40 protein-coding genes (1 of these 40 only partly in view) are annotated in these 43,861 nt (G+C 73.4%); 20 read left to right on the top strand and 20 right to left on the bottom strand.

Annotated features, from left to right (window positions below):
- Positions 1-101: 101 nt before the first annotated feature.
- Positions 102-473: a hypothetical protein gene (locus AC3EVP_RS29780; protein ID WP_435135226.1), complete on the bottom strand. Its 372-nt coding sequence runs from the start codon at positions 471-473 to the stop codon at positions 102-104.
- Positions 474-684: 211 nt separating this feature from the next.
- Here AC3EVP_RS29780 and AC3EVP_RS29775 point away from each other — a divergent pair, with 211 nt between their 5' ends.
- Positions 685-1,653 carry an ArsR/SmtB family transcription factor gene (locus AC3EVP_RS29775; protein ID WP_435135223.1) on the top strand — a complete coding sequence of 323 codons (969 nt, stop codon included), beginning with the start codon at positions 685-687 and terminating at the stop codon, positions 1,651-1,653.
- Positions 1,654-1,749: 96 nt separating this feature from the next.
- On the top strand, positions 1,750-2,484 hold the full coding sequence (locus AC3EVP_RS29770; RefSeq protein ID WP_435135220.1) for a Type 1 glutamine amidotransferase-like domain-containing protein: 735 nt from the start codon (positions 1,750-1,752) through the stop codon (positions 2,482-2,484).
- Positions 2,485-2,489: 5 nt separating this feature from the next.
- Here the strand turns inward: AC3EVP_RS29770 and AC3EVP_RS29765 are convergent, their stop codons facing one another.
- Positions 2,490-2,885: an NUDIX hydrolase gene (locus AC3EVP_RS29765; RefSeq protein ID WP_335979503.1), complete on the bottom strand. Its 396-nt coding sequence runs from the start codon at positions 2,883-2,885 to the stop codon at positions 2,490-2,492.
- Positions 2,886-2,974: 89 nt separating this feature from the next.
- Here AC3EVP_RS29765 and AC3EVP_RS29760 point away from each other — a divergent pair, with 89 nt between their 5' ends.
- Entirely contained in the window at positions 2,975-3,598 is a 624-nt protein-coding gene (locus tag AC3EVP_RS29760) for a DinB family protein (RefSeq protein WP_435135217.1), read from the top strand.
- Between the two features lie 23 nt (positions 3,599-3,621).
- On the opposite strand, the gene AC3EVP_RS29755 is transcribed toward AC3EVP_RS29760, so the two are convergent.
- Positions 3,622-4,239 (bottom strand): TetR/AcrR family transcriptional regulator, encoded by a 618-nt coding sequence (locus tag AC3EVP_RS29755; RefSeq protein ID WP_435135215.1) that lies wholly within the window; start codon positions 4,237-4,239, stop codon positions 3,622-3,624.
- Positions 4,240-4,322: 83 nt separating this feature from the next.
- Here AC3EVP_RS29755 and AC3EVP_RS29750 point away from each other — a divergent pair, with 83 nt between their 5' ends.
- Positions 4,323-5,018 (top strand): alpha/beta hydrolase, encoded by a 696-nt coding sequence (locus AC3EVP_RS29750; protein WP_435135212.1) that lies wholly within the window; start codon positions 4,323-4,325, stop codon positions 5,016-5,018.
- Positions 5,019-5,802: 784 nt separating this feature from the next.
- On the opposite strand, the gene AC3EVP_RS29745 is transcribed toward AC3EVP_RS29750, so the two are convergent.
- The gene (locus tag AC3EVP_RS29745; protein WP_435135210.1) at positions 5,803-6,732 is read right to left on the bottom strand and encodes a LysR family transcriptional regulator; all 930 of its coding nucleotides are present in this window, start codon (positions 6,730-6,732) and stop codon (positions 5,803-5,805) included.
- A 434-nt stretch (positions 6,733-7,166) separates the two neighbouring features.
- On the opposite strand from AC3EVP_RS29745, the gene AC3EVP_RS29740 reads away from it, so the two are divergent.
- Both AC3EVP_RS29740 and AC3EVP_RS29735 read left to right on the top strand, forming a co-directional pair.
- On the top strand, positions 7,167-7,760 hold the full coding sequence (locus tag AC3EVP_RS29740; RefSeq protein ID WP_435135207.1) for a carboxymuconolactone decarboxylase family protein: 594 nt from the start codon (positions 7,167-7,169) through the stop codon (positions 7,758-7,760).
- Between the two features lie 64 nt (positions 7,761-7,824).
- A complete protein-coding gene (locus tag AC3EVP_RS29735; protein ID WP_435135204.1) occupies positions 7,825-8,805 on the top strand; it encodes a hypothetical protein in 981 nt (326 codons plus the stop codon).
- 187 nt (positions 8,806-8,992) lie between these two features.
- On the opposite strand, the gene AC3EVP_RS29730 is transcribed toward AC3EVP_RS29735, so the two are convergent.
- Positions 8,993-10,252 carry an ROK family transcriptional regulator gene (locus AC3EVP_RS29730; RefSeq protein WP_435135201.1) on the bottom strand — a complete coding sequence of 420 codons (1,260 nt, stop codon included), beginning with the start codon at positions 10,250-10,252 and terminating at the stop codon, positions 8,993-8,995.
- 542 nt (positions 10,253-10,794) lie between these two features.
- Here AC3EVP_RS29730 and AC3EVP_RS29725 point away from each other — a divergent pair.
- From AC3EVP_RS29725 to AC3EVP_RS29710, 4 genes are all read left to right on the top strand, one after another.
- Entirely contained in the window at positions 10,795-12,177 is a 1,383-nt protein-coding gene (locus AC3EVP_RS29725; protein WP_335979494.1) for an extracellular solute-binding protein, read from the top strand.
- The gene (locus AC3EVP_RS29720) at positions 12,174-13,124 is read left to right on the top strand and encodes a carbohydrate ABC transporter permease (RefSeq protein WP_435135198.1); all 951 of its coding nucleotides are present in this window, start codon (positions 12,174-12,176) and stop codon (positions 13,122-13,124) included. The genes AC3EVP_RS29725 and AC3EVP_RS29720 overlap by 4 nt, the downstream gene beginning before the upstream one ends.
- Positions 13,125-13,213: 89 nt before the next feature.
- Entirely contained in the window at positions 13,214-14,119 is a 906-nt protein-coding gene (locus AC3EVP_RS29715; protein WP_435135195.1) for a carbohydrate ABC transporter permease, read from the top strand.
- 74 nt (positions 14,120-14,193) lie between these two features.
- Complete coding sequence (locus AC3EVP_RS29710; protein WP_435135192.1) at positions 14,194-17,265, top strand: alpha-mannosidase; 3,072 nt, start codon at positions 14,194-14,196, stop codon at positions 17,263-17,265.
- Positions 17,266-17,337: 72 nt separating this feature from the next.
- Here the strand turns inward: AC3EVP_RS29710 and AC3EVP_RS29705 are convergent, their stop codons facing one another.
- From AC3EVP_RS29705 to AC3EVP_RS29690, 4 genes are all read right to left on the bottom strand, one after another.
- Positions 17,338-17,946, bottom strand: coding sequence for an NIPSNAP family protein (locus AC3EVP_RS29705; protein ID WP_435135189.1), 609 nt, complete (start codon positions 17,944-17,946; stop codon positions 17,338-17,340).
- Positions 17,947-18,038: 92 nt separating this feature from the next.
- On the bottom strand, positions 18,039-18,419 hold the full coding sequence (locus tag AC3EVP_RS29700) for a toxin-antitoxin system YwqK family antitoxin (protein ID WP_335979487.1): 381 nt from the start codon (positions 18,417-18,419) through the stop codon (positions 18,039-18,041).
- 202 nt (positions 18,420-18,621) lie between these two features.
- On the bottom strand, positions 18,622-19,656 hold the full coding sequence (locus tag AC3EVP_RS29695; RefSeq protein ID WP_435135186.1) for a hypothetical protein: 1,035 nt from the start codon (positions 19,654-19,656) through the stop codon (positions 18,622-18,624).
- 187 nt (positions 19,657-19,843) lie between these two features.
- The gene (locus AC3EVP_RS29690; RefSeq protein ID WP_435135183.1) at positions 19,844-20,209 is read right to left on the bottom strand and encodes a YybH family protein; all 366 of its coding nucleotides are present in this window, start codon (positions 20,207-20,209) and stop codon (positions 19,844-19,846) included.
- Positions 20,210-20,306: 97 nt separating this feature from the next.
- On the opposite strand from AC3EVP_RS29690, the gene AC3EVP_RS29685 reads away from it, so the two are divergent.
- Complete coding sequence (locus AC3EVP_RS29685; protein ID WP_435135180.1) at positions 20,307-21,182, top strand: LysR family transcriptional regulator; 876 nt, start codon at positions 20,307-20,309, stop codon at positions 21,180-21,182.
- A gap of 40 nt (positions 21,183-21,222) precedes the next feature.
- Here AC3EVP_RS29685 and AC3EVP_RS29680 read toward each other — a convergent pair whose 3' ends face one another.
- Positions 21,223-21,915 (bottom strand): response regulator, encoded by a 693-nt coding sequence (locus AC3EVP_RS29680; protein WP_335979470.1) that lies wholly within the window; start codon positions 21,913-21,915, stop codon positions 21,223-21,225.
- On the bottom strand, positions 21,912-24,629 hold the full coding sequence (locus tag AC3EVP_RS29675; RefSeq protein WP_435135177.1) for a DUF4118 domain-containing protein: 2,718 nt from the start codon (positions 24,627-24,629) through the stop codon (positions 21,912-21,914). Before AC3EVP_RS29675 ends, AC3EVP_RS29680 begins: the two co-directional genes overlap by 4 nt.
- 327 nt (positions 24,630-24,956) lie before the next feature.
- Here AC3EVP_RS29675 and AC3EVP_RS29670 point away from each other — a divergent pair, with 327 nt between their 5' ends.
- Complete coding sequence (locus AC3EVP_RS29670) at positions 24,957-26,954, top strand: APC family permease (RefSeq protein ID WP_435135174.1); 1,998 nt, start codon at positions 24,957-24,959, stop codon at positions 26,952-26,954.
- A gap of 99 nt (positions 26,955-27,053) precedes the next feature.
- Entirely contained in the window at positions 27,054-27,431 is a 378-nt protein-coding gene (locus tag AC3EVP_RS29665; protein WP_435135171.1) for a DUF6221 family protein, read from the top strand.
- Between the two features lie 103 nt (positions 27,432-27,534).
- Here AC3EVP_RS29665 and AC3EVP_RS29660 read toward each other — a convergent pair whose 3' ends face one another.
- On the bottom strand, positions 27,535-27,702 hold the full coding sequence (locus tag AC3EVP_RS29660; RefSeq protein ID WP_200823292.1) for a hydrophobic protein: 168 nt from the start codon (positions 27,700-27,702) through the stop codon (positions 27,535-27,537).
- Between the two features lie 103 nt (positions 27,703-27,805).
- Between AC3EVP_RS29660 and AC3EVP_RS29655 the strand changes: the two genes are divergently transcribed.
- Positions 27,806-28,576, top strand: a complete 771-nt coding sequence (locus tag AC3EVP_RS29655) for an AraC family transcriptional regulator (protein WP_435135167.1) — start codon at positions 27,806-27,808, stop codon at positions 28,574-28,576.
- Positions 28,577-28,586: 10 nt separating this feature from the next.
- Here the strand turns inward: AC3EVP_RS29655 and AC3EVP_RS29650 are convergent, their stop codons facing one another.
- Positions 28,587-28,733 carry a hypothetical protein gene (locus AC3EVP_RS29650; RefSeq protein WP_435135164.1) on the bottom strand — a complete coding sequence of 49 codons (147 nt, stop codon included), beginning with the start codon at positions 28,731-28,733 and terminating at the stop codon, positions 28,587-28,589.
- 300 nt (positions 28,734-29,033) lie between these two features.
- Here AC3EVP_RS29650 and AC3EVP_RS29645 point away from each other — a divergent pair, with 300 nt between their 5' ends.
- On the top strand, positions 29,034-31,415 hold the full coding sequence (locus AC3EVP_RS29645; RefSeq protein WP_435135161.1) for a phosphoketolase family protein: 2,382 nt from the start codon (positions 29,034-29,036) through the stop codon (positions 31,413-31,415).
- A gap of 74 nt (positions 31,416-31,489) precedes the next feature.
- Here AC3EVP_RS29645 and AC3EVP_RS29640 read toward each other — a convergent pair whose 3' ends face one another.
- Together AC3EVP_RS29640 and AC3EVP_RS29635 are read right to left on the bottom strand one after the other, a co-directional pair.
- Positions 31,490-32,389: a substrate-binding domain-containing protein gene (locus AC3EVP_RS29640; protein ID WP_435135158.1), complete on the bottom strand. Its 900-nt coding sequence runs from the start codon at positions 32,387-32,389 to the stop codon at positions 31,490-31,492.
- Between the two features lie 401 nt (positions 32,390-32,790).
- On the bottom strand, positions 32,791-33,207 hold the full coding sequence (locus AC3EVP_RS29635) for a hypothetical protein (protein ID WP_435135155.1): 417 nt from the start codon (positions 33,205-33,207) through the stop codon (positions 32,791-32,793).
- Between the two features lie 83 nt (positions 33,208-33,290).
- Between AC3EVP_RS29635 and AC3EVP_RS29630 the strand changes: the two genes are divergently transcribed.
- Complete coding sequence (locus AC3EVP_RS29630; protein ID WP_435135153.1) at positions 33,291-34,676, top strand: FAD-dependent monooxygenase; 1,386 nt, start codon at positions 33,291-33,293, stop codon at positions 34,674-34,676.
- Here the strand turns inward: AC3EVP_RS29630 and AC3EVP_RS29625 are convergent.
- A complete protein-coding gene (locus tag AC3EVP_RS29625) occupies positions 34,639-35,595 on the bottom strand; it encodes a DMT family transporter (protein WP_435135150.1) in 957 nt (318 codons plus the stop codon). The genes AC3EVP_RS29630 and AC3EVP_RS29625 overlap by 38 nt on opposite strands.
- Before the next feature lie 39 nt (positions 35,596-35,634).
- Here AC3EVP_RS29625 and AC3EVP_RS29620 point away from each other — a divergent pair, with 39 nt between their 5' ends.
- Together AC3EVP_RS29620 and AC3EVP_RS29615 are read left to right on the top strand one after the other, a co-directional pair.
- The gene (locus tag AC3EVP_RS29620) at positions 35,635-36,168 is read left to right on the top strand and encodes a MarR family winged helix-turn-helix transcriptional regulator (protein WP_435135147.1); all 534 of its coding nucleotides are present in this window, start codon (positions 35,635-35,637) and stop codon (positions 36,166-36,168) included.
- 413 nt (positions 36,169-36,581) lie between these two features.
- Positions 36,582-37,349, top strand: a complete 768-nt coding sequence (locus tag AC3EVP_RS29615) for an alpha/beta hydrolase (protein WP_435135145.1) — start codon at positions 36,582-36,584, stop codon at positions 37,347-37,349.
- Here the strand turns inward: AC3EVP_RS29615 and AC3EVP_RS29610 are convergent.
- The 3 genes from AC3EVP_RS29610 to AC3EVP_RS29600 all read right to left on the bottom strand — a co-directional run bounded on the left by AC3EVP_RS29610 (position 37,346) and on the right by AC3EVP_RS29600 (position 39,948).
- Positions 37,346-38,215, bottom strand: a complete 870-nt coding sequence (locus AC3EVP_RS29610; protein ID WP_435135142.1) for a LysR family transcriptional regulator — start codon at positions 38,213-38,215, stop codon at positions 37,346-37,348. The two genes, AC3EVP_RS29615 and AC3EVP_RS29610, sit on opposite strands and share 4 nt — an antisense overlap.
- 102 nt (positions 38,216-38,317) lie before the next feature.
- The gene (locus AC3EVP_RS29605) at positions 38,318-39,310 is read right to left on the bottom strand and encodes an aldo/keto reductase (RefSeq protein WP_435135139.1); all 993 of its coding nucleotides are present in this window, start codon (positions 39,308-39,310) and stop codon (positions 38,318-38,320) included.
- Positions 39,311-39,510: 200 nt separating this feature from the next.
- The gene (locus AC3EVP_RS29600) at positions 39,511-39,948 is read right to left on the bottom strand and encodes a hypothetical protein (protein WP_435135137.1); all 438 of its coding nucleotides are present in this window, start codon (positions 39,946-39,948) and stop codon (positions 39,511-39,513) included.
- A gap of 140 nt (positions 39,949-40,088) precedes the next feature.
- On the opposite strand from AC3EVP_RS29600, the gene AC3EVP_RS29595 reads away from it, so the two are divergent.
- Positions 40,089-41,174, top strand: a complete 1,086-nt coding sequence (locus AC3EVP_RS29595; RefSeq protein WP_435135135.1) for a LacI family DNA-binding transcriptional regulator — start codon at positions 40,089-40,091, stop codon at positions 41,172-41,174.
- 151 nt (positions 41,175-41,325) lie between these two features.
- Here AC3EVP_RS29595 and AC3EVP_RS29590 read toward each other — a convergent pair whose 3' ends face one another.
- Positions 41,326-43,047: a penicillin-binding transpeptidase domain-containing protein gene (locus AC3EVP_RS29590; RefSeq protein WP_435135133.1), complete on the bottom strand. Its 1,722-nt coding sequence runs from the start codon at positions 43,045-43,047 to the stop codon at positions 41,326-41,328.
- A gap of 488 nt (positions 43,048-43,535) precedes the next feature.
- On the opposite strand from AC3EVP_RS29590, the gene AC3EVP_RS29585 reads away from it, so the two are divergent.
- A protein-coding gene (locus AC3EVP_RS29585) for a carboxylesterase/lipase family protein (protein WP_435135131.1) crosses the window boundary here: on the top strand, positions 43,536-43,861 show its start. Its footprint extends 1,405 nt past the window's final position; 326 of the gene's 1,731 nt are visible here — the first part of the coding sequence; it begins with the start codon at positions 43,536-43,538; the stop codon falls past the right edge of the window.

The raw sequence follows: 43,861 nt of genomic DNA, 5'->3' as shown, positions 1-43,861 counted from the left end.
CCCCCCCCCCCCCCCCCCCCCCCCCCCCCCCCCCCCCCCCCCCCCCCCCCCCCCCCCCCCTGCCGTCGGCTAGCCGGCGCGGCCCGCCGGCGCCTGAGTCGTCAGCAGGGGTGCGTGGCTCCGTGGTTGCTGAGATAGACGTCGCTGAACCAGCCCTCCTGGCTCGTACCGGAGATCCGGCCGTAGGTCCAGGTGTCCATCGTGAGGCCGTTCGAGGTGACCGAGCTGCCGGTGTCGTAGCACCAGTAGTAGATCTTCGCGCCGTGGGCGGCATAGCCGTACGCGTCGCAGTAGGTGTACGGGCCCTCGCGGCGGGCGAGGCTGTCGGCGGTGACCGTGCCGCTGCCCGCGTCCGCGTTGTGGTGGTAGAAGTCGCAGGCGACCTTGGGCGATACGTCGGCCGACGCCGAGGCCGAGGCCGACGCCGACGGCGCCAGGACGAGGCCGCTGCCGAGCAGTGCGGCTCCTGCCATGAGTCCGATGTGCGTCCTTTTCAGCACGTGGGTTCCCTCCCGTGATCGAGCGTGATGTCCGGTTTCTGCCTGCCGCACCCATCCCCCGGCGGCAGAGACTGGACCGGAACGCGTCACAGCGTGCGTGTCGGGCGCCGTCCGCGGCAATGTATTCAGCTGCCGCTGAACTGTCGGACGGGTCAGGCGCGGGACCGGACGGTGGGGGGACCGTGTGCTGAGGGTGCATTTCACCGCGGAGGACCTGTTACGGGTCCGGATGGCCGACGAGCCCGCGCCGTTGATGGAACTGGGCCTGGCGCTCATGACACTCAGACGCCCGGCGGACCCGGTGTTCCGCCAGTGGCGGCAGCGCGCCCAGCGGTCCCTCCCGCCGCAGGCCCGGCCGGTGCTCGACCTGCTGTCGCCGACCGGTACGGGCCCGCTGTTCCTCGACCCGCCCACCGCGGGCTTCGCCGAGGGGATGGACACCGTCCGCTCGGCGCCGCGCGCCTACGTTCGCTCCGAGCTGCTCAGGGTGCGCGCTCCGGAGCAGCCGCGCGCCCGGTGGGCCCGCGGGCTCGCCGACGACGACCGCGAGTCCTGGCAGCTCCTCGAGCGGTCGATGGCCGCGGCCTACGCGAGCCTGCTCGCCGGTGCCTGGCCGCGGGTCCGGGCCGGATTCCACGCGGAAGCGGCATGGCGTGCGCGGTACCTGGCCCGGCACGGGCTGCTCGCCACGCTGACCGGGCTGTCCGCCTCGGCCCGGTGGGACGGCATGGCCCTGGAGTTCCCGGGCGCGTACGACCGCGAGATCCGGCTGACCGGGCAGGGCCTGACGCTGCTCCCCTCGCTGCTCTGGACCGCAGGTCCGCTGCTCGCCCCGCAGCCCGAGGGCCCCACGCTCCTCGTCTACCCGGCCGTCACCCCGCTGCCCCTCCAGGAGGCCGCCGCCACCCCCGACCCCCTCAACGCCCTCCTCGGCAGCACCCGCGCGGCGATGCTCCGGCTGCTGACGGCGCAACACACCACCACGGGCCTGGCCAAGGCGCTCGACATCAGCCCCGCGGCGGCCTCCATGCAGGCCAGAACCCTGCGGGACGCCCGGCTGATCACCACCCGGCGCGAAGGCCGGAGCGTCTCGCACTGCTGCACCGCGCTGGGGCTCGACATGATCTCGGCGGCAACGCCCGCACTGTGCTGAGCGCGTCGGCACCACGCCTGCCGGAGGCGCACTCGGCCGTGCGGCGCGGCAGCTCCTCGGCGGCGGAGTCGGCGTGTTCGGCGTACGGTTGGGGGCATGACCGCTGGTGAGCCGACCATTGTCGCCACGTCCGGGGGGCTTCGGGCCGGCGGGCGGACCCGGGTGGAGTTCGACGCGCTCGTCCATCACGCCGTGGAGCTGTCGGGGGTGCACGGGCGCCGGCCGCGGGTGATGTACGTGGGGACCGCGATCGGGGACGCGGAGCACTTCACGGCGCGGGCGGTGGAGGCCGGACGGGTGGCGGGGTTCGACGTGACGCCGCTGCACCTGTTCCCGATGCCGAACGTCGCGGACATCGAGGGCGAGGTGCTGGCCCAGGACGTGGTGTGGGTGATGGGCGGTTCGGTGGTGAACCTGCTCGCGGTGTGGCGGGCGCACGGGGTGGACGCGGTGATGCGGCGCGCGTGGGAGTCCGAGGTGGTGCTCAGCGGGGTGAGCGCGGGCTCGATCTGCTGGTTCCGGGGCGGTACCACGGACTCCTACGGGCCGCGGCTGCGCCCGGTGACGGACGCGCTGGGCCTGCTGCCGTACGGGAACGGGGTGCACTACGACTCGGACGCGGGCCGGCGGCCGCTGGTCCACCGGCTCGTCGCGGACGGCACCCTGCCGGCGGCGCACTGCACGGACGACGGGGTCGGGCTGGTCTACCGCGGCACCGAACTGGTGGAGGCGGTCGCGGAGGTGCCGGGCAAGGGCGCCTACGTCGTCCGCCGCGAGGGGGACACCGCCGTGGAGGAGCGGATCGAGCCGCGCAGGCTGCCCCCGGTGTGAGGCGATCAGGCCAGCTCGCCCGCGGCGTTGAGGTCGTCGAAGAGCAACTGGTCGACGGGCGGGACGCGTTCACGGTCGGCGTACGAGAACCAGGCCGTCTCCTCGATCTCGCTGCTCGGCGCCAACCGCCCTTCGTACGCGGCGGTGTAGCACGCCATCCGCACCACGGCGCCCTCGGGCAGATTGGGCCCGCCGGCCTCGTACGTGCCCGCGTGGACGGCGCTGTGCGGGTCGAGCCGGACCGTCAGCTCCTCCCGGATCTCGCGGACCAGCGTCTCCAGATCCGTCTCGGCGCCCTCCCGCTTGCCGCCGGGAACGTAGAACACGCCCTTCCCGCGCGGCCGCGCGCACAGAATCCGGCCGCCCTCGATCCGCACCCAGGCGACCGTGTCGATCAGCACGCCGCCCCTCCTCTCCCCGGCACGGGGCCGACCCCGCAGCCGTACGCCACTCGCCTGCGCCGACCCTACGGGACGGCAGAATGACCCGCATGACCGCACACGACGCGAAGGCCGAACTGCACCTCTACCTCCAGGGCGCTCGGGAGGCGTTGCTGTGGAAGCTGGACGGGCTCTCGGAGTACGACATCCGGCGGCCGATGACGCCGACGGGCACCAATCTGCTCGGGCTGGTCAAGCACGTGACCGGCGCCGAACTGGGCTACCTCGGCGACACGTTCGGTCGGCCCTCCGGCAAGCTCGCGCAGTGGAGCGACGAGAACGCGGAGCCCAACGCCGACATGTGGGCCACCGCCGAGGAGTCGCGCGAGTTCATCGTGGCCGGATACCGCCGGGCGTGGGCGCACGCCGACGCGACGATCGAGGCACTGCCGCTCGACACGGTCGGCGAGGTCCCGTGGTGGCCGGCCGGCCGCAGGGACGTGACGCTGCACCACGCCGTGGTACGGGTCGTCGCCGACGCGCAACGGCACGCAGGCCACGCGGACATCCTGCGCGAACTCCTCGACGGCACCGTGGGGATGACGCGGCAGAACGTCGGCGTGCCCGAGCAGGACCGTGCGTGGTGGGAGGCGCACCGTGCCCGCGTCGAACAAGCCGCCGCCCAGGCTCCGACCGCCCGCACCGCCCCGCTCCCCGGACAGGCCACCGCGTAAGCGCTCGGCCGGGCGGCGCGGGGTCAGGCTTCCGCCGCCGTGTCGGGCCCGGCGGGGCGGGCGGGACGGCCGTCGCCCTGCTCCCCCGGGACGGACAGGTGCTTAAGCGCGGCGAGGAAGTGGTGGAAGGCGCGGTCGGCGCGGTCGGTGTCGCCGGTCGCGTCGAGGTCCATGATCAGCCCGCGGATGACCGCGAGCACGAGCGTGGCGAGGTCCGGCCGGCCGATGCTGCGCAGGCCCTCCTCCAGCGGGCCGAGCCAGTCGGTCGTCGCGGTGCGGCGGAAGTCGGGCCACAGCCGCTGTTCCGCGCTTTCGCGCAGCCGGCCGAACATCCGCAGGTAGGGCTGCCCGCCCGGGCCGGTGATGGCGCTCCAGGCGCGATCGAGCGTGGCCGGGTACGGCTCGCCGGGCCGCACGCGCAGCAGGTCGCCGAACGCGTCGAGTTGGCGTTGCCGTGCCCTTTCCAGGACGGCGCGCAGCAGGGCGTCGCGGGTGCCGAAGTGGTAGATCAGCATGCGGGCCGAGGTACCGGTGGCGGTGGCCAGCGGCTCCAGCCGGTCGGGCAGGCCGTGGGCGAGCGCGTGGTCGGCGCAGGCGTCGAGCAGCCTGTCCTTGATGTGCGGTTCCGGTCGTCTGCCCACGCCCCGACTTTTTCACGTAATTGTCGTTACGTCTATCGTCGGAAGGGAAGCAGGTCGCGCCAGACAGACACACGGAGGCTGGGATGAGGGTCGTGTTCGTGCACGGGGCATGCGTGCGGGACGGGTCGTGGTGGTGGCACCGCACCGCCGAGCTGCTGCGGGAGCGGGGGGTGCCGAGCGTGGCCCCGGCGCTGCCGAGCTGCGGCGAGGCGGGCCCGCCCGGCGGCGCCGGGGGTCCGGGGCTCGTCGAGGACGTCGCCGCGGTGCGCCGGGTGCTGCGCGACAGCGACGAGCCGACGGTCGTGGTCGCCCACAGCTACGGCGGCATCGTCACCGCGGAGGCCGCTGCCGGAATCGGGGCGGTACGCCATCTGCTGCTGGTCTCCAGCTACCTGCCCGAGGCCGGGCAGAGCCTGTCGGACTTCGGGGACGGCGGCCCCGCCCCGTTCCTCGACGTCGACCCCGATGCCGGCACCTTCGCGGTCCGCCCCGAACTGCTGGTGGACACCTTCCTCCATGACTGCGGCCCCGAGGTACAGGCGCAGGCGGCGGACCACCTCGCCGCGCAGAGCGTGCGGGTGACCGGGCAACCGGTCGGCGCGGCCGCGTGGCAGCAGGTGCCCTCGACATACCTCGTCTGCGCCCGGGACCGCGGCACCCCGCCGCGGCTCCAGCGCGAGTTCGCCCGGCGGGCCGCCGCCGTCGTCGAACTCGACGCCGGCCACCACCCCTTCCTGTCCCAACCGGCCGCGGTCCGGGACCTGCTGCTCGCCCTGTGACGACCCACCGCCGCGCCGCCACCGCACCCCCAGGGCCTGGGCGGGACCGCGCTGGTGGGCCTTCAGTTCGCGATGCGGGCGGGCCCGCCAGAGCAGGTCCGCGCTTCCGGCCGAGGCAGCTCGCCACAACTCCGCTCCGGTGAAGCCGCGGTCGCTTGTCCCGCCCGGCCCGCGGCACCCAGGAACCTCCGGGCACCACGACACCAGCCGAAACCCGCAAGTCGCTACTGGCATTGAGGTTGACGTGTCATTCGGACAGCCTGAAAGAGTCACGGCCGCCAGCATGCGCCTGCCGAATCCATGGCACCGCGAACCACAGGCCGAGATCGACCCGGCGAGGCGGTACACGCATGCCAACTATTCACCTCACGAATGCCAGTTATCGCAAATACTCATTTGAATAATGTTCGTTGCTGCTGCATCGTGGCCATTGCAAGCTGTTCGGGCGGAGCCGACGGCGCCGGCACATATCCTCAGCAGTTCGGCAATCCTCCCCACCGCTTCTCTCGCGCAATGGAATGCAACACTGGAGGTACCGACATGACGGTGAACGCTTCCCTCACCAGGGCCTCTCTCCCGGCGCGGGTATCGGCTGACACACCCGGACGCCGCATACGCCGTCGTCTGCGGCCCGCCGAAAACCTCAACGCCCCGGTCACGGTGCTGATCGTGCTGGTGGGTCTCGTTCTCCTGGCCTGCGGCGCACTCGGGCTCGGGGCGGCACTGTACGGGCTCTGCCACTGCCTGTAGAGCGCCGGCCGGGCCGTCCGCCGCATACCACTCCTCAGTGGTCGCCAGTCGGCCCAGGTGGCTGGGGAGTTGCGGGGAACCGAGTGCCGAGCGCGACACGTTCGAAGGCTCTGGCGGCCGCGCCCAGTGTCCTGTTGGTAGGGACGGCCAGGGAGATGGGCCAGTTCAGGTCGGCGTTCGTCACAGGCAGAGAACTGAGGCCGTTCCGAGCCCGGCCAACGCCTCGTGGCAGAAGTGCGATGCCCAGCCCGTGGCGGACGAAGTCGGCGCCGGAGGTTATGGACGTGATTTCGATGACGACTCGGCGTTGCAGACCAGCGGACTCGAAAGCCCGGTCGGCCACAGCTCGGTTGCCGTAGCCGACCGGGAAGTCGATGAAGGACTCCTCGGCCAGTTCCGAGAGGTCGACGCTCTCTTTTCGGGCCAGGCGGTGACCGGGGAGGGTCACAACGTCCAGGGGGGTGGAGGCGACCTCTGTCAGGCGGGCACCGGACGGAACCGCGCCTGGGATCGACACGAACGCCAGATCCATGGCGCCCTCTTTGACCGCGTGGATCAGCCCCGGTGAGCCGCCGTTCGAGGAAGCCGTGGCAAGGTGGACGGATACGCCAGGGTAGTCGCGGCGGAAGCGCCCGAGCAGTGCGGCCAGGTCGATGAGCCCGAGGGAGCTCATCGTCCCCAGGCGGAGGGTGCCGCGAACGCTGCCTGTGGCGTCGTCGACAGCGTTCCTTGCCTCCTCGGCGGCCAGCAGGGCAGCCCTGGCCTTGGGCAGCAGGGCGTTGCCGGCGTCGGTCAGTCCTACCCGGCGCGAGGTGCGCTGGACCAACTGGGCGTGCAGTTCGCGCTCCAGAGAGGCGATGGTCACCGACACGGCGGATTGCACGATGTGCAGGCGCGCCGCCGCGCGAGTGAAGCTTGATTCTTCCGCTACTGCGATGAAGCACTCGAGTTGACGCAGGTCCATGCCCTCGACTATCGCATGTTTAGATGGATGGAGACGACATCAATCGTCGGACGCCATCCTTCGTGTGACGGCCCGTCATGGCTGACAACTGCTCCGAGGCGGACGCCGAGGGCGTGGTCGTGCCCGTTCCTGTCGGGAAACGGCATACGCACCGATTTCCTCGACGGCTTGTGTTCCGCGCGCCGCGTCGCCGGACCTCGAATATACGGTCCGGCAGAGCATCCCTCGGACGCATGGGCGCCCAGGCCGAGTTCCCTCATCGATCTTCGGGATGAATCCGAGTCATCAACAAACACCATTGGACACCGCAGGGGTCCTGGACAACCCTGGGAAGTGGTTGCGGCGGGCTCTGGAACAACCATCCCTTTGCTGGCCTCTTCCAGAAGCCAGAGAACCTGCAGAAGAGAACTAAGCGATGGTCAAGGAGCTTCGAAGTGACCGTTCAAAGTGACGCACTCGGTGGGCGCCTCCCGTTGGTCGGCCTGGCAACGCTGACAGACGCGCAGCAGGAACTGTTCGACTATGTGGTGGCGAATCAGCTGCCGTGGGCAAACGACGCCGGGTTCAAAATCACGACCGACGACGGCCGCCTCATCGGCCCTTTCAACGGTTTTCTGCGTCGCCCCCGGGTGGCGTTGCAGTGGCTCGCTTTCGCTGAGGCCGAGGCGAAGCACACGTCGCTGACGGACCGGGTACGAGAGGTGGTGATCGTCGCTGTCGGAGCCGTGTGGGAGTCGCAGTACGAGATGTACGCCCACAAGATCCTGGCCCGCCAGTACGGTCTTTCGCCTGAGGTCGTCAAGGCGCTGGGCGAGGGGGCGGTACCGGATGAACTGAGCGACGACGAAAAACTCGCAGTACGCATCACACGGCAGTTGACGCTCAATCACCGCCTCGATGACGAACTCTTCCGCGAGGCTGAGCAGACTTTCGGTCATCAGGGGCTGTCCGACATCTGGGCAGTAATGGCCGAATACCAGGGAGTGTGCATCCTGTTGAACATGTTCACGGTCCCCATTCCCGACTGATCGCGTAGAACCGCGAAGCCATGACCCGTTCCGGGTCTTCTTTCGATCTCCGAGGAGATTTAAGGTGACAACTGAGAACAGCCGGCCCAAGCTGACGACGGTCGCTACGCTGCCGGAGCACTACTTTCTGGAGAATCTCGCGGTCCGTGCTGACGGCTCGATGCTGGTGACCGCGCTCAACCGCCGGGAGCTGTGGTGGGCGCCGGCTCCGGCGGAGGACGCGACCATCGGGGCCGTCCTGGTGGACCGGCTGGAGGGCCTGCCCATGAGCATCGTCGAGGCCGAGCCCGACGTGCTCTACGTGTCCTCGATGGCGCCGGCCACCCTGGACCGTTTCGACCTGCGCGCCTGGACGCCCGGCGCGCCGGTGAACCGCACCCGGGTACTCAACTTCGCGTCGCAGGCAGCGGGGCTGAACGGCAGCTGCCTGCTGGCTCCTGGCGTGATCCTGGTCGCCGACTGCGCGGCCGGTCTGATCTGGCGGGTCGACCTCAGCGACGACGGGATGGCCGGGACCGCCAAGGTCTGGTTGAAGCACGACTCCATGGCCCCCGGGCTGGACCCCGAGCGAGCGGTCCACCTGACGCAGACCTTCTCCATCCCCTACCCGGGCGTCAACGGCGTGCGTACGGCGGAGAAGTCGAACCACGTGTACTTCACCGGTTCGTGGGAGCAGATCTTCGTGCGGGTGGCCTTCGACCCCGACACCCACGAGCCGGTGGGAGAGCCGGAAGTGGTCTTCAAGGGCATCCACGCGGTCGACGACTTCTGCATGGACGAGAACAAGGGCGTCGCGTACATCACGACTCACATCGACAACAGTCTGTACAGCGTCCCGCTGGACCCCGGGGTCGCGGCGAAGGAGACCAAGCTCATCGTCGGTGACCCCATCGACGACCGGTTCCTCGGCCCGTCGAGCGCTGCGTGGGGCCGCCAGGAGGGTGACTACGGCCGCGTCGCCTACTTCACCACGGACGGTGGCCACACCCCGCCGAACAACTCCGGGCTGATCCGGCCCTCAGCGGTCGTTCGGATCGAGTTCTGAGCCGGTCGCAGTCCGCCCGGCCGAAGACGGCATGACGGAGAGCGTCTTCGGCCGGGCCCTTCGGGGACACCGGGCCCGTCCCACTCACAGCGGCCTCCCCGGCCCCGATGCCACTTCCACGTCTGTCATCAACTGTCGCTCCCATCGCGGTAGTTACACCGCTCGCCGTACAGACCCGTGCCGGTTCCTAGCCTCGCGGCTGCGTCAGCATCCGCCAGCCCGGGGCGTAGGTGCCGTGCAGGACCAGCGATGCCGCGCCCACCGCGCCCACCGCCTCGCCGATCACGCTGCGCTCGACGGCGACGCGCCGGATCACCCGGGTCACCGATGTCGTGTTGACGGCCGCCTCGACCTCCTCGCACATGATGTCCTCGATGCCGCGCAGCGCCTCCCCGCCCAGCACCACCCGCTCGACGTCGAGGAGGGCGACGGCGCCGCGGGCGGCCTGGCCGATGCGGGCGGCGGCGGTGCGGACGGCGTCGCAGGCCGCGCGGTCGCCGCGGCGGGCGGCCCGGCACAGCAGCTTCCAGTCCGCGTGCGCGGACTCCTCGACCCGCGCGGGGTCCGCGGCGCAGGCGAGCCCGATCCGCTCGGCGGCCGAACTGCCGTACCGGGCCAGCAGATCGGCCAGGACGGCGGACGGGCTGACGTACGGACCCAGGCAGTTGGTGCCACCGCAGTGGCAGGTCCGTTCGCCCGGCTCGACGGCCATGTGGCCGAACTCGCCCGCGTTGCTCGAATCACCGTGCAGCACCGTGTTGTTGAGCACGATCCCGGCGCCGATGCCGGTCCCGAGGTAGAGGAAGAGGAAGCTGCCGGCCCGGGCCCGGCCGCCGATCCAGCGTTCACCGATGGCCGCGGCGGTCGCGTCGTTGTCCATGGCGACCGGCATCCCGGTGGCGGCGCCGAACATCTCCAGCAGCGGCACCCGGCCCCAGCGGGGGAAGTTCGGCGGGTGCACCACCTCGCCCGCGGTGCCGTCGATCGGTCCGGGCGTGGCGATGCCGGTGCCGAGCAGCCGGGCGGGGTCCACCCGGGTGCGGGCGGTCAGGCGCCGGGCCGCGGCGGCCACTCGGGCCACCACGTCGGCCGGCTCGGCGGAGTCCGCGAGCGCGACCCGGCGCGAGGCCAGCACCTCGCCGGCGAGGTCGACCACCACGATCACCGCGGCGTCCGGATCGAGCTGCACCCCGACCGCGAACGCCCCGTCGGCGCGCGGCGAGAGCAGGGTCCGGCGCTTGCCGCCGCTGGAGGGCGCGTGCCCGGACTCCGTGATCAGGCCGGCCGCCAGCAGCCGCCGCACCACATTGGAGACGGTCTGGCTGGTCAGCCCGGTCAGCGGCGCCAGCTCCACCCGGCTGACCGGCCCCGCGGTCCGGATCGCGTCCAGGATCACGGCCTGGTTGTAGCCCCCCACCCGGGGCAGATTGGTCCCACCCTGCGTCACCGTGTCACGTTCCTCTCCCCTCGCCGTGTCACGCCTCCCGCCCGTCCCGTCCGCGCGCCGCCCGTACGAAGCCGCCGTACGAACCAGCCGCCGTACGAAGCAGCCGCCGTACGAAGCCGCCACGCAAAGTCGCCGCGCAAAGCAGCCGCCGCCCTAAACGGCCGCCGCACGCGCCCGACTTCGCGAGCCCCCGCCCGCATGCGCCCGCGCCCCATTCCGCTTACGCCCCCGCTCCGCCCGGAACGCTCCCCCACCCGGCACCGCCCGCGCCCCCGCGGCCCCGCGGCCACCGCGGCGAACCGCCCCGCCGCGCGCCCCGCGCCCGCTTCCGCACCCCCCGACGGCGGGAAGTTTACATGTCAGAAGCGTTGACTTACTCCATCCATTGGATTTAGCTTCGCCGACAACCAGGGCGCCGCCCGCCCTGCCGGCCACAGGTTTCCGACTGTCGGCGCCCTGTGGCACACCCGCGTCCCGCGCCCGGCCCGCCCTGTCACCTCACGCTCGCGGGCCGAGTACGGGCACTCCACCGGAGGTTGAGCGTGCGCACGAGACTCACCGTTGCCGCCGGCATCACCGCCGTCACCGCACTGCTGGGCGCGACCGCAGCGGGCTGCGGTTCCGGTTCCGGCAGTTCCGGAAAAACGATCAAGGTCGTCTACCAGAAGCAGCTCAACAGCAGCAACACGGTGCAGCCCGACTTCCTGGCCGCGCAGGTCAAGGCGTTCGAGAAGGCGAACCCCGGCACCACCGTCAAGCTCGTGCCCGTCACCGCCAGCGAGAACGACTACTACACGAAGATCCAGCTGATGATGCGCTCCCCCGTGACCGCGCCCGACCTGGTCTACGAGGACACCGCCACCATCAACTCCGACGTGGCCAGCGGGTACTTGAAGCCGCTGGACAGCTACCTGGCGTCGTGGCAGGACTGGAGCCGTTACGCGGCGGCGTCCAAGACCGCGATGAAGTACGCCAAGGACGGCAAGACCTACGGCGTCCCGGACAACACCGATACCCGCGGCATCTGGTACAACAAGACGCTCTTCAAGCAGGCCGGCATAGCAGTGCCCTGGCAGCCGAAGACCTGGGCCGACGTACTCACCGCGGCCCGCACCATCAAGGCCAAGGTGCCCGGCGTCACCCCGATGAACCTCTACACCGGCACCGCGGGCGGCGAGCAGTCCTCGATGCAGGGCTTCGAGATGCTGCTGTACGGCACGGCCGCCGGCGGCAACTCCCTCTACGACGCGGCGCAGCAGAAGTGGGTGGTGGGCAGCGCGGGCTTCAAGGACGCGCTGGACTTTCTGCACACCGTCTACAGCGAGAACCTCGGCCCGAAGGTGCAGACCGCGCTCGGCGTCAACATCGGCGCTCAGGTCGGCACCGAGATGATCCCGCAGGGCAAGCTCGCCATCGACATCGACGGCTCCTGGATGCCCAACAACTGGATTCGCACCGGCGCGAAGCCCTGGCCGCAGTGGGAGACCACGATGGGCGAGGCCGCGATGCCGACCCAGAACGGCCAGGGCAAGGGCAAGGTCAGCATGTCCGGCGGCTGGGCCTGGTCGATCCCGGCCAAGGCGAAGAACACCGCCCTGGCGTGGAAGTTCCTCCAGGCGCTGGAGACGGAGTCCGCCTCGGCGCAGTGGAACAACGTCAACGCCACCATCCCCACCCGCCAGGACGTCGCCGCCGACCCGAAGTACCTCAAGGCGCTGCCGACCAACGAGTTCTTCAGCTCCCTGGTCGCAGACACCTACTACCGGCCCGGTGTGCCGGCCTACACCCAGGTCTCGACCGCCATCCAGAAGGCCATGGAGTCGGTGACGACCGGTCAGGCCTCCGTCGACAAGGCCGCGAGTACGTTCGATAACGATGTCAAGTCCGCGGTCGGCGCGGACCACACTGTCCAGGGCGCGCAGTGACCTCCGCCGCGCCCGCCCCCACCGCTCCCGCCGCCGGCCGCAAGGGGGCCGGCGGCGGCCGGTCCGAGCGGGGGCCGCTGCCGGCGCCGCTGGCCGCGCTGCTGCGCGGGCTGCCGGTGCTGCCGTCGGTGGTGCTGCTGGCGGTGTTCCTCGCCGGGCCGATCGGGTACTGCGTCTACTACGCCTTCACCGACATGCAGCTCACCGGCGCGTCGGGCACCCACTTCACCGGGCTGCACAACTTCTCCCGCGCCTTCGGCGACCCCGACTTCACCAACGCGGTCGAGCTGACGCTGCTGTTCGTGATCGGCTCGGCGGTGATCGGGCAGAACACGCTGGGGCTGGCGCTGGCGGTGCTGATGGAGAAGGCGTCCAAGCCGGTGCGGTCGTTCACCAGCGCGGTGGTGATCTCCGCGTGGGTGCTGCCGGAGGTGGTCGCGGGCTACCTGATGTACGCGTTCTTCTTCCAGCAGGGCTCGCTCAACGTGATCCTGCGCTTCCTGCACCTGCCGCAGCAGAACTGGCTGTACACGCTGCCGATCCTGGCGGTGTGCCTGGCCAACGTGTGGCGCGGCACCGCGTTCTCGATGCTGGTGTTCTCCGCGGCGCTCGGTGATGTGCCGCGCGAGCTGGTGGAGGCGGCGGAGGTGGACGGCGCGAACCCGTGGCAGCGGCTGTGGCGGGTGACGCTGCCGGTGATCCGGCGCTCGATCCTCACCAACCTGATGCTCATCACATTGCAGACGCTGTCGGTGTTCGGGCTGATCTACACGATGACCCGGGGCGGCCCGGGCAACAAGACCGAGACGCTGCCGATCTTCATGTACCAGCAGGCGTTCCAGAACAGCCTGATCGGCTACGGCACCGCGATCGCGCTGGTGCTGCTGGTGGTGGGGGCGCTGTTTTCTGTGGTGTACATCCGGATGCTCAGAATCGAGGAGGGGTGACGAGCGAGTCACCGCAGTGGGCGGCCGACGAAGGAGGCCGTCCGCGGAGGAGACGAGGAGGAACACCGACCAATGAAAGGGGCGGGGTGATGGCCGCTACGGACAGTGCGCCTGTCGCGGCGGTCTCGGCCGGGCGGCGGGCACCGGTGCGGGTGCGGGTGGGGCGGACCCGCAAGGGGCGGGTGCGGGCGGGGCGCAGCGTGATCAACGTGGTGCTGCTGCTGTTCTCGGTGCTGTACCTGGTGCCGCTGGTGTGGATGGTGCTGGCGTCGGTCAACGCGCACGCGTCGTTCAGGCTGTCGGTGCCCTCGCCGACCACCGCGAACTTCCGCCATGTGCTCACCTACGACACCACGTTCCGGCCGATGCTCAACGGCCTGCTGCTGTGCGGCGGCGGGACCCTGGTGTGCGTGGTGTGCTCGATCCTGGCCGCGTATCCGCTGTCGCGGTTCCGGTCGCGGCTGCGCCGGCCGTTCCTCTACACGATCCTGTTCAGCACCGGACTGCCGATCACCGCGGTGATGATCCCGGTGTACAGCATGTTCGTGCAGGTCAACCTGATCGACTCGATGCCGGCGACCACGCTGTTCCTGGCCGCGTCCGCGCTGCCGTTCGGGATCTGGCTGATGAAGAACTTCATGGACGGGGTGCCGGTGGTGCTGGAGGAGGCCGCCCGGATCGACGGCGCCAACTCCATGCAGGTGCTGTGGCGGATCGTGCTGCCGCTGATGTGGCCGGGGGTGATCGTGGTGACGATCTTCACCTTCATCAGCATGTGGGGGAACTTCTTCGTGCCGTTCATCCTGCTGCTGACGCCGGAGAAGCTGCCTGCCTCGGTGAGCGTCTTCAACTTCCTCAGCGCCCACGACTACACGCAGTACGGGCAGTTGTCGGCGTTCTCGATCCTGTACTCGATCCCCGTGGTGATGCTCTACCTGGTGCTCGCCCGGCGGTTGGGCGGCGGGTTCGCGCTGGGCGGCGCGCTCAAGGGCTGACCGGCCGCCGTTCCGTTTCCCCGGTGCCCGGCGTCCGCCCGGGCACCTGTCCACCCAGAGGGAGGGCCCCTGCTATGCACAGCGATCCCGCCGCCATCGAGGAGCGGTTGCGGCGTGTGCTGGACCAGCGGCTGCGGCCGGCCGTGCACGCGCGGACGGTGCCACTGGCCGTGGAGGTGTGGCACGTGCCGGGTGAACCGGTGCCGGTGGCCGAGGCGTTGGCCGCCGGGTACGGTCCGGCGCGGGTCGGCGACCGGTGGGGGCCGGCCTGGTCGACGAGCTGGTTCCGGCTCGCCGGCCGGGTGCCGCGGGAGTGGGCGGGGCTGCCGGTGGAGGCGGTGGTGGACCTGGGGTTCGGCACGACCGCGCCCGGGTTCTCCACCGAGGGGCTCGCCTACCGGCCGGACGGCACCGCGGTGAAGGCGCTCAACCCGCGCAACACGCATCTGCCGGTCGCCTCCCCGGCGGCCGGCGGCGAGGAGGCGGTGTTCTACGTCGAGGCGGCGGCGAACCCGGTGGTGATGCACACCGGCCCGGACCAGCTGACGTTCGGCGTCACCTCGGCCGGCGACCGGGCCGGCTGGCTCGCGGACGGCGAGGGCGGCGGGGGCGGCGCGGGCATCGGCGGCGAACCCCTGTACCAGCTGCGGCGCGCGGACCTCGCGGTCTTCGACGCGGGCGTCTTCGAACTGGTCCAGGACCTCGACGTGCTGGGCGAGTTGGCGCGGGAGCTGCCCGAACAGGCCACCCGGCGCTGGCAGATCCTGCGGGCGGTCGAGGACGCGCTCGACGTCATCGACCTCCAAAACATCGGCGGCACCGCGGCCGCCGCCCGCCAGGTGCTGGCGCCCGCGCTCGCCGCCCCGGCGTCCGCCGGCGCGCACCGCGTCTCCGCGGTCGGCCACGCGCACATCGACTCCGCGTGGCTGTGGCCGCTGCGCGAGACAGTGCGGAAGGTGGCCCGGACCGTCTCCAACGTCACCGAACTGATGGACGGCCACCCGGAGTTCAGGTTCGTGATGAGCCAGGCGCAGCAGCTGGCGTGGCTGAAGGAGCACCGCCCGGAGGTGTACGCGCGAGCCCAGGAGAAGGCGCGGACCGGGCAGTTCCTGCCGACCGGCAGCCTGTGGGTGGAGCCCGACACCAACATCACCGGCGGCGAGTCGCTGGTCCGGCAGTTCGTGCACGGCAAGCGGTTCTACCTCGCGGAGTTCGGGGTGGAGACCGAGGACATGTGGCTGCCGGACACCTTCGGCTACAACGCGGCGCTGCCGCAGCTGATGAAGCTGGCTGGGGTGCGCTGGTTCCTCACCCAGAAGATCTCCTGGAACACCACGAACGCCTTCCCGCACCACACGTTCCTGTGGGAGGGCATCGACGGCAGCCGCGTCTTCAGCCACTTCCCGCCGGTCGACTCCTACAACAGCGGGCTGACCGGGGCCGAACTCGCGCACGCCGAGCGGAACTTCCGGGACAAGGCGCACACCCACCGCTCGCTGGTGCCGTTCGGGTACGGCGACGGCGGGGGCGGTCCCACCCGGGAGATGCTGGCGCGGGCCGCGCGGGTGGCCGACCTGGAGGGCTCGCCGCGCCTGAGCGTGGAGGGGCCGGCCGAGTTCTTCCCGAAGGCCCGCGCGGAGTACCCCGAACCGCCGGTGTGGGTGGGCGAGTTGTACCTGGAGTTCCACCGCGGCACCCTGACCAGCCAGCACCGTACGAAGCAGGGTAACCGGCGCAGCGAACACCTGTTGCTGGAGGCCGAGTTGTGGTCGGCGACCGCGGCGCTGCGGACCGGGGCGCCCTACCCGTACGACGCGCTGGACCGGCTGTGGAAGACGGTGCTGCTGCACCAGTTCCACGACATCCTGCCGGGGACCTCGATCGCCTGGGTGCACCGGGAGGCGGAGCAGACGTACGCCGAGGTGACGCGGGAGCTGCGGGAGCTGGTGGACATCGCGCAGCGGGCGCTGGCCGGGGGCGGCGGCGGCACGGTGGTGTTCAACGCGGCGCCGCACGCCCGCGACGGGGTGCCCGCGATGGGTGCCGCCCCGCGCGGCGCCGGCCCCGCCGCGGTGCGGCCGGTGCCGTCCGGCGGCGGTTTCGTGCTCGACAACGGCCTGGTGCGCGTCACCGTCGACGGTCGCGGCCTGATCACGTCGGCGTACGACGTGGGTGCGGGGCGGGAGGCGTTGCCGCCGGGGGCGGTGGCGAACCTGCTCCAGTTGCACCAGGACTTCCCGAACCGCTGGGACGCCTGGGACATCGACGCCTTCTACCGCAACGCGGTGCGCGACCTGACCGAGGCGGAGTCGGTCACCGCGGACGAGGGCGCGGGCGGGGTGCGGGTGGTCCGCGGCTTCGGCGACTCCCGGGTGGAGCAGGTGCTCACCTTGCGCGAGGGCGCCCGGCAGGTGGACATCGACACGGTGATCGACTGGCACGAGCGGGAGAAGCTGCTCAAGGCGGCCTTCCCGCTGGACGTGCGGGCCGCGCACTCCACCGCGGAGATCCCGTTCGGCCACGTGGAGCGCCCGACGCACGTCAACACCAGTTGGGACGCGGCCAAGTTCGAGGTGTGCGCGCACCGCTTCCTGCACGTCGGCGAGCCCGGCTGGGGTGCCGTGCTGGTCAACGACTCCACCTACGGCCACGACATCACGCGGGACGTGCGGCCGGACGGCGGCACCACCACCACGGTCCGGCTGTCGCTGCTGCGCGCGGCGCGCTTCCCGGACCCGGAGCAGGACCAGGGCCGGCACCGCCTGCGGTACGCGTTCGCCGTCGGCGCCGAGGTGCCGGACGCGATCCGCGCGGGCTACCGGATGAACCTGCCCGAGCGGAGCGTGCCGGGTACGGCGGCGGTCGCGCCGCTGGTCGCCGTCGACCACGACGGGGTCGTCGTCACCTCGGTGAAGCTCGCCGACGACCGGTCCGGGGACGTCATGGTGCGGCTGTACGAGGCGCACGGCCGGCGGGCGCGGGCCACGCTGACGGCGTCGTTCGCGCCTGCGTCGGTGACGGTCACCGATCTGCTGGAGCGGCCGCTCGCGGACGACGGAAGCTGTACGGCCGACGGGGCCGGTGTGCATCTGGCGCTGCGGCCGTTCCAGATCCTGACGCTGCGGCTGGCGCCGGGGCGGCCCTGAGACCGGCCCGGGGCGCGCGGGTGTCCGCGCGCCCGGGGGTCGGGCGGCCCTCGGCGATCACGCCGGTCGGGCTCAGTGCAGGGGCGAGATCGCGGTCGGGATGCCGATGCTGGAGGTGGCGTGGGCGATGTTCTGCGGGCCGTTCTCGGGCGGCCAGATCCCCCGGTCGTAGGACTCCTTGCGGATCTCCAGCCGGGCGTTGAGATCCGGGAACGGCCAGATGTGGGTGATCCTGGGGATGCCGTCCAGGCCGTACATGGCCGCGGTCAGCGGGTACATCCGGGTCCGTTCGGGCACCGCCTTGCGCCAGCCGCTCATCGTGGGGTTCAGGCCGCCCAGCTTCAGGTGGTAGGTGCGGAACTCGTACACGCCCCCGTACGCGCCCGGGGTGACGTCCGGGAGGAAGGGGAACATGCGGTAGGTCTCCACGGTGAAGTGGTCCAGGTGGTCACCGATGCCGAACGGGTCGGCGCTGGTGAGCAACCGCTCGCGCTCCCGGGCCAGTTCGGCGGCGTCCTCGAAGCCGCGCAGCACCAGCAGCCGGCCGAAGATCTCGCCGTGCTCGATCTCCCAGCAGCCCAGCAGCCGCCCGGGCGCGCCGGCCGTGTAGGACTCCAGCGGTCCGAGCACGTCGGGCACCGCGAACAGGGTGACCTGGAGGGTGGCGATCTCGTACAGCATCTGCGGTCCTCGTTCCGGGAGGAGGGGTTCCGGGTCTCCAGGATCGCGTGCGGCCGGCCACACCGTGTCGGCGCCCCCTGCCAGGGCCCCCGTTACCAGGCGGAGTGCTCGGACTCCTGGTCGGCGAAGCGCCACGTCATGGTGGGCAGCCCCTCGCGGTCCCATTCGTAGTGCTCCAGCAGCGTGGTGCGCTCGTCGAAGACGCGGCTGACGGCGAGCACGCCGTTGGGGTGCCAGTCCTTGAACTCGCCCACCACCTGGCCCATCCGCAGCGAGCCCTTCGAGCGGAGGGTGCCGTCCGGGTACCACTCGATGGACGGGCCGTCGGGCACGCCGTCCCGGTAGGTGCTCAGCGCGACCCGGGCCTCGCCCGCGAACTCCTCCACCTCGCCGGTGAACAGTTCGTTCCGATACACGACGCGCAGTTCCTCGTCCTTGCCGACGTCCGGATCGTCGAAGTTGATGCGCTGCACCGGCCTCACTCCTGTCCCAGTCCCCTTTGTTCCGTTCCGCCCCGCGACGCCCGTGCGGCGGCGGCCGTCCGCCCGCGCCACCAGCCGGGCGGAAGACCGTACCGGACCTGCCTGGACCCCAGTATGGCCGCCCCGGGGCGCTTCGGTGACCGCCGATCGTGCCGAATCGCCCGACAGGCCCCAAGCGCCCCGGAAGGTGCGCTCAGCCGACTTCGGCGGCCGGCCGCTCGGAGGTCCGCGCGAGCCACGCGGCCACCTCCGCGGGCGGGAGGACCGCCTCGAGCGCCACCTCACCCGGCATGCCGGCGAAGAGCCGCCCGGCAGGCCAGCTGCGGACGTACGACGGCGGGTCGAGGACGAGCACGCGGACGCCGTCCACCGGCGGGATGTCGGCGGGGATGCCCTCGTTCCAGATCACGGTGCCGTCGGCCGCCGCCAGGTCGAAGGAGCCGGTGGTGTCGGGTGCGGGCGTGCCCGGGGACGCGTCGCGGCAGACGGCCGCGGCAGGCGCGGCGGGCGCCTCGCCGGGCAGGTGGCCGCCGCCGACGAGTTCGGCGGCGAGCAGCGTGTGCAGCTGGAAGTTGTCGCCGAGGCCGCTGATCCGCAGCCGGTAGCCGGTGCCGGTCGGGCGGTGCAGCACCACCAGCGGCTCGTCGTCGAGGACGGCGAGCATGTAGCGCAGGTACTTCAGGCCGCCCCCGGTCGCGTCGCCGAGCCGCTCGGCGGCGTCGATCAGCGCGGAGCGGTCGGGCACGGCCTGGCGCACCGCCTTGTGGTTCAGCACCGCGACCGCGGCCATCTCCCACTGCGGCAGCGTCCACCACGCCTCGGTGGCGGGCTGGCCGACCCGGTCGAAGACGGCGTCCTCGGGGTTGGTCCGCTGCGGGTCGGGCAGGTCGCCGCCACCGGTGGCCGCCCACCGCGCGGTGAACTCCTCGGCGGCGGCGAGCGCTTCGCCGAGCCCGGCGAGGACGTTCGGCGCGCAGGCGGCCGGGTCGGCGCCGCGCTCCACGGCCGCGCCGACCACCACCGCGACCACCGATCGCGGCCCGAGCGGCACTTCCGGCGCCAGCGCCGCCAACCGCGGTGCCACAGCGGCCAGTTCCCCGTCGTCCGCCGTCTGGAACGTCTCCTGGAGCCGCCCGAACGCGACCCCCGAGGCGTGCGCGTCCCGCGCCCGCACGGCGGTCTCGAAGTCGGCGGTGGCGCTGGTGAAGGTGGCTTGTCCGGAGTTCACCCCGGCAGCCTATCGGCCGCGGCACCGCGCCGAAGCCGTCGCCGCCGGCGGGGTGTGCCCTCCTCGGGTGCGCGGGCCACGTCGAACGGCGGCCTCGCCCGGCCGACCCGACCGAGCGACGACGAACCGAACCCCATCCTGTACAGCGGGACTTCCGGGGTACGCGGGGGGGTGGTCCGGCGGTCGGTCAGGTCTCGGGGGTGGTGAACTCCGGCTGGTCGAGGATGCGCAGCCAGGTGCCGTCCGGCTGGCGGCGGGCGACCTGGGCGCGGGCGCCGGCGCCGTCGCGCGGGGCGGTGGAGGTGAGCGCGATGTCGCCGTGGACGAGGGTCGGGAGGGGTTCTTCGGGCGCGAAGTGCGGCCGGGCGGCGAGCACCTTCTCCCACAGCGCGCGGATGGCCTCGCGGCCGACGGTCCGCCCGCCGGGCGGGTAGGCCAGGACGGCGTCCTCGGCGTAGAGCGCGGCGACCCCGGCGGCGTCGCCGGCGTTGGACCGCTCCACGAACAGGCGGGTGATGTCCTCGGGCCGTTCGGCCCCGGCGTACTCCGGCATGGTGTGCCTCCTCGGTCGTCGGCCTGGACTTCCAGCGTGGCTCCGCCCGGATGAGAAGTCCAACAGATGGTTCTGCTGCGAACTAGAATCAGTAGTTATGGACCTCAGGCAGCTGGAGTACTTCGTCGCGGTCGCGGAGGAGCGCAATTTCACGCGGGCCGCCGAGCGCGTGCACATCAGCCAGTCCGGGGTGAGCGCGCAGATCCGGCGCCTGGAGCAGGAGTTGGGCGCGGAGCTGTTCGACCGTTCCGCGCGGGTGGTGGCGCTGACCGTCGCGGGCAAGGCGGCGCTCGCACACGCCCGGGCCGCGCTGGCCGCCGCCGGCGCGGTGGCGCACGCCGTCGGGGAGGTCAGCGAGGTGGTCCGGGGCCGGCTGGCGGTGGGGATGGTGGTGGGCTGCACCGTGACCCCGCTCTTCGACGCGCTGGCCGCCTTCCACCGGGCGCACCCGGGGGTCGGGATCGCCCTGCTTGAGGGCGGTTCCGAGGCGCTGGTGGAGGATGTGCGGTCCGGGGCGCTCGACCTCGCGCTGGCCGGGACGGCGAGCCCCGCGCCGGACGGGCTGGAGGCGCTCGTGGTCGTCGGCGAACGCCTGGTCGCCGCGGTCCCGCCCGGGCACCCCCTCGCCGCCCGCGGCTCCGTGGCGCTGGCCGACCTCGCCGCCCACCCGGTGATCTGCATGCCCGCCGGCACGGGGCTGCGCACCGTTTTCGACCGGGCGTGCGCGGCGGCCGGGGCGCAGCCGGTGGTCTCCTGCCAGGCGAGCGCGCCCGACGCGATCGCGGACCTCACCGCCCGCGGGCTCGGCGTGGGCGTGCTCAGCGCCTCCATGGCCGAGCGGTACCGCGACCGCCTGCTCGCCCTCCCGATCGAGGACGCCGCCGCACCCGCGTACCTGTCCCTGCTGTGGCGCCCCTCCCCCGCCCCGGCCCTGCGCGCCTTCCTCCCGCACGCCCACCGCGCTTTCGCCTGACGCACCGTCATATCAGCGCTTCAGCAAGGCAGTTGGGTCGTCACGGTTCGAAGCGGTAGCCCATGCCCGGTTCGGTGATGAGGTGGCGGGGGCGGGACGGGTCGGGTTCGAGTTTGCGACGCAGCTGGGCGAGGTAGACGCGCAGGTAGTTGGTCTCGGAGCGGTAGGAGGGGCCCCAGACCTCCTGGAGGAGCTGGGTCTGCGTGACCAGCCGCCCGGGGTTGCGGACCAGGACCTCCAGCAGGTGCCACTCGGTGGGCGTCAGCCGTACGTCGGCGCCCGCGGCGGTGTGCACCTTCTTCGCCGCCAGGTCCACGGTGAAGGCGTCGGTGGCCACCACGGCCTGGTCGTCGGCGCCGGTGCTGGTCCCGGGTTCGGCGCGGCGGACCGCGGCGCGCAGCCGGGCCAGCAGCTCGTCCATGCCGAAGGGCTTGGTGACGTAGTCGTCGGCGCCCGCGTCGAGCGCCTGGACCTTCTCCTTGGAGGCGTGCCGGGCCGACAGCACGATGATCGGCACCCGGGTCCAGCCGCGCAGGCCGCGGATCACGTCGGCGCCATCCATGTCGGGCAGGCTCAGGTCGAGCAGCACCACGTCGGGGTTGTGGGCGGCGGCCAGCCGCAGCGCGCCCGTGCCGTCGGGGGCGGCGTCCACCTCGTAGTGCCGGGCGCGGAGGTTGATCACCAGCGCCCGGACCAGCTGGGGTTCGTCGTCGACCACCAGGACCCGTGTCATCGTTCCGGCGCCGCCTCTCGCAGCTCGGGGGCCGGGGCCGGCCCGGGGGCGGTGGGCAGCGTGAAGACCATGCTCAGGCCGCCCCCGGGGGTGTCCTCGGCGGTGAGGGTGCCGCCGGTGGCCTCGGTGAAGCCGCGGGCGACGGCCAGGCCGAGGCCGACGCCGGTCCCGGCGGTGGGCGCGTCGCCGTAGCGCTGGAAGGGCTCGAAGACCAGGTCCTTCGCCTCCTCCGGTACGCCGGGCCCGCGGTCGATCACCCGCACCTCGACCCGGGTGCCGTCCGGCAGGGCGAGCGGGTCGGCCCGGATCACCACGGGCCGCCCGGGCGGGCTGTACTTGACGGCGTTCTCCACCACGTTGGCGACCGCCCGCTCCAGCAGCCCGGTGTCCACCCGCACCAGCGGCAGCGCCTCGGGCAGCTCCAGGCGTACGGCGTCGGCGGGTACGTCGGCGAGCGCGGCGGGCACCACCTCCTCCAGCGCGACCTCGCGCAGCAGCGCGTGGACCGCGCCGGTGCGCAGCCGGCTCATGTCGAGGAGGTTGCCGATGAGGTGGTTGAGGCGGTCGGCGCCGGTCTCGATGCCCGCGAGCAGCTCCGCCTCGTCCTCCTCGCTCCAGTCGACCTCGTCGGAGCGCAGCGAGGTGACCGCGGCCTTGATCCCGGCGAGCGGGGTGCGCAGGTCGTGGGAGACGGCGGCGAGCAGCGCGGTGCGGATGCGGTTGCCCTCGGCGAGGCGGCGAGCCCGGGCGGCCTGCTCGGCCAGCCGCCGCCGCTCCAGCAGCGCGGCGGTCTGCGCGGCGAACGCGACCAGCACCCGGCGGTCCTCGGCGGGCAGCACCCGGCCGTTCAGCGCCAGCACCAGCCGCTCCCCGGCCGGGACTTCGACGTCGGCGGCTTCGGGTTCCAGCGCGGGGTGCGGCCCCACCGAGGCCGCGGTGCTCCAGCCCCCGGCCGCCTCGCCCCCGTCACCCGTCGTTCCGCCGTCGCCGGGACCGCCGCCGTCACCGGCACCGCGACCGCCACCGTCGCCCTTGCCGTCATTCTCGCCCTCGCCCTCGCCGGGCTCTCCCGCGGGCGGCCCGCCCGCGTCCGGGCCCGCGGTGAACTCCAGCAGCGCCGCCGACTCCATCGCGAAGGTCTCCCGGACCCGGTCCAGCAGCGCGGTGATGCTGTCGGTGCCGTCCTCCCCGCGCAGCACCGCCCCCGCGAGGTACCCCAGGATCTCCGTCTCCGCGCGGCTGCGGGCCGCCTGCTGGGCTCGGCGCGCCGCGAGGTCGACGACGGAGGCGACCGAGATGCCGACGGCGACGAAGATCGCCAGCGCGAGCAGGTTCTGCGGGTCGGAGATGGTGAAGGTGTGGGTGGGCGGCGCGAAGTAGTAGTTGAGCAGGAGCGAGCCGACCAGGGCCGCCGCGATCGCCGGGAAGACCCCGCCGACGAGGGCGGCGGCGACGGTGAGCGCGAGGAAGAGCAGCAGCGGCGTGGTGAGCCCGGGGGTGCCGGTGCCGGCCCGCAGCAGCAGGGTGAGCAGCGGCGGGCCGCCGACGCCGATCAGCCAGCCGCCGACCGCGCGGGCCCGGCCCAGGCCGATCGGCAGCCGCCCGGGCAGTCGGGGCCGCCCGCCGGCCACGTGCTCGTGGGTGACGATGTGCACGTCGATGTCGCCGGACTCGCGGGCGACGGTCGCGCCGACGCCGGGCCCGAGGACGTACTGCCACGCCTTGCGGCGGCTGGAGCCGAGCACGACCTGCGTGGCGTCCACCCCGCGGGCGAAGTCCAGCAGCGCGGCGGGGATGTCGGCGCCGACCACGGAGTGGTAGCTGCCGCCCAGGTCCTCCACCAGCCGCCGCTGCCCGGCGAGGTCGCCGGCGGCCGGTCCGGCCAGGCCGTCGGAGCGGACGACGTGCACCGCGAGCAGTTCGCTGCCGGAGCCCTTGGCGGCGATCCGGGCGGCGCGCCGGATGAGGGTGGCGCCCTCGGGCCCGCCGGTCAGGCCGACCACGATGCGCTCGCGGGTCTGCCAGGTCGCGGCGATGCCGTGCTCGGCGCGGTAGCGCAGCAGGTACTCGTCGACGCGGTCGGCGGTCCACAGCAGCGCCAGTTCGCGCAGCGCGGTGAGATTGCCGGGCCGGAAGTAGTGCGAGAGGGCGGCGTCGACCCGGTCGGGGGTGTAGACGTTGCCGTGCGCGAGGCGGCGGCGCAGCGCGTCGGGGTCCATGTCGACCAGGTGGATCTGCGCGGCGCGCCGGACCACCTCGTCGGGCACGGTCTCCTGCTGCCGCACCCCGGTGATGCCCTCCACCACGTCGCCGAGGGACTCCAGGTGCTGGATGTTGACGGTGGAGACGACGTCGATGCCGGCCCGCAGCAGCTCCTCGACGTCCTGCCAGCGCTTGGCGTGGCGGCTGCCGGGCACATTGGTGTGGGCCAGTTCGTCGACCAGCGCGACCTTGGGGCGGCGGGCGAGCACCGCGTCGAGGTCCATCTCGGTGAACTGCGCGCCGCGGTGGGTGACATGGCGGCGCGGCACGGTCTCCAGGCCGGCCAGCAGCTCGCGGGTGCGCGGCCGGGCGTGGTCCTCGACGTAGGCGGCCACGACGTCGGTGCCGCGGGCGATGCGGCGGTGCGCCTCGCCGAGCATGGCGTAGGTCTTGCCGACCCCCGGCGCGGCGCCGAGGTAGATCCGCAGACTGCCGCCGTGCGACGTGCCCACCGCTGCCTCTCCCTCTCCACGGACTCCGCCCGCGAACCGCGCCCACGGACTCCGCCCGCGAACAGCACCCACCACTGCGCCCGCCGCGAAGCTCCGCGGACACCCTTGAGCATAGGCCGCCGAAGGCCGCCGCAACGCCTCCCACCAGCGGTGGCGCGGCCGCGGCCCCCCGCGGGGCGGTACGGGGAAGGGGTCGCGCCAAGGCACCAGAGGGAAAGGCGTTAAGGACGCGCTAAGATCCCGCGCCCGCCGCCCTGGATGTCCGGTTCGCCCGGACTGCGTGCCGTCTCATAGGAGGGCCCGCACTCCTTTCCGAACGGACCGCCCATGCTGTCGTCCCCCGCCCGGCCCCCGGCTGCCGCGCTCCCCGAGAGCCCCGGGTACCGGGTGAAGAAGCACCTGCTGGGCACGCCGCTCGTCACGGAGCAGCTCACGGCCGAGCGGCTGTCCAACCCGATCGCGCTGGGCGTGCTCGCCTCGGACTGCATCTCCTCGATGGCCTACGGCTCGGAGCAGATGCTCGTGGTGCTGATCCCGGCGATCGGGGTCGCCGCTTTCACCGCGCTGATACCCCTGACCGCCGCGATCCTGTGCGTCCTGCTGCTGCTCACCCTCTCCTACCGCGACGTGGTCATGGCCTACACCCGGGCCGGCGGGTCCTACGTGGTGGCGCGGGAGAACTTCGGGCCGCGGGTCGCCCAGGTCGCGGCGGTCGCGCTGCTGATCGACTACATCGTCACCGTCGCGGTGCAGGCGGCGGCCGGCACCGACGCGCTGGTCTCGCTGATCCACCTGCTGTGGGGCGACGCCCGGCTGACCGCGCTGGACGACAACAAGCTGTTCATCACCGTCGGGGTGGTGCTGCTGCTGTGCTGGGGCAACCTGCGCGGCATCCGCGAGGCGGGCCGCTCCTTCGCGCTGCCCGCCTACCTGTTCATGAGTGCGATGGCGCTGCTGATCGTCACCGGCTTCACCCGCTTCCTGCTGGGCGACCACTCCCGGATCGACGTGCACACCCCCGGCATGGTGGGCTTGGGCGGCGACACCCACGGCTTCTTCTACGGCGCCTCGCTGCTGATCCTGCTGCGCGCCTTCGCCAACGGCGGCTCCTCGCTGACCGGCCTGGAGGCGATCTCCAACGGGGTGAGCGTCTTCCGCGCCCCGCAGGGCCCCAACGCCCGCCGCACCATGGTCGCGATGTCCTGCATCCTGGGCACCGGCGTGCTCGGGGTGTCGCTGCTCGCGCACATCACCCACGCCACGCCGTACGTCGCGCAGACCCCCACCGTCGTGTCGCAGGAGGCGAGTTGGGCCTTCGGCGACAGCTGGTACGGCACCGCGGGCCTGGTCTTCGTGCAGCTGGCGACCGCGCTGATCCTGTACATGGGCGCGAACACCTCCTTCAACGGCTTCCCGTTCCTGGCCAGCTTCGTGGCCGAGGACTCCTTCCTGCCGCGCCAACTCACCCGGCGCGGGCACCGGTTGGCGTTCTCCAACGGCATCATCGTGCTGACCGTGGTGTCGCTGGCGCTGCTGTTCGCCACCAAGGGCAGCCTCAACTCGCTCGTCGGGCTGTACGCGATCGGCGTGTTCTCCGGCTTCACCATGGCCGGCGCGGGCCTGGTCCGGCACCACTGGCGGGCCCGCGACGGCCGGTGGCGGGCGAAGCTCGCGCTCAACGGGCTGGCCTGCGGGGTGTCGCTGCTGGTCGCCCTGATCTTCGCGGTCACCAAGTTCACCGAGGGCGCGTGGGTGGTGGTGCTGGTCTTCCCGCTGGGCGTGTGGGCGCTGATCAAGGTGAACCAGCGCTACCGCGAGGAGGCCGCCGCGCTGGCGGCCGCGCCCGCGGACGCCACGCTGCCGGGGGCCAGCACCCAGGTGATGTACCTCCTGGTGGACCGGGTGGACCTGGCGGTGATCAAGGCGATCCGGTACGCCCGCGCGCTGCGCCCGGCCGAGATCCGCGCGGTGCACGTCATGGTGGACGCCCAGGAGGCCAAGCGGCTGGCGGCGCAATGGAACCGCACCGAGGTGGGTGACCTGCCGCTGGAGATGGTGGAGTGCCCCGACCGCCGGATCAGCCGCGCGGTCCTGGAACTGGTCGACCGCCGGGTCCGCGAGCAGCGGGCGCAGGTGACCCTGCTCATCCCCGAGCGCAACTACTCCCCGGTGCTCGGCCGCCTCCTGCACCGCCGTACCGCCGACCACATCGCCCGCGCGGTCGGCCGGCTGCCGGACGTGGTCGCCACGATCGTGCCCTTCGACGTCGCCGAGCCGCACGAGAAGCGCGCGCCCGACGGCTCGGCCGCCGCCCGCCGCACCTGAAGGACCACCCCGACCGCCGCCGGACGCGGGCCCGTACGATGCCAGGACGCCGGGGCCGCCAGCAGGGGCCGGGCGTGCGGCCGGGTGGAAGGGGACGCCGTGATCGAGGAGTTGACGGCCTTCGTGCGTGCCCGCATGGCGGAGGACCTGTCCTGCGCGTGGGGCGGCGCGGCGGACGGCGGGCGGTGGACGGCCGACGGGCCGCGCCTGGTCGTCGGCTCCGGTGCCGCGTTCGAGATGGGCGCGCCGGCGGCCGGGCACGCCGCGCACCACGACCCGGACCGGGTGGTGCGGGCGGTAGCGGCCAAGCAGGCGATCCTCGACCGGTGCGAACGGCACCTCGAGCGGACGGCGCCCGGGCCCGGCGCCCGCGACGGCGAACTGGTCGTCGCGCAGATCCTGGTGGCGCTGGCCGCGGAGTGGGCGGCCCACCCCGACTACCGCACGCAGTGGACGGGCGCGCCCGCGCAGACGTAGCCCGCGCGCCGGGCCCGGACAGGGCAGTGGGCCGCCCCGGGTCGATCGGAGCGGCCCACCGTGACGCGCGGGCCAGGTGCGAGGCAGCCGGCCCGCGCGCGTCTCACCACCGGTACCAGCGGCCCCTCCCGGAGCCGGACCCCGGCCGGATCAGGAATCCGAGCAGCCACAGCACAAGTACGACCACCGCGACCCACCAGAGGATCTTCACGGCGAACCCGATCCCGAACAGCAGCAGCGCCAGCAGTAGCACGACGAGCAACGGTCCCATGGTTATCAGCCTCCTTGACCTGCGCCTGCCCCGCCGCCCGCACCCCACACCGGGCAACCTCCGGCGGTTCCGCGGCGGGCGGGATGCGCTATGTTCGGTGACCATGTCGCCGACCAGCCGGCCCGCCCAGCGCCCCGCGGCCCCGCCCGCCGAGGCGCTGCGGGTGATCAACTTCGACCTGGCCCGCGGCCAGCGGTTCGGCGAGCACGAGCACAGCACGCACCAGCTGGTGTGGTCCCCGGCGAGCGTGCTGACCGTGGACATCGCGGACCACTCGTGGGTGCTGCCGCCGACGCTGGCGCTGTGGATACCGGCCGGGGTGCCGCACACCACGGGGGCGACCCGCCAGGCCCAGATGCGCAGCGTCTACCTGCTGCCGGACCGCTGCCCGGTGCGCTGGACCCAGCCGACGGTGGTCGGGGTGCCGCCGCTGCTGCGCGAGCTGATCACCCACCTGGGCGACCCGGACCTCGGCGCGCAGCCGCGGGCCCGGGCCGAGGCGGTGCTGTTCGACCTGATGCGGCCGGTGGCGGTGACCACCATCGAGCTGCCGATGCCGCTGGACGAGCGGGCCCGCAAGGTCGCCGAGGCGCTGCTCGCCCGCCCGTCCGACCACCGCGCGCTGGAGGAGTGGGGCCGGGAGGTGGGCGCCAGCGCCCGCACCCTGGCCCGGCTGTTCAGCGCCGAGACGGGGATGTCGTTCGGCCGGTGGCGCACCCGGGCCCGGCTGCGCGCGGGCCTGGAGCACATGGCGGCCAACCGCCCGCTCGCGGCGGTCGCCCACCACGTCGGCTACACCACGCCGAGTTCCTTCGTCGCCGCCTTCCGGCAGGAGACCGGCCGCACCCCGGGCGCGTACTTCACCGCGCGGTGAGCGCGTCGCGTCACAGCGAACCGAGTGCCTTCTCGAAGTCGCCGAGTGCCGCGATCGCGTCCTCGTAGCCGGCGGGCAGGAAGTAGCTGCTGCCGTAGAGGCGGCCGGCCGCGCAGTTCCCCCGCGCCCCTGCGTAAGTGCCCCCTCCGGCCCGCAACCACCTGCCAGTACGTCGTGGCTGGTCGCGCAGTTCCCCGCGCCCCTGGGGTACGTGCGGCTGCTCCGCAGCGCACCGGCGCACCCGACCACGCCGAGCACCCCACCAGGGGCGCGGGGAACTGCGCGCGCAACCACCCACCACCCAGCAGCCGGCACCACACCGCACCCCCAACGGCGGGGGGAACCGTCAAGCCCGCCCGGAGGGGCTCGCTCGGATGGGCGTACGCCCGCACGCCGCCGCTGGGTACGCCTGAGCATGCGGAAGCAAGCGCACATGCCCGACAAAGGACCACTGAGGATGCCGAGCGGCCTGACCGAAGAGGAACTGTCCGCGCTGGACGCCCACTGGCGTGCCGCGAACTATCTGGCCGTCGGCCAGATCTACCTGCTGGACGCGAACCCGCTGCTGAAGGAACCCCTGCGCCCGGAGCACGTGAAACCGCGGCTGCTGGGCCACTGGGGCACCTCCCCCGGCCTGAACCTGGTCCACACGCACCTGAACCGGATCGTCCGCGCCAGGGACGTGGACGCGATCTGCGTCTGGGGCCCGGGCCACGGCGGCCCGGCGGTGCTGGCGAACGCGTGGCTGGAGGGCAGCTACACGCAGACGTACCCGGACGTCACCCGGGACGCCGCGGGGATGGGCCGGCTGTTCCGCCAGTTCTCGTTCCCGGGCGGGGTGCCGAGCCATGTCGCCCCGGAGACGCCGGGCTCGATCCACGAGGGCGGCGAGCTGGGCTACGCGCTGTCGCACGCGTACGGCGCGGCGTTCGACAACCCGGACCTGCTGGTGGCGTGTGTGATCGGCGACGGCGAGGCGGAGACGGGCCCGCTGGCGACGTCGTGGCACGCCAACAAGTTCCTGGACCCGGCGCACGACGGCGCGGTCCTGCCGATCCTGCACCTGAACGGGTACAAGATCGCGAACCCGACGGTGCTGGCCCGCCTCCCCGAGGACGAGTTGGACGCGCTGCTGCGCGGGTACGGGCACGACCCGATCGTGGTCGCCGGGGACGAACCGGCCGCGGTGCACCGGGAGATGGCCGCGGCGATGGACACCGCGCTGGAGCGGATCACGCAGATCCAGCGGGCGGCACGCCATGGCGCGGGCCCGGTCCCGGCCGGCACGGACCGCCCGCGCTGGCCGATGATCGTGCTGCGGACGCCGAAGGGCTGGACGGGCCCGGCGGAGGTCGACGGCCTGCCGGTGGAGGGCACCTGGCGCGCCCACCAGGTGCCGCTGGCGGAGGTCCGCACCAATCCGGAGCACCTGCTCCAGTTGGAGGAGTGGCTGCTGTCCTACCGTCCGGCCGAGCTGTTCGACGACACCGGGCGCCCGCGCGAGCAGGTCCTCGCGTGCGTGCCGTCCGGCGACCGGCGGCTGGGCGCGAACCCGCACACCAACGGCGGTCTGCTGCTGCGCGAGCTGCCGGTGCCCGACCTGGACCGCTTCGCGGTGCCGGTCGAGCGCCCGGGCACCGAGCTGCACGAACCCACCCGCGTGCTGGGCGGGTTGCTGGCGGAGGTGATGGCGGCGACCGCGCAGCGCCGCGACTTCCGGATCGTCGGCCCGGACGAGACGGCGTCCAACCGGCTCGACGCGGTGTACACGGCGTCGGGGAAGTCCTGGCAGGAGCGGCTGCTGCCCACCGATGAGGACCTGGACCGGCACGGGCGGGTCCTGGAGGTGCTGTCCGAACACACCTGCCAGGGTTGGCTGGAGGGCTATCTGCTCACCGGCCGGCACGGCCTGTTCTCCTGCTACGAGGCGTTCGTCCACATCGTCGACTCGATGGTGAACCAGCACATCAAGTGGCTGCGGGTGACCCGCGAGCTGCCCTGGCGGCGCCCGATCGCCTCGCTCAACTACCTGCTGACGTCGCACGTGTGGCGCCAGGACCACAACGGCTTCTCCCACCAGGACCCGGGGTTCATCGACCACATCCTCAACAAGTCCCCCGAGGTGGTGCGGGTCTACCTCCCGCCGGACGCCAACACGCTGCTGTCGGTCGCCGACCACGCCCTGCGGTCAAAGGACTACGTCAACGTCATCGTGGCCGGCAAACAGCCCTGCTTCGACTGGCTGACGATGGACGCCGCCCGCGCGCACTGCGCCCGCGGCGCGGGCATCTGGGAGTGGGCGGGCACCGAGGACGGCAGCCGCGAACCGGACGTGGTGCTGGCCTGCGCGGGCGACGTACCGACCCAGGAGGTGCTGGCCGCGGCGCAGTTGGTGCGCCACCACCTGCCGGAGCTGGCGGTGCGGGTGGTCAACGTGGTGGACCTCGCGCGGCTGCTGCCGGAGAAGGAGCACCCGCACGGGATGTCCGACCCGCAGTACGACGCGCTGTTCACCGCGGACCGGCCGGTCGTCTTCGCCTACCACGGCTACCCGTGGCTGATCCACCGGCTCGCCTACCGCCGCAGCGGCCACCGCGAGCTGCATGTCCGCGGCTACAAGGAGATCGGCACCACCACCACGCCGTTCGACATGGTCGTCAGCAACGACCTGGACCGCTACCGGCTGGTGATGGACGTCATCGACCGGGTGCCGGGGCTGGCCGTACGCGCCGCCCCCGTACGGCAGTTGATGGAGGACACCCGGCTGCGGCACCGGGGCTGGATCCGCGCGCACGGCACCGACCTGCCGGAGGTCGCCGAGTGGCGCTGGGACGGGTGAGCCCGCCGGGCTGAAGTGCCCCGTGCGGCCGTCCGGGTCCGCGCCCTTCCGCGCGGTCCCGGGCGGCCCACCGGTCAGCCCGCCGCCGGTCCCGGTGCGCGCAGCGCGGCCGCCACCGCGCGCAGGAACTGCGCGTACGCGCCCGGCGCGGGCGGCAGTTCGGGGTTCCAGGGCAGCACCTGGGCGGTGCGGGCGAGCTGCTGCCAGGCCGGGACCCCGGCCAGTTCGGCGAGCGGCACCGCGTTGGCGCGGGCGTCGGCGAGCAGCACCCCGGCGCCGCCGACCGCCTCCAGCGCCTGGTCCCAGTCGGTGGTCCGCCAGTTGACGCCCGGGCCGGGGCCGGGGTCGGGCGTGCGGACCCCGAGGTCGGCCAGGTGCCTCAGCTCCGGCCAGGTCTCCGGCCGGGCCAGGTGCACCTGCTCGGGCCCGCCCGGCGACAGCGCGACCACCCCGGCGGTGCCGGCGCCCGCCGCCAGCTCACGCAACTCCGCTTCGGCGGCGGCCAGTTCACCGTCGGCCGCGGGCGCGGGCGCACCGAACGCCGCCGCCAGCTCCGCGAACCGGCCGAGGATCGTCCGCAGCGGCGCCCCGCCCCCGACGCCGAGCGCCACCACCGGCACGCCCGCCTGCTCGGCGGCGTCCTCCGCGAGGGCGTACGCCGACTTGCCGTCGTAGGTCACGTCCACCACGACGTCCGGGCGCAGCTCGCGCAGCACCTCCGCGGTGATGTCCGCTCCCCCGCCGAGGTACGCCGCCTCCCGCGGGTCGAGCCCGCCCAGCTTGGCCGGGTCGGCCCGCGCGCCGCTGTCGTGGCCGGACCCGTAGACCGCGACCGGCCGTATGCCGTACTCCCACAGCGCCGCCCCGGCCCGTACGTACGCCACCACGCGGGGCGGCGTGCCCGGTCCGGTCGCGGTGCTGCCCCGGTCGTCGGTGAACTCCCACCCCGCCTGCCGCGCCCTGTCGTCCGCCATCACCGGCACCCCCTTCATGTCCCGTGCGGGACGCCTCACTCCTCCAGCGTTGCCTGCGCCGGCCCGCCCCCGCCCTACGCGCCGCGCTTTCCACCCTGCGCCCCGACCCGCCTTCGCGACAAGGACGCCTCGCCCGCCGGATCGCGCGATCAGCCTTCGCCGCAGGGGAGTTCGGCGGAGGAGGAAGCGCGGCCAGGTGCGTGCTGGCGATCCGGCGGTCGCCGGTCCGGCCCGGCGCTGACCGGCGAGGGAGACGTCGCGGCAGGGGTGCGGGAGTGGGACGGCGAGGGCCGCGCCGCCGCCACCGTCCGGGCCTGCTGAGCACCTGCCATGTTGTGTCGCCGAACGGCCATCGGCGGCCCATCAGTCGGCCGCGGGCCGCCGAACACGACGGTGGGGCTTCAGTAGTCGCAGCCGTTCAGCCCGCGGTAGACGAAACGGGTCAGCGCCTCGATCGCCTCGTCGTCCACCTGGTCGGCGCGCTGGGGTCGGGCCCGCAGCATGGCGTGGATCAGGTCGAACGCCATGCGCAGGGAGGTCTCCGGCGAGGCGGGCAGGGGGCGGCCGGCCTCGGCGACACAGGTGACGTGGCCCAGGATGTCGGCCATCTCGCTCGCCTCGAACCTGGCCAGTGTCGCGGCGATGTCGCCGCTCACCAACGCGGCCTCCTGCGCGGCGCGCATCGTCACGGCGTGCTCCCGGTAGAGGTGCGCGTACATGGCGATGTGTGCGCGGACGGCCTCCGGATCGGCGAAGACCCGCTTGGCCGCCGCCTTCAGTGCGACCTCGGTCTCCGCGGCCCTCTCCTTGCGTTTCACGGCACCTCCTTGACCCGGAACAGCACCAACGAGCATACTGAACCCACATTCACTGAATGCAGATTCAGAAAAGAGGTCCGATCATGGACGTACTGATCGCGGGTGCCGGTCCGACCGGCCTGACCCTGGGCATCGACCTCGCCCGGCGCGGGCTCGGCGTACGCGTCATCGACAAGGCGAGCGAGCACTTCGCGGGTTCGCGGGGCGACGGCCTCCAACCGCGCACCCTGGAGGTCTTCGAGGACCTCGGGGTCCTCGACGCGGTCCTCGCGCGAGGGCGCTCGGTGGCAACGGTCCGCGTCCACCTCGACGGCGCCCACGTCATGGACCGGCGGACGGCCGAACTGATGGAAGCGACTCCCGACGTGCCCTACCCGAACGCCTGGGTGCTCGGCCAGTCCCAGACGGAGGGCATCCTGCGGGACCGGCTCGCCGGACTCGGCGTGCGCGTCGAACTCGGCACGGCGCTGGTCGACTTCACCCAGGACGAGGACGGGGTGGCGGCGCGCCTGTCCACCGGAGAGACCGTACGCGCCTCCTACCTGGTGGGGGCGGACGGCGGACGCAGCACCGTCCGCAGGACCCTCGGCGTCCCCTTCGAGGGGACGACGGACGAGACCGTCCGGATGCTGCTCGGCGACGTGACCGCCGACGGACTGGATCACGCCTGGGGCTACTGGTTCGCCCGCGCGGACGCCCCGCAGGCCGGCGTCGGCCTGAGCCCGCTGCCCGGCACGCCCGGCCTGTTCCAGTTCAACGCGCCGCTCGTCGAGGAAGACGACGACGCCACGCTGGAGACCCTCCAGGCCGCGTTGGACGCACGCGGCGCGGGCGTCCGGCTGACCCGGCTGGACTGGTCCACCGTCTGGCGGCCGAACATCCGCCTGGCCGCGCGCTTCCGGGTGGGCCGGGTCTTCCTCGCGGGCGACGCCGCCCATGTGCATCCGCCCACCGGCGGGCAGGGGCTCAACACCGGTGTGCAGGACGCCTACAACCTCGGCTGGAAGCTGGCCGACGGCTCACCCGAACTGCTCGACAGCTACGAGAGCGAGCGGCGCGCGACCGCCCAGAAGGTCCTCACCGTCAGCACCGAACTCCTGCGCAAGCACCGGGAGGGAGCTGAGGACGCCCACGAACGCGGCGCGAACACACGTCAGTTGGACGTCTCCTACCGGACGGCCGAGGGACGGGTCGTGGCGGGCGACCGCGCTCCGGACGCACCCGTCACCGACGCCGACGGCCGGGCCATACGGCTCTTCGACCTCTACCGCGGCCCCCACGCCACCCGACTGACGTTCGGCGCACCCGCACCGGACGCCCCCCACGCCTTCGCGGTCCTCCGCCCCGGCCAAGCCGCGACCGGCCCCCATGTCATCGACACCCACGGGCACGCCTACCGGGCCTACGACGCCTCGGACGGCACCAGCCTCCTCATCCGCCCCGACGGCTACATCGGCCGGCGCCGCTGAGCGAGCGCCGGCGCCCGAAGCCGCCTGGCATCCTCCCCCTCCCCGCGCCGTCACCAGTTGCGGCCGACCCGGACGCCGGCGCCGGACGGCCGAGCAGCACACCGGCCAGCACTAGCGGCAGCCCCGCGAACTGTCGTACGGTGAGCGGCTCGTGGGCGACGGCGGTGCCGAGCAGCACCCCGGTCACCGGGTTGAGCAATCCCACCAGGCCGACCGTCGCCGCGGGCAGCCGGCTCAGCGCGGCGAACCAGGCGGTGAACGCGACGGCCGTGGCGATCACCGCGACATAGCCGAACCCGAGCAGCGCGCGGCCGTCGAGCGCGGGCGGCGCGCCCTCGAAGGCCGCGGCGAACGGCAGCAGCAGGAGGCCGCCGGCGAGCAACTGCCAGCAGGTGGAGGCCAGGACGTCCACCCCGGTGCCCCAGCGCTTGGCCAGCACGTAGCCGAGCGAGGACAGCAGCATCGCGCCCGCGGACGCGGCCACCCCCAGCAGGTCCGCGCCGCCCGACCCGCCCCACAGCATCAGGCACACCCCGCCGATGCCGACGCCCGCGCCCGACAGGTGGGCGGCGCGCGGGCGTTCGCCGACCAGCGGCCACGCGATCAGCGCCATCACCAGCGGTGCCGCGGCCATCACGGTCGCCGCGGTGCTGGTCGGCAGGCGCTGCGCGGCGAGGTACACCAGCGCGAAGAAGCCCCCGGCGTTGAGCACCCCGAGCACCGCGGACCGCCACCACCACGCCCCGCGCGGCAGCCGGCGGCGCAGCGCGAGCAGCAGCAGCCCGGCCGGCAGCGCCCGGATCGCCCCGCCGTAGAGCGGGTCGCCCGGGGGCAGCGCCGCCTTGGTGACGTAGTAGTTGGCGCCCCAGGCCACTGGGGCGACCGCCGCGAGGAGCACCCACCGAATATTAGCTTCCATGGAAGATACTATGCCTTCCACGGAAGCTATAGTGAAGCCATGCCCGCAGAACCCGCCGGCTCCGGCCCGCCGCTCGACCACATCGCCCGCATCCAGGCGGAGTGGGCCCGCGAACGGCCCGGGGTGGACGTCTCCCCGCAGGGCGTGATCGGCAGGCTGCACCGCATCGCGGGCATGCTCACCGAGCAGCTCTGCGTGGTCTACCGCCGGTTCGGCCTGAGCGAGGGCGAGTTCGACGTGCTCGCCGCCCTGCGCCGGGCCGGGGCCCCGTACGAGCGCGCGCCCGGCGAACTGGCCGCGCACACCATGGTCACGACCGGCGCGATGACCAAGCGGATCGACCGGCTGGAGCGCGGCGGCCTGGTCGCCCGCCGCCGCGCCGCCGCCGACGGACGCGGCCGCGTGGTCCGGCTCACGCCCGCCGGGCGGGACCTGATCGACCGGGCCTTCACCGAGCACATGCGCAACGAGCGCCGGCTCCTCGACGCGCTGCCCCCGCAGGAGGCCGCCCAACTCGAAGCCCTCCTGACCGCCTGGCTCTCCCGCCTCGAACCGCCGCGCACGGAAGGGTGATCGCCGCCGACGCGGCGCTTCCGCAAGGAGAGCGGACCGCCCGCGGACGGGCGGGCGGACCGATGCGGATACGTGATCGGTCGTGATCAGGAATCGTCGTTGGACGGCCGCGCCGCGTGTGCTGCATGCTTCGGGACATGACGACGCACCCGCCCGCGGACCGACCCGGCCCCTGCGGCCCGGCACGCGGCGGGGCGCCTGCCCGCTGTTGCTGCGGCTAGCAGCGGCGTCCGACCGTCGCGGGCCAGTGCTGCCGCCCGGGTGCTGGCGCGGGTGACCCGCGCCCCGCTGCCGGCGCGCATCCCCGGGTCCGCTCGTCCGCGGCCGCGCCCGTATCCGTACGTCCCCGTACACCCCCCGCACCCGTCACCGTATGCACGCGCCCGCGCGCCCCTGCCCCCGAGGACACCGCCATGACTTCCGTGAACGCTGCTCCCGCCCCCGCGGCCTGGGAGATCCCGCCCGCGCTGGGCCCGCGCGGCACCGTCGTGCTGCTGCCGGGCCGCGGCGAGGACCCGCTGCTGTACGAGCGGTTCGGCACGCGGCTGGCCGCGGACGCCTACCGGGTGCGGGCGGTGGCCGACCCGAGCAGGTGGCCGCGGGAGGCGGCGGCGCAGGTGCGGGAGGTGCTGGCGGACGCGGACACGGTGCGGCCGGTGGTGCTGGCCGGGTCGGACGCGGGCGCGCTGTTCGCGGTGGGGCTGGTGGCGGCCGGCGAGGTGGCCGTGGACGCGCTGCTGCTGGCCGGGCTCCCGACGGACAAGGACGCCGATGGCGCCCAAAGCGCCGAGTGGGAGGAGGAGTTGGGGACGCGCACCGCGTGCCCCACGCACCAGGGGCGGCTGGCCGCGGCCGAACGGCTGGAGCGCGGCGCGCTGTTCCGGCCGCTGCCCCCGCAGTGGTACGACCGCGCGGAGTTCGCGAAGGTGGCGGTCCCGGTGCTCGGCCTGCACGGCGCGGCCGATCCCGTAAGCCCGGTGGACGCGGCCCGCACCGCCTACACGGCCGCGCCCCGCGCGGAGTTGGTGACCCTCGCCGACGGGCGCCACGACGCCTTCAACGACATCTCGCACCGCAGCGCCGCCGCGACCGTGGTGCTCTTCCTGGAGCGGCTGCGGCAGGGCGCGGACCTCGCGCCCATCGCGACGCGCGAGCCGCTGCCCGGGCAGGCCGCCGGCTAGACGGCGGCGGCCAGCAGGTCGCGCACCGCGGCGGCGGTGGCCCCGGCCAGTCCCGGCGGCGCGTCCGCCCTGGTCCGCAGGTGGAGCGGTTCCGGCGGCACCGGCGGGAGGTCCGCGCACCGCTGGAGCCCCTCCGGCGGCGGGCCGACGTCGGCGAGCAGGCCGACGCCCAGCCCGCCGCGGATCGCGTTCATCACCCCGGCGAGGTAGGCCGCCTCCACGACGACCGCCGACGCCACGCCGTGCCGGGCCAGGGTGTCCAGCGCGCGGCGGCGGATCGTGCAGGGGTGGTCGATGACGACCACCGGGACGGGCACCCCGGGCGCCGGCATCCGCCAGCCGGGCGCCGCGAACCACGCCAGCGGCAGTTCCCCGGCCGGCACGCTGCCGCCCGCGCCCGTGTCGCCGACGAAGACGGCCACGTCGATGCCGCCGCGGTCCACGCCGTCGCTCAGCCGGGTGCCGCGGTCCAGCCGGAACCGTACCCCGCGGCCCGGGTAGTGCTCCTTGAGCGCGCCCGTGATCGCCGGGAGGATGCGGTCGGCGGCGTGCTCGGTGGCACCGACCACGAGGGTGCCCGCCCCCGCGGCGCCGCCCGCGCCCCGGCCGAGGCGGGCCAGCGCCTCGTCATGGGCGGCGAGGATCTTCCGCGCCTCGGCGAGCAGGATCTCCCCGGGCGCCGTCAGCCGCGTCACCCGCCCGACCCGCTCCACCAGCGGCCGCCCCACCGCCTTCTCCAGCCGCCGCACATGCTGGCTCACCGCCGACTGCGACATCCCGATCGCCGCAGCCGCCCGGTGGAACCCGCCGCAGTCGGCGATCGAGGTGAAGCTGCGCAGCGCAGCGATGTCCAGCACGTCGGCCATCCGCGAAGCGTACCGATCCGCCGTTTCAGCAACCTTGCAGCGATATGTACCGCCGCACGGCGGCCGGACCGGGAACCCCCGGGGCCGGGGCCGTACCACCGCTCAGCCCCGGGCGACCTCCGCGGTGTGCGCGGGGGTGTAGCGCTCGCCCCTGACCTGGTCGCTCAGCGGGTCCAGTACGGCCAGCGCCTCGGCGTCCAGGATGAGTTCCAGCGCGGCCGCGTTCTGCTCCAGCCGGGCCGGGCTGCGGGTGCCCGGAATGGCCGCCACCGCCACCCCGAGCCGCTCGGCCTGGGCATACACCCAGGCCAGCGCCACCTGGGCCGGGGTGGCGCCCAGCCGGTCGGCCACCTCGCGCACGGTCCGCGCGATCTGCTCGTTGGCCTCGCCCGCAGCGCCGGCGAAACGGGGGTTGCCGCGCCGGAAGTCCTTCTCGCCGAGCGCGGAGCGGTCCAGGGCGCCGGTCAGGAACCCCCGCCCCAGCGGCGAGTACGGCACCAGCCCGACCCCCAGCTCGGCCATCACCGGGGTGACCGCCTCGACGTCGCGGGTCCACAGCGAGTACTCGCTCTGCACCGCGGCGATCGGGTGCACCGCGTGCGCCCGGCGCAGCAGCGTGCCGTCGACCTCGGACAGGCCCAGGTGGCGTACCTTGCCCGCCTGGACCAGCTCGGCCATCGCGCCGACGGTCTCCTCGATCTCCACGTCCTGGGGCGGGCGGTGGGCGTAGTACAGGTCGATCACGTCGACGCCCAGCCGCAGCAGCGAGGCGTCGCAGGAGCGCAGGACGTAGTCCCGGGCGCCGCGGATGCGGCGGGCCCGGTCGCCGGCGCTGCGGTCGATGCCGAACTTGGTGGCGAGCTGCACCTGGTCCCGGCGGCCGTGGACGGCCCGGCCGACCAGCACCTCGTTGTGCCCGGTGCCGTAGGCGTCGGCGGTGTCGAGGAACGTGACGCCCAGGTCCAGGGCCCGGCCGATGGTGGCCAGGCCGCCGTCCCAGTCGGCGGCGCCGTAGCTCTCGCTCATGCCCATGCACCCCAGGCCCATCGCGCTGACGGTGAGACCGGGTGAGCCCAGCGTGGTTCGGGTGATCATGTGCGGACACTCCTCCTGCCCGGCGGGCCGGGCGGTACGTCAAAGGCTGGTGAACGCCGCTGACGCTAGGACCTGGAGGGCGCTCGAAGGCAAGCCGGCAGTCCCGCACCCCGCCGGCGGGTCGGGCGTGGCAGGCACGGCGGGGCGGCGGGCACGGCATGCGCGGACCGGGGGCCCGGGCCGTACGGAGGCCGGGCCGGTCAGGCGGGAGGGGCCGGCGGAGTGCCCAGGGTGAGGGCGCCGTTGATGTCGCGGGCCTGGACGAAGGGGGCGTTCTGGGTACCGCCACTGATCGTGTTGTGGACCACGCTGATCGGGGCGGCTTCGGGCGGGGCACCCAACTCCGCCAGGAGCGCCCGCAGTTCGGCGGCCGCCGCCGGGTCGGCGCGCAGGATGCGGCGCAGCCGGGCCCGCCACTCCTCTTCGACGTCGGCCGCGGTGCCGGTGTCGCCGGACTGCCGGGCGGCCACCACTTCCGTACGGGCTGCGTCGAGTTGGCCGTCGACCGCGGTATCGTCGCCGCCGCGGGCGAAGAAGGCGGCGAGCCGGCCGCGGACGTGGCTCCACCCGTCCTGGACCATGAGCTGCACCAGCGTGGTCGCGCCGGACGCCGCAAGCGCGGTGAGTTCCGCCTCCACCTGTGCCTCCCCCGTCTCCCAGGTGCCCCGCGCCTCCCACCGTAGGGCACCTGCGCGCGCCGCCGCCGCGGGTTCGCGATACTGCTCCGGCAGGGCAGGCGCGTAAGGCGAAGGCGCGTGAGGCGAAGGGCAGGGGAACGATGGCGCGGGACACGTCGCGGGAGGCGCGGGAGGCGGCACCCGACGACGCGGGCGGCGCGGGCGGGCTGGCCCGGGTGGCCGCGGAGGCGGGCGTGTCCGTGTCGACCGTCTCGAAGGTGCTGCACGGCCGCTCGGACGTCGCCTCGCGCACCCGGGCGCGGGTGCAGCGGCTGCTGGAGCAGCACGGGTACGGTGCCGCGCCGCGCGGGCGGGCGGTGCCGACCGCGCTCGCCCCGGGCGGCCTGATCGACTTCGTGATCGGGGAGTTGGACGGCCCCTGGGCGGCCCAGCTGGTGCGCGGCGCCGAAGCGGCCCTGCACGCGGTCGGGATGGGCCTGGTCGTCTCGGCGACCCACGAGCGCGAGGGCGGCCCGGCCCGCAACTGGCTGGACGCGCTGGCCGAGCGGCCGACCCGCGGCGCGATCCTGGTCGTCCCGTCGCTGACGAAGGAGCACCGGGCCGAACTCGCCCGGCTGGGGCTGCCGTTCGCGCTGATCGCACCGGCCGAGGAACCGCCGCCGGGCGTGCCCTGGGTGGGGGCCACCAACTGGCCGGGCGGCCTCGCGGCGACCCGGCACCTCGTACGGCTGGGGCACCGCAGGATCGCGGTGATCGGCGGCCCGCCGGACCGGCTGGCCTCGCGCGCCCGGGTCGACGGGTACCGCTCGGCGCTGGAGGAGGCCGGGCTGCCCCACGACCCGGCGCTGGTCCGCTACGGCGACTTCTCCCGCGGCCCGGCGTACGACCACGCGCTCGACCTGCTGCGGCTGCCGGACCGGCCGACCGCGATCTTCGCCGGGAGCGACCAGCAGGCGCTGAGCACGTACCGCGCCGCGGACCGCCTGGGGTTGCGGGTCCCTACGGACCTGAGCGTCGTCGGGTTCGACGACCTCGACTTCGCGGACTGGGTCACTCCGCGGCTGACCACCGTCCGCACCCCGCTGCCGGAGATGGCGGCGGTCGCCACCCGCATGGTGCTCACGCTGCTGGCCGGGCAGGCGCCCGAGACCACGCGGGTGGAGGTGGCGAGCGAACTCGTCGTCCGCGACAGCACCGCGCCGCCGCCGCGGGCGCCGGGGCGGTAACGGTCGGGGCGCGCTGCGGACCGGGGCGCGGGCGCATCGCCGACGAACCGGTCGGCGCCTTCCGGGTGTTGGGCTGCCACGGCGCCGTCGACCGCGGGCCCGTGTGCGGACCGGAACGACCGCACCTCCGCGTCCACGGCGGGCGGGGCCGTCAGGACGCCCGCAGCACCTGCGCCACGATCGGGCCCGCCGAGGTGTTGCCGAACCCCGCGTCGTGGACGACCGCGGCGACCGCGACCCGGCCGGCGAACGCGGTGAACCAGCCGTTGGTGGCGGCCTGCCCGTCGACCTCCGCGGAGCCGGTCTTCGCCCCGGAGTCCGGCCCGAAGCCGCTCATCACGCCGGTGGCGGTGCCGTTGGTGATCGCGCCGCGCATCAGCTCCCGCAGGTCGCCCGACACGCGCGAGCCGACGCCGGCCGCGGTGATGCGTCCGTTGATCATCCCGGCGGCCACGATCCGCGGCTCGTGGAAGCTGCCGGTGGCCGCGGTCGCGGCGACCGACGCCATGATCAGCGGGTTCGCCACCACCCGGCCCTGCCCGATCATCTCCGAGGTCAGCTCGTCGGCGCCGGTGCCGTCGGGGAAGCCCGGCTGGTCGTCGGGCGTGGCGGTGCCGATGTTCCACGGCTGGGTGAGGCCGAACTGCGCGGCGGTGTCGCGCAGTCCGTTCGCGCCGAGCCTGGGGGCCTGCGTGATGAAGCCGGTGTTGCAGGAGTTGGCGAAGTCCCAGAGCAGGTCGGCGTTCGCGTTGTGCAGGCTCGGCGAGTCGTTGTGGTACATCCGGCCGTTCTGCACGTTGTCCGTGCTGTTGCAGGGCGCCGCGGAGCCCGGGCCCATGCCGCGTTCGATCAGCGCGGCGGACGTCACGATCTTCATCGTGGAGCCGGGGGCGTCGGCGCCCTGCAACGCGATGTCGGTGCCGCTCGGGTCGCTGTTGGCCACGGCCAGGATGGTGCCGTCATCGATGTCCAGCGCGGTGACGCCCGCGCCCTTCTTGCCCTTCACCGCCTTCTCCGCGGCCGCCTGCACACCCGCGTCCAGCGTCGTCCGCAGCTTCTTGTCCGTGCCCTTGCGCAGGACCTTCAGCACCTTGCCCTGTGTCCCGTCGCTGTGCTGCACATACGTCTCCAGGCCCGCGGTGCCGCCCTTGACCTGGTCGCCGTGGCGGGACTTGAGGTCCTCGATGATCCTGGCCAGCGACGGGTAGGCGGCGGCGGTGAGCGCCTTCCCGTTCCGGTCGGTCACGTCGATCGCGGGTGCCCCGCCCGTGCCCGTGACGATCGAGTCGCCCTCCCCCAGCTCCGGGTTGACGACGGACGGCTGCCAGGTGACGACCGGTGCGCCGGTGCTGTCGTGGTCCACCGCCAGCGACGAGGAGTACGTCCAGGTGGTGGCGACGCCGTCGGCGGACAGGTGGGCGGTGACCGTGAAGTCGGCCTGGCCGCCGCCCGCGGGGGTGGCGGTGGCCGGGGCGGACGGGGCCGTCGTGGCGGCCGTCGCCGTCGCGCCCGCCGTCGCGCCCGCCGGGGTCGCGGTGACCGTCGGGACGATGCCGCTGATCGCCAACGACGTGACGTGGCCCTGGCTGCGGAAGCCGGTGAGGGCCGTCGTGGCGGTCTGCGGCGAGTCCGTCAGCGCCGCCGCCTTCGCGATCTCGCCCCCGGACCACGCGGTCAGGAACTTACCCGCCGTGTCCGCGACCTGCTTCACCGTCAACGGCCCCGGTGTCGCGGCCGCCGTGGACCCGCTGTGCCCGCCCCCCGAACCGTCCAGCGCCGTGTACACGTTGTAGGCCCCGTACCCGGCCACGCCGAACATCCCCGCACACACGACGCCTATGACGCCGATCTTCACACCTCTCGCAACGGGCACGGCCCGCTCCCCCCTTTGTGTCTGTGAACGCCCCCGCGCGCCCCCACTGCGACGCGCGCGCCCAGCATAGGGCGCCTGGCCAGGCGCCCGGCCCCCGCACACCGCCGCCCAGCGGCGATCCGGTGAAAACACGGCGAACCCCCGGCGAACTCCGTCCCGTTGGACCGGGTAATCCGCCGCGGGAACACGGCGGCGCATTCGCGCCCGACATCTTCTTTCCACCTGAACGCACTCTTGATAAAGTCGCGCCGAGATCCCCCGCCGCCGATTAACCGGAACGTCACGCACACGTGTTCCCGGTGAAACTCCGACGTCTCCGGTACGTCAATGCGCCGCGCGGCCACGGCCGTTGGTAGGCGCGTCATCGCCGCGGCGCCGGCATGTCACGCCGTATTGCCACATTCCCGTGTTCCCGCGTTCCCGCGTTCCCGTATTCCCGCATTCGACCTGTTCCCGCATTCGACCCACTCCGCGATGGAAGTCCACGAATGATGAGATCTGTTCAGTCCGTCTTGCGGCGGTTCCGGCTGTTCGGTCCGGTCGCGCTCACCCTGCTCCTGATAGCCGGCGGCGGTTTCTTCGCCGGCTCGGCGGGAGGGGCGGCCTCCGCCGCCGACGCCGTCTCGGCCGCCGACGCCTCCGCCACCGCCACCGCCACCACGTCCGCTGTCTCCTGTACGGCCGGTACGACGGTGCGGCCCGCCGCCGGCCCGCTCTGCGGCATCGACAAGGACGCGACCCGGAACTATCTCGGCGTGCCGTACGCCGCCGCGCCCGTGGGCGACCTGCGCTGGCGGGCACCCCAGCCGCGTAC

This window comes from Actinacidiphila sp. bgisy144 (assembly GCF_057708105.1).
This window is presented reverse-complemented; position numbering and strand designations above follow the sequence as displayed.

What these genes read in the sequence shown, in the direction of transcription:
- AC3EVP_RS29780 (WP_435135226.1), bottom strand. Translation starts at nt 473, where the DNA reads ATGGCAGGAGCCGCACTGCTCGGCAGCGGCCTCGTCCTGGCGCCGTCG.
- AC3EVP_RS29770 (WP_435135220.1), top strand. Translation starts at nt 1,750, where the DNA reads ATGACCGCTGGTGAGCCGACCATTGTCGCCACGTCCGGGGGGCTTCGG.
- AC3EVP_RS29760 (WP_435135217.1), top strand. Translation starts at nt 2,975, where the DNA reads ATGACCGCACACGACGCGAAGGCCGAACTGCACCTCTACCTCCAGGGC.
- AC3EVP_RS29750 (WP_435135212.1), top strand. Translation starts at nt 4,323, where the DNA reads ATGAGGGTCGTGTTCGTGCACGGGGCATGCGTGCGGGACGGGTCGTGG.
- AC3EVP_RS29745 (WP_435135210.1), bottom strand. Translation starts at nt 6,732, where the DNA reads ATGGACCTGCGTCAACTCGAGTGCTTCATCGCAGTAGCGGAAGAATCA.
- AC3EVP_RS29715 (WP_435135195.1), top strand. Translation starts at nt 13,214, where the DNA reads ATGGCCGCTACGGACAGTGCGCCTGTCGCGGCGGTCTCGGCCGGGCGG.
- AC3EVP_RS29710 (WP_435135192.1), top strand. Translation starts at nt 14,194, where the DNA reads ATGCACAGCGATCCCGCCGCCATCGAGGAGCGGTTGCGGCGTGTGCTG.
- AC3EVP_RS29705 (WP_435135189.1), bottom strand. Translation starts at nt 17,946, where the DNA reads ATGCTGTACGAGATCGCCACCCTCCAGGTCACCCTGTTCGCGGTGCCC.
- AC3EVP_RS29690 (WP_435135183.1), bottom strand. Translation starts at nt 20,209, where the DNA reads ATGCCGGAGTACGCCGGGGCCGAACGGCCCGAGGACATCACCCGCCTG.
- AC3EVP_RS29685 (WP_435135180.1), top strand. Translation starts at nt 20,307, where the DNA reads ATGGACCTCAGGCAGCTGGAGTACTTCGTCGCGGTCGCGGAGGAGCGC.
- AC3EVP_RS29680 (WP_335979470.1), bottom strand. Translation starts at nt 21,915, where the DNA reads ATGACACGGGTCCTGGTGGTCGACGACGAACCCCAGCTGGTCCGGGCG.
- AC3EVP_RS29670 (WP_435135174.1), top strand. Translation starts at nt 24,957, where the DNA reads ATGCTGTCGTCCCCCGCCCGGCCCCCGGCTGCCGCGCTCCCCGAGAGC.
- AC3EVP_RS29660 (WP_200823292.1), bottom strand. Translation starts at nt 27,702, where the DNA reads ATGGGACCGTTGCTCGTCGTGCTACTGCTGGCGCTGCTGCTGTTCGGG.
- AC3EVP_RS29655 (WP_435135167.1), top strand. Translation starts at nt 27,806, where the DNA reads ATGTCGCCGACCAGCCGGCCCGCCCAGCGCCCCGCGGCCCCGCCCGCC.
- AC3EVP_RS29645 (WP_435135161.1), top strand. Translation starts at nt 29,034, where the DNA reads ATGCCGAGCGGCCTGACCGAAGAGGAACTGTCCGCGCTGGACGCCCAC.
- AC3EVP_RS29640 (WP_435135158.1), bottom strand. Translation starts at nt 32,389, where the DNA reads ATGGCGGACGACAGGGCGCGGCAGGCGGGGTGGGAGTTCACCGACGAC.
- AC3EVP_RS29630 (WP_435135153.1), top strand. Translation starts at nt 33,291, where the DNA reads ATGGACGTACTGATCGCGGGTGCCGGTCCGACCGGCCTGACCCTGGGC.
- AC3EVP_RS29625 (WP_435135150.1), bottom strand. Translation starts at nt 35,595, where the DNA reads ATGGAAGCTAATATTCGGTGGGTGCTCCTCGCGGCGGTCGCCCCAGTG.
- AC3EVP_RS29620 (WP_435135147.1), top strand. Translation starts at nt 35,635, where the DNA reads ATGCCCGCAGAACCCGCCGGCTCCGGCCCGCCGCTCGACCACATCGCC.
- AC3EVP_RS29615 (WP_435135145.1), top strand. Translation starts at nt 36,582, where the DNA reads ATGACTTCCGTGAACGCTGCTCCCGCCCCCGCGGCCTGGGAGATCCCG.
- AC3EVP_RS29610 (WP_435135142.1), bottom strand. Translation starts at nt 38,215, where the DNA reads ATGGCCGACGTGCTGGACATCGCTGCGCTGCGCAGCTTCACCTCGATC.
- AC3EVP_RS29605 (WP_435135139.1), bottom strand. Translation starts at nt 39,310, where the DNA reads ATGATCACCCGAACCACGCTGGGCTCACCCGGTCTCACCGTCAGCGCG.
- AC3EVP_RS29595 (WP_435135135.1), top strand. Translation starts at nt 40,089, where the DNA reads ATGGCGCGGGACACGTCGCGGGAGGCGCGGGAGGCGGCACCCGACGAC.